The 57,671-nt window shown below is 60.4% G+C and carries 51 protein-coding genes and 1 pseudogene; 15 read left to right on the plus strand and 37 right to left on the minus strand.

The window, feature by feature from the left end; translation table 11 throughout:
- The coding region (locus I6F38_RS44205) for an acetyl-coenzyme A synthetase N-terminal domain-containing protein (RefSeq protein ID WP_346657102.1) at nucleotides 1-165 on the minus strand (165 nt) is incomplete at its 3' end.
- Between the two features lie 445 nt (nucleotides 166-610).
- Between I6F38_RS44205 and I6F38_RS07785 the strand changes: the two genes are divergently transcribed.
- The 4 genes from I6F38_RS07785 to I6F38_RS07800 are packed head-to-tail and all read left to right on the plus strand — an operon-like array spanning nucleotide 611 to nucleotide 5,121.
- A complete protein-coding gene (locus tag I6F38_RS07785; RefSeq protein ID WP_212059885.1) occupies nucleotides 611-913 on the plus strand; it encodes a DUF485 domain-containing protein in 303 nt (100 codons plus the stop codon).
- Entirely contained in the window at nucleotides 910-2,598 is a 1,689-nt protein-coding gene (locus I6F38_RS07790) for a cation acetate symporter (RefSeq protein WP_212059886.1), read from the plus strand. The genes I6F38_RS07785 and I6F38_RS07790 overlap by 4 nt, the downstream gene beginning before the upstream one ends.
- The gene (locus tag I6F38_RS07795) at nucleotides 2,595-4,436 is read left to right on the plus strand and encodes a putative nucleotidyltransferase substrate binding domain-containing protein (protein WP_225159807.1); all 1,842 of its coding nucleotides are present in this window, start codon (nucleotides 2,595-2,597) and stop codon (nucleotides 4,434-4,436) included. Before I6F38_RS07790 ends, I6F38_RS07795 begins: the two co-directional genes overlap by 4 nt.
- A complete protein-coding gene (locus I6F38_RS07800) occupies nucleotides 4,378-5,121 on the plus strand; it encodes a 3'-5' exonuclease (protein WP_225159809.1) in 744 nt (247 codons plus the stop codon). Before I6F38_RS07795 ends, I6F38_RS07800 begins: the two co-directional genes overlap by 59 nt.
- A gap of 205 nt (nucleotides 5,122-5,326) precedes the next feature.
- On the opposite strand, the pseudogene I6F38_RS07805 reads toward I6F38_RS07800, so the two are convergent.
- Nucleotides 5,327-5,605: pseudogene (locus I6F38_RS07805) on the minus strand (daunorubicin C-13 ketoreductase); the annotation flags it as partial.
- A 58-nt stretch (nucleotides 5,606-5,663) separates the two neighbouring features.
- Between I6F38_RS07805 and I6F38_RS07810 the strand changes: the two are divergent.
- Both I6F38_RS07810 and I6F38_RS07815 read left to right on the plus strand, forming a co-directional pair.
- Nucleotides 5,664-5,861 carry a DUF3606 domain-containing protein gene (locus I6F38_RS07810; protein WP_212059888.1) on the plus strand — a complete coding sequence of 66 codons (198 nt, stop codon included), beginning with the start codon at nucleotides 5,664-5,666 and terminating at the stop codon, nucleotides 5,859-5,861.
- A 992-nt stretch (nucleotides 5,862-6,853) separates the two neighbouring features.
- The gene (locus I6F38_RS07815) at nucleotides 6,854-7,078 is read left to right on the plus strand and encodes a hypothetical protein (RefSeq protein WP_212059890.1); all 225 of its coding nucleotides are present in this window, start codon (nucleotides 6,854-6,856) and stop codon (nucleotides 7,076-7,078) included.
- A 1,136-nt stretch (nucleotides 7,079-8,214) separates the two neighbouring features.
- Here the strand turns inward: I6F38_RS07815 and I6F38_RS07820 are convergent.
- From I6F38_RS07820 to I6F38_RS07860, 9 genes are all read right to left on the minus strand, one after another.
- Nucleotides 8,215-8,526: a DUF736 domain-containing protein gene (locus I6F38_RS07820; protein WP_225159811.1), complete on the minus strand. Its 312-nt coding sequence runs from the start codon at nucleotides 8,524-8,526 to the stop codon at nucleotides 8,215-8,217.
- Between the two features lie 715 nt (nucleotides 8,527-9,241).
- Complete coding sequence (locus tag I6F38_RS07825; RefSeq protein ID WP_225159990.1) at nucleotides 9,242-11,248, minus strand: ParB/RepB/Spo0J family partition protein; 2,007 nt, start codon at nucleotides 11,246-11,248, stop codon at nucleotides 9,242-9,244.
- 1,221 nt (nucleotides 11,249-12,469) lie between these two features.
- A complete protein-coding gene (locus I6F38_RS07830) occupies nucleotides 12,470-13,612 on the minus strand; it encodes an acyl-CoA dehydrogenase family protein (protein WP_225159813.1) in 1,143 nt (380 codons plus the stop codon).
- A 36-nt stretch (nucleotides 13,613-13,648) separates the two neighbouring features.
- Nucleotides 13,649-14,407 carry an enoyl-CoA hydratase/isomerase family protein gene (locus tag I6F38_RS07835; protein WP_225159815.1) on the minus strand — a complete coding sequence of 253 codons (759 nt, stop codon included), beginning with the start codon at nucleotides 14,405-14,407 and terminating at the stop codon, nucleotides 13,649-13,651.
- Between the two features lie 26 nt (nucleotides 14,408-14,433).
- A complete protein-coding gene (locus I6F38_RS07840; RefSeq protein ID WP_225159817.1) occupies nucleotides 14,434-15,138 on the minus strand; it encodes an ABC transporter ATP-binding protein in 705 nt (234 codons plus the stop codon).
- Nucleotides 15,131-15,901: an ABC transporter ATP-binding protein gene (locus I6F38_RS07845; RefSeq protein WP_225159819.1), complete on the minus strand. Its 771-nt coding sequence runs from the start codon at nucleotides 15,899-15,901 to the stop codon at nucleotides 15,131-15,133. Before I6F38_RS07845 ends, I6F38_RS07840 begins: the two co-directional genes overlap by 8 nt.
- Nucleotides 15,891-16,829, minus strand: a complete 939-nt coding sequence (locus I6F38_RS07850; protein ID WP_225159820.1) for a branched-chain amino acid ABC transporter permease — start codon at nucleotides 16,827-16,829, stop codon at nucleotides 15,891-15,893. Before I6F38_RS07850 ends, I6F38_RS07845 begins: the two co-directional genes overlap by 11 nt.
- A complete protein-coding gene (locus I6F38_RS07855; RefSeq protein WP_016844215.1) occupies nucleotides 16,826-17,686 on the minus strand; it encodes a branched-chain amino acid ABC transporter permease in 861 nt (286 codons plus the stop codon). The genes I6F38_RS07850 and I6F38_RS07855 overlap by 4 nt, the downstream gene beginning before the upstream one ends.
- Nucleotides 17,687-17,776: 90 nt before the next feature.
- The gene (locus I6F38_RS07860) at nucleotides 17,777-18,955 is read right to left on the minus strand and encodes an ABC transporter substrate-binding protein (protein WP_225159821.1); all 1,179 of its coding nucleotides are present in this window, start codon (nucleotides 18,953-18,955) and stop codon (nucleotides 17,777-17,779) included.
- A 238-nt stretch (nucleotides 18,956-19,193) separates the two neighbouring features.
- On the opposite strand from I6F38_RS07860, the gene I6F38_RS07865 reads away from it, so the two are divergent.
- Nucleotides 19,194-19,877: a GntR family transcriptional regulator gene (locus I6F38_RS07865; protein ID WP_225159822.1), complete on the plus strand. Its 684-nt coding sequence runs from the start codon at nucleotides 19,194-19,196 to the stop codon at nucleotides 19,875-19,877.
- Nucleotides 19,878-19,913: 36 nt separating this feature from the next.
- On the opposite strand, the gene I6F38_RS07870 is transcribed toward I6F38_RS07865, so the two are convergent.
- The 5 genes from I6F38_RS07870 to I6F38_RS07890 all read right to left on the minus strand — a co-directional run bounded on the left by I6F38_RS07870 (nucleotide 19,914) and on the right by I6F38_RS07890 (nucleotide 25,433).
- Nucleotides 19,914-21,515 (minus strand): CoA-transferase, encoded by a 1,602-nt coding sequence (locus I6F38_RS07870; protein ID WP_225159823.1) that lies wholly within the window; start codon nucleotides 21,513-21,515, stop codon nucleotides 19,914-19,916.
- On the minus strand, nucleotides 21,512-22,255 hold the full coding sequence (locus I6F38_RS07875) for an enoyl-CoA hydratase/isomerase family protein (protein WP_225159824.1): 744 nt from the start codon (nucleotides 22,253-22,255) through the stop codon (nucleotides 21,512-21,514). Before I6F38_RS07875 ends, I6F38_RS07870 begins: the two co-directional genes overlap by 4 nt.
- A gap of 15 nt (nucleotides 22,256-22,270) precedes the next feature.
- Nucleotides 22,271-23,596 carry an FAD-dependent oxidoreductase gene (locus I6F38_RS07880; RefSeq protein WP_225159825.1) on the minus strand — a complete coding sequence of 442 codons (1,326 nt, stop codon included), beginning with the start codon at nucleotides 23,594-23,596 and terminating at the stop codon, nucleotides 22,271-22,273.
- 197 nt (nucleotides 23,597-23,793) lie between these two features.
- Nucleotides 23,794-24,477, minus strand: coding sequence for an NAD-dependent epimerase/dehydratase family protein (locus I6F38_RS07885; protein WP_225159826.1), 684 nt, complete (start codon nucleotides 24,475-24,477; stop codon nucleotides 23,794-23,796).
- A gap of 32 nt (nucleotides 24,478-24,509) precedes the next feature.
- Nucleotides 24,510-25,433: a Ku protein gene (locus I6F38_RS07890; RefSeq protein ID WP_225159827.1), complete on the minus strand. Its 924-nt coding sequence runs from the start codon at nucleotides 25,431-25,433 to the stop codon at nucleotides 24,510-24,512.
- A gap of 140 nt (nucleotides 25,434-25,573) precedes the next feature.
- Here I6F38_RS07890 and I6F38_RS07895 point away from each other — a divergent pair, with 140 nt between their 5' ends.
- Genes I6F38_RS07895 through dinB form a run of 4 tightly spaced genes read left to right on the plus strand, consistent with a single transcriptional unit; the run spans nucleotide 25,574 to nucleotide 28,291 of the window.
- The gene (locus tag I6F38_RS07895; protein WP_225159829.1) at nucleotides 25,574-25,969 is read left to right on the plus strand and encodes a hypothetical protein; all 396 of its coding nucleotides are present in this window, start codon (nucleotides 25,574-25,576) and stop codon (nucleotides 25,967-25,969) included.
- 43 nt (nucleotides 25,970-26,012) lie between these two features.
- Nucleotides 26,013-26,462, plus strand: coding sequence for a hypothetical protein (locus I6F38_RS07900; protein WP_225159830.1), 450 nt, complete (start codon nucleotides 26,013-26,015; stop codon nucleotides 26,460-26,462).
- A 3-nt stretch (nucleotides 26,463-26,465) separates the two neighbouring features.
- The gene (locus I6F38_RS07905) at nucleotides 26,466-27,191 is read left to right on the plus strand and encodes an SOS response-associated peptidase family protein (protein WP_225159831.1); all 726 of its coding nucleotides are present in this window, start codon (nucleotides 26,466-26,468) and stop codon (nucleotides 27,189-27,191) included.
- Entirely contained in the window at nucleotides 27,188-28,291 is a 1,104-nt protein-coding gene (gene dinB, locus I6F38_RS07910; RefSeq protein ID WP_051003302.1) for a DNA polymerase IV, read from the plus strand. Before I6F38_RS07905 ends, dinB begins: the two co-directional genes overlap by 4 nt.
- Nucleotides 28,292-28,631: 340 nt before the next feature.
- On the opposite strand, the gene I6F38_RS07915 is transcribed toward dinB, so the two are convergent.
- The 9 genes from I6F38_RS07915 to I6F38_RS07955 all read right to left on the minus strand — a co-directional run bounded on the left by I6F38_RS07915 (nucleotide 28,632) and on the right by I6F38_RS07955 (nucleotide 38,094).
- Nucleotides 28,632-29,987, minus strand: a complete 1,356-nt coding sequence (locus tag I6F38_RS07915; protein WP_225159832.1) for an MFS transporter — start codon at nucleotides 29,985-29,987, stop codon at nucleotides 28,632-28,634.
- A 112-nt stretch (nucleotides 29,988-30,099) separates the two neighbouring features.
- Nucleotides 30,100-31,152 carry a leucyl aminopeptidase gene (locus I6F38_RS07920; protein ID WP_225159833.1) on the minus strand — a complete coding sequence of 351 codons (1,053 nt, stop codon included), beginning with the start codon at nucleotides 31,150-31,152 and terminating at the stop codon, nucleotides 30,100-30,102.
- Nucleotides 31,153-31,210: 58 nt separating this feature from the next.
- Nucleotides 31,211-32,023 (minus strand): alpha/beta hydrolase, encoded by an 813-nt coding sequence (locus I6F38_RS07925; protein WP_225159834.1) that lies wholly within the window; start codon nucleotides 32,021-32,023, stop codon nucleotides 31,211-31,213.
- On the minus strand, nucleotides 32,020-32,736 hold the full coding sequence (locus I6F38_RS07930; RefSeq protein WP_225159835.1) for an isochorismatase family protein: 717 nt from the start codon (nucleotides 32,734-32,736) through the stop codon (nucleotides 32,020-32,022). The genes I6F38_RS07925 and I6F38_RS07930 overlap by 4 nt, the downstream gene beginning before the upstream one ends.
- Before the next feature lie 32 nt (nucleotides 32,737-32,768).
- Nucleotides 32,769-33,980 carry an FAD-dependent monooxygenase gene (locus tag I6F38_RS07935; protein WP_225159836.1) on the minus strand — a complete coding sequence of 404 codons (1,212 nt, stop codon included), beginning with the start codon at nucleotides 33,978-33,980 and terminating at the stop codon, nucleotides 32,769-32,771.
- A gap of 38 nt (nucleotides 33,981-34,018) precedes the next feature.
- Complete coding sequence (locus I6F38_RS07940) at nucleotides 34,019-34,507, minus strand: (2Fe-2S)-binding protein (RefSeq protein ID WP_225159837.1); 489 nt, start codon at nucleotides 34,505-34,507, stop codon at nucleotides 34,019-34,021.
- Complete coding sequence (locus I6F38_RS07945) at nucleotides 34,504-35,379, minus strand: FAD binding domain-containing protein (protein ID WP_225159838.1); 876 nt, start codon at nucleotides 35,377-35,379, stop codon at nucleotides 34,504-34,506. The genes I6F38_RS07940 and I6F38_RS07945 overlap by 4 nt, the downstream gene beginning before the upstream one ends.
- A gap of 2 nt (nucleotides 35,380-35,381) precedes the next feature.
- Nucleotides 35,382-35,831, minus strand: coding sequence for an SRPBCC domain-containing protein (locus I6F38_RS07950; RefSeq protein WP_225159840.1), 450 nt, complete (start codon nucleotides 35,829-35,831; stop codon nucleotides 35,382-35,384).
- Nucleotides 35,832-35,835: 4 nt separating this feature from the next.
- A complete protein-coding gene (locus tag I6F38_RS07955; protein ID WP_225159842.1) occupies nucleotides 35,836-38,094 on the minus strand; it encodes a xanthine dehydrogenase family protein molybdopterin-binding subunit in 2,259 nt (752 codons plus the stop codon).
- A gap of 290 nt (nucleotides 38,095-38,384) precedes the next feature.
- Here I6F38_RS07955 and I6F38_RS07960 point away from each other — a divergent pair, with 290 nt between their 5' ends.
- Entirely contained in the window at nucleotides 38,385-38,852 is a 468-nt protein-coding gene (locus I6F38_RS07960) for a MarR family winged helix-turn-helix transcriptional regulator (RefSeq protein WP_225159844.1), read from the plus strand.
- A gap of 45 nt (nucleotides 38,853-38,897) precedes the next feature.
- Here I6F38_RS07960 and I6F38_RS07965 read toward each other — a convergent pair whose 3' ends face one another.
- Nucleotides 38,898-39,350 (minus strand): DUF736 family protein, encoded by a 453-nt coding sequence (locus I6F38_RS07965; RefSeq protein ID WP_225159846.1) that lies wholly within the window; start codon nucleotides 39,348-39,350, stop codon nucleotides 38,898-38,900.
- A 1,118-nt stretch (nucleotides 39,351-40,468) separates the two neighbouring features.
- Here I6F38_RS07965 and I6F38_RS07970 point away from each other — a divergent pair.
- On the plus strand, nucleotides 40,469-41,698 hold the full coding sequence (locus I6F38_RS07970) for a site-specific integrase (protein WP_028342737.1): 1,230 nt from the start codon (nucleotides 40,469-40,471) through the stop codon (nucleotides 41,696-41,698).
- A gap of 615 nt (nucleotides 41,699-42,313) precedes the next feature.
- Here I6F38_RS07970 and I6F38_RS07975 read toward each other — a convergent pair.
- Nucleotides 42,314-43,405: an ABC transporter substrate-binding protein gene (locus tag I6F38_RS07975; RefSeq protein ID WP_225159848.1), complete on the minus strand. Its 1,092-nt coding sequence runs from the start codon at nucleotides 43,403-43,405 to the stop codon at nucleotides 42,314-42,316.
- Between the two features lie 196 nt (nucleotides 43,406-43,601).
- Between I6F38_RS07975 and I6F38_RS07980 the strand changes: the two genes are divergently transcribed.
- Nucleotides 43,602-47,015 carry a molybdopterin-dependent oxidoreductase gene (locus tag I6F38_RS07980; protein WP_225159850.1) on the plus strand — a complete coding sequence of 1,138 codons (3,414 nt, stop codon included), beginning with the start codon at nucleotides 43,602-43,604 and terminating at the stop codon, nucleotides 47,013-47,015.
- A 167-nt stretch (nucleotides 47,016-47,182) separates the two neighbouring features.
- Nucleotides 47,183-48,037, plus strand: coding sequence for a helix-turn-helix transcriptional regulator (locus I6F38_RS07985; RefSeq protein ID WP_225159852.1), 855 nt, complete (start codon nucleotides 47,183-47,185; stop codon nucleotides 48,035-48,037).
- On the opposite strand, the gene I6F38_RS07990 is transcribed toward I6F38_RS07985, so the two are convergent.
- From I6F38_RS07990 to I6F38_RS08035, 10 genes are all read right to left on the minus strand, one after another.
- A complete protein-coding gene (locus tag I6F38_RS07990) occupies nucleotides 48,022-48,726 on the minus strand; it encodes an ABC transporter ATP-binding protein (RefSeq protein WP_028342733.1) in 705 nt (234 codons plus the stop codon). The genes I6F38_RS07985 and I6F38_RS07990 overlap by 16 nt on opposite strands.
- 7 nt (nucleotides 48,727-48,733) lie before the next feature.
- Nucleotides 48,734-49,459: an ABC transporter ATP-binding protein gene (locus tag I6F38_RS07995; RefSeq protein WP_028342732.1), complete on the minus strand. Its 726-nt coding sequence runs from the start codon at nucleotides 49,457-49,459 to the stop codon at nucleotides 48,734-48,736.
- Nucleotides 49,456-50,493, minus strand: coding sequence for a branched-chain amino acid ABC transporter permease (locus tag I6F38_RS08000; RefSeq protein WP_225159854.1), 1,038 nt, complete (start codon nucleotides 50,491-50,493; stop codon nucleotides 49,456-49,458). Before I6F38_RS08000 ends, I6F38_RS07995 begins: the two co-directional genes overlap by 4 nt.
- A complete protein-coding gene (locus I6F38_RS08005) occupies nucleotides 50,477-51,346 on the minus strand; it encodes a branched-chain amino acid ABC transporter permease (RefSeq protein WP_028342731.1) in 870 nt (289 codons plus the stop codon). The genes I6F38_RS08000 and I6F38_RS08005 overlap by 17 nt, the downstream gene beginning before the upstream one ends.
- Nucleotides 51,346-52,575, minus strand: a complete 1,230-nt coding sequence (locus I6F38_RS08010; RefSeq protein WP_225159856.1) for an ABC transporter substrate-binding protein — start codon at nucleotides 52,573-52,575, stop codon at nucleotides 51,346-51,348. Before I6F38_RS08010 ends, I6F38_RS08005 begins: the two co-directional genes overlap by 1 nt.
- A gap of 60 nt (nucleotides 52,576-52,635) precedes the next feature.
- The gene (locus I6F38_RS08015) at nucleotides 52,636-53,190 is read right to left on the minus strand and encodes a flavin reductase family protein (RefSeq protein ID WP_225159858.1); all 555 of its coding nucleotides are present in this window, start codon (nucleotides 53,188-53,190) and stop codon (nucleotides 52,636-52,638) included.
- Between the two features lie 58 nt (nucleotides 53,191-53,248).
- On the minus strand, nucleotides 53,249-53,605 hold the full coding sequence (locus tag I6F38_RS08020) for a VOC family protein (protein ID WP_016841231.1): 357 nt from the start codon (nucleotides 53,603-53,605) through the stop codon (nucleotides 53,249-53,251).
- A 25-nt stretch (nucleotides 53,606-53,630) separates the two neighbouring features.
- Nucleotides 53,631-55,499, minus strand: a complete 1,869-nt coding sequence (locus I6F38_RS08025; protein ID WP_028342728.1) for an AMP-binding protein — start codon at nucleotides 55,497-55,499, stop codon at nucleotides 53,631-53,633.
- A 1-nt stretch (nucleotide 55,500) separates the two neighbouring features.
- A complete protein-coding gene (locus tag I6F38_RS08030) occupies nucleotides 55,501-56,214 on the minus strand; it encodes an enoyl-CoA hydratase-related protein (protein WP_245288815.1) in 714 nt (237 codons plus the stop codon).
- Nucleotides 56,215-56,291: 77 nt separating this feature from the next.
- Complete coding sequence (locus I6F38_RS08035) at nucleotides 56,292-57,446, minus strand: LLM class flavin-dependent oxidoreductase (protein WP_225159860.1); 1,155 nt, start codon at nucleotides 57,444-57,446, stop codon at nucleotides 56,292-56,294.
- Nucleotides 57,447-57,671 lie beyond the last annotated feature (225 nt).

Genomic DNA, 57,671 nt, shown 5'->3' on the forward strand with positions numbered 1-57,671 from the left:
GTCGATCCGCTTGCCGTGCTCGGCCCAGAAGCCGTTCGGGTCCTTGACCGAGTGCGCGTACATCTCGCGATATTTGGCGTCATCGATATAGGCGCGCTTGGCCCAGTCGGCCGACACGTCATAGATCGCTTCCGGCGAAACAGCATTCGCGAACCTTGCTTCCATAAGCCGCTTCCTCCGAGATTGTTCTCTTTGCGACGCCAACCATTCACAAAATCCGGCAAGTCCGCGCTCTCTTCTCGGAGGCTAGTAGACCGCACTCAGCGCTCGGGCAGCCGGTTTCGCTTCTTCCAGCTTGCTGCTCACACGCCCGTATATGGCCATGTGATCGATGCCAGTTTGATCTCTATCAAGAAGCGCCGGTTAGGGATCGCTCCCGGACCACGGCAGACCTCTCCGCGCTCAAGACCGGAAGATGAAACGGATCACGCAACAATTTTGATCTGCATCAAGATCCCTCAGTCTCGATCGTACATACGTAACTTGATTGCCAATTTTCGGTGAGCTTCGCCTGGCTCACGTCTACGCGTGCCCGACATTGAATACGCAGGAAATAGTCACCGCTTTGTGCGGCCCGATGCTCTTCCACCCATTCTGAAGGGACCAAACATTGAGCACCTACGAACATATCGAGCAAGACCCGAACTATCAGGAACTGGTTCGTCGACGTTCGTCGTTAGGCTGGACCCTGTCGGCGATCATGCTGATCGAATATTTCGGCTTCATCCTGCTCGTCGCCTGCGCTCCACACTTCCTTGGCACACGAATGGGGACGGGCGTCATGACCATCGGCATTCCGATCGGACTGTTGGTTATTGTTTCGGCATTCCTGCTGACGGGCATCTACGTCAGCAAGGCGAACTCAGAATATGATCCTCTGATCCGCCAGATTGTTGGAGCGCGCCGCCAATGAAGAAAGCCTTCCTGTTGGCGACGTTGTTCGCTTGCATTTCTTCGGTCGCACTTGCAGCCGGGACGATTGATGGCGGGACCAAGCAAGCGGTCAATTGGGCCGCCATCGGCATGTTCATCGGGTTCGTATCCCTGACCTTGGCAATAACTTATTGGGCGTCGAAACGGACTGTATCGGCAGCGGATTTCTACTCGGCAGGTGGCGGCATCTCGGCCGGCCAGAATGGGCTTGCGATCGCCGGCGACTACATGTCGGCAGCATCCTTCCTGGGCATCTCAGGCCTTGTCTACACCTCAGGATATGATGGCCTGATCTACTCGGTAGGCTGGCTCGTTGGCTGGCCTGTCGTCACATTCCTGATTGCCGAGCAACTCCGCAATCTCGGGAAGTTCACATTCGCCGACGTCGCTTCGTTTCGGCTCGGCCAGACACGGATACGCATCTTGGCGGCGTGCGGTTCGCTCGTGACCGTCGCTTTCTACCTGATCGCGCAGATGGTCGGTGCCGGCAAGCTGATCCAGTTGCTCTTCGGTCTGGACTATTGGATAGCCGTCATCCTGGTGGGCGGCCTCATGATGATCTATGTGACCTTTGGCGGCATGAAAGCCACGACCTGGGTGCAAATCATTAAGGCTGTGCTGTTGCTGTTCGGCGCGACCTTCATGGCAGGAGCCGTGCTTTACAAGTTCGGGTTTAGCCCGGAAGCACTGTTCGCCAAGGCAACCGAAGTACATCCCAAGAAGCTCGCAATCATGGAGCCCGGCAGCCTGATCTCAAATCCGCTATCGGCCATTTCGCTCGGCTTGGCCCTCATGTTCGGCACCGCCGGTCTGCCGCACATTCTTATGCGTTTCTTCACGGTCAAAGACGCCCAGGCCGCTCGCAGGTCAGTGTTTTATGCCACCGGCTTCATTGGCTATTTCTACATCTTGACCTTCATCATCGGATTCGGCGCCATTACGCTTGTCTCGACCGATCTGGCGTTCCTCGACGCGGGAATTCTCGAGAAAACAAAAAGCGGGATTGCAGCGATCAAGGGCGGGTCGAATATGGCAGCGATCCATCTAGCCGACGCAGTTGGTGGCAATCTGTTCCTCGGCTTCATTTCGGCGGTAGCCTTCGCCACCATCCTCGCAGTCGTTTCCGGCTTGGCGCTCGCAGGAGCATCCTCCATCAGCCATGATATCTACGCCATGGTAATCAAGGGCGGACATGCCAATGAACAGGATGAAGTTCGTGTCTCGAAGATAGCGACGCTATTCCTGGGCATGCTCGCAATCGTGCTTGGCATCATCTTCGAGAACCAGAACGTCGCCTTCATGGTCGGCCTTGCCTTTGCCATCGCAGCGTCCTGCAACTTCCCGGTGCTGGTGATGTCGATCTTCTGGAAGAACCTTACCACGAGAGGCGCCTTGATTGGTGGCCTGCTCGGCCTGATCAGCGCAGTCGTCGGCGTCATTCTGTCGCCGGCAGTGTGGGAGGTGACCCTCGGCTTTGCGAAGGGATCGGCCCCCATCAAGCTGGACAACCCTGCGCTATTCTCGATGGCCATTGCATTCGTCTCCATCTGGCTGATCTCGGTTCTGGACCGTAGCGCGCGTGCCGGCACCGACCGCGACGGCTTCGACGCGCAATTCGTGCGGAGCCAGACTGGCATCGGAGCAGCAAGCGCCACCAGTCATTGAAAGTTCCGTTCAGTGAAAAACAGGCACAATGGCGAATGCCCAAGGCTTTTGATGCCGCAAACCCACCGTTCGATCGTCTGACGCGGCACGAAGTGGAGACCCTTCGTGCGGCGCTGGACATTGTCTACTTCCGCCCAGGCGAATCAATTATCGATCAAGGAGCTTCGTCCCAGGCCCTCTTTGTCATCATCAAGGGCACAATAGAGGAGCGCGACGGGACCGATCTGCTGGCCTTGCTCGGCCCCAAGGACAGCTTCGATAGCCGCGCGCTCGTCCACGGCAAGAGTGGGCACGCCTTCATCGCGCGCGAGGAAGCGTTATGCTACTCCGCTCCTAGAAATACGGTGCTCGGCCTGATCCAGAACAATCCTCGATTTGCCTCGTTCTTCTACGGCGACATCGCGCGCAAACTCGATGAGTTCGTCAGAGACGAGGACGAGCAGAGGCATGGATCGATGATGCGAGCTCGCATATCCGAGCTCTTTCTGCATCCGGCCGCCTTCATTGATGCCGACGGCACCGTGGAAGCGGCGGGCCGCAAGATGCAAGAGATTAACAGCAACGCATTGTTCGTCAGCGACGGCGACCGGACAGGCATCATCACTGGCATGAACCTGTCGAAAGCTGTTGTATTAAAATGTCAATCCACCCAAACATCGGTTCGCGATCTGGCGCACTTTGACCTGGTTACACTCCGGCCTGACGATTTCGTCTCTTCAGCGCTCGTACTGATGACCAAGCTCAACAAGCGTCGCATCGCCATTCGCGACGACGAACGGTTCGTCGGCATCCTGGAGGACATCGATGTTCTGGGTTTCCTCGCCGGTAGCGCTCAAGTCATTGCCGGGCGCATAGAGCGCGCTACGAATCAAGACGACCTGGCAGCGGTCGCCCGCCAAACAGCGGCTCAGGTGCGGACCCTGCGGCGGCAAGGGATCGACGTCGAGCTGATTGGCGAAATCGTTTCCGATTTGAATCAGCGCCTGTTTTCCAGATTGTTCGATCTCGTGGCGCCGGCCGACGTTCGCGCGCGCGGGTGCCTCATGGTCATGGGAAGCGAGGGCCGGGGCGAGCAGACCGCCCGCACGGATCAGGACAACGGCCTCATTTTGTCACGGGCAATCGAACAGGGGGAGCTTGATAAGTTTCGTGCGGCATTCTCTGGCGCGCTGGCAGATTTTGGCTTTCCTCCCTGCCCCGGACACGTGATGGTGAGCAATCCAGCATGGTCCAAAACACTGTCCGATTACACCGTCGACATTCGCAATTGGCTTGCACTGCCCGACGATACCGCTCACCTGAACGTCGCCATCCTCTTTGACGCCCGCTGCGTTGCCGGTGACCCTACGCTGCTAACCGAAGTGAAGACCAAGCTGATCGAGATGGCGCGCGGGGAGCAGGCCTTCCTGGCGCATTTCGCGCAGGCCATAGACCTCTTCCCGACACCGATTGGCTTGTTCAAGAATTTGATCACGTCTGCGGGGAATGGCGACGCGATCGACCTGAAAAAGGGCGGTCTATTTCCGATTGTGCATGGCGTTCGCAGCCTTGCTCTCGAGCATGGGCTGGTGGAGACCGCGACGGATAAGCGCATCGGCCGCTTGCGTGATTTGGGCGTTTTGCACGCAGAATTCGCCCGCGAGCTCCATCAAGCGTTCAACTTCATGCTGATGCTACGTCTCGACGGGCAACTGGCGGAGTCGGCCGGCGCCACAGGCACGCTGATACGACCGTCATCCTTGTCGAGTATGGAGCGAGATCTGCTGCGAGACGCATTCTATGTCGTCAAGAAGTTCCGCGAATTCATTCGCCATCACTTCAATCTCGGCGCCTTCTAACGTGATACCGCGCGCGATCAAACGCCTGTTTCACCAAGCTTCGATAGGCGACCAGTCATATCGATTCATGTTCAAGCGCGATCCCACGGACGAAGTTGTCGCGATCGATTGCGAGACCACGGGGCTGAACGTACGTACGGACGACATCATAAGCATCGGCGCAGTCAAGATCAGAGGCAACCGCATTCTGACAAGTGAGCGCTTCGAGGGGGTCGTACGTCCCGATGCAAGCATACGAACGGATGCGATCAAGATCCACCGTCTGCGTCAGGTCGATGTTGAGCATGAATCCCCGATCCGGAAGTTGCTGCCCGACTTCCTGCATTTCGTCGGCGGTCGGCCGCTGGTCGGATACTACGTCGATTTCGACATCGCGATGCTGGACAAGTATGTCCTGCCCTTCATTGGAATCGAGCTGCCAAATCCTCGCATTGAGGTATCCAGCCTCTACTACGAGCGGAAGTACGGTGATGCGCCCCCTAACATCTCCATCGATCTCTCGTTCTCCGCAATTCTCGCGGATCTCGAAATTCCCCCGCTTGTTCAACATGATGCGTTTAATGACGCGTTGATGACCGCGATGATGTACGTCATACTGCGCGATAAGAAGAAGAGAGGGATGCGAATCCCGCGGCTGTGCAATCGGCTCGCCTTCGAACCCGCCGATGGCAAGGTCGAAGAATGACGACGCGCCCCGGAGCGTCGGAAGCGGTCGAGACCAGGGCCAATCGCGGATTGTGGCCCATCGAGGTTTGGCCTGCCTTTCAATTTCCGCCAGCGGTCCACTTCCCGAAAGAACCACTGAGCCAAAGCCTCTTGCCGAGATCGAGTACCGCGCCAGATCGTGCGCGGCATGACGTTAGGACGCCGCAGATTCCGATCGTGTATCGTTAGGCCTTGGGAAGCTCAACATCCGTCAGCTCGCTCAACTTGGCGATGAGCCGGTCCTGGAATTCTGGATTGACGGCCTCGCCGGCTGGCTGCTCCTGTCGAAGATGATGCCAATAATGTCCGCTGACCATGGCAGCGAGCTCATCGCTTACGGCCAACCAGGACTGCGTCCGCTGTCCGGTGTCGAGGTCCACCGGCGCTCCTCGGCAGCCCATCTTGGTGCGAGCCCAACCGGGATCGACGGCATTGCTCAAGACTCTCGGCCAGCGTCGCGCCAGCGAATCAGGCCGCCAGTTCCTACTTAGGAACGGAGCGCTCAAGCCGGAGTTGTTCGAAATGGAAAGCCTTACGAAAAAAGATCAGTTCGAGCGTTCGAAGATCAATCTGCATGCGCCTGACCAAATGAAATGCTGGGCTCACGAGCTTGGTGTCTCGAAGGAGGAGCTTCGTAAGGTCGTCGATAAAGTGGGGAATTCTGCCGCGGCCGTCCGCAAGGAGCTGGAAGCGAACCGTGACGAACGAACAGGAACTTAGCGCTGAGTGCGCACAGGAAGCACGAAAACAGGCCGCTCTTCTTCCGCCCGGCCCGATCAGAGACGCGCTGCTGGAAAAAGCTCGCCAATACGAATTGACCTCAAAGACTGATCTGCATCACAATGCCAAAGAACCGCCCCTGGGATCCGGCTGAAGACGGCGCGCTGCAAAAACTAATCGCCGAGGGCCGTTATGCTGTCGAGATTGCCGTCGAGATGAACCGCAGCGAAGCCGCGGTGCGGCTCAGAGCAAAGGTTCTTGGTTTAACGTTTGCCGCCGCACCGCGGGGCCCGAGGCCAAGATAACGCGGGGTCGCCCCGGCCGAACGCTGGGACGACCCGGCACGCCGGCTACTTGGACCTGGTCGAGCCACCCGATTTCATTCCGGTGCTGGACCCTGTCGTCTGACCAGGAGCATATCCCGATGCGCCAGGGCTGCCAGACTTCGAGCCCTTTGCCTGCATTTCCTGTCCGGGCGCATAGCCTGAGGCGCCAGGGCTCCCCTTCTTGGAGCCCCTGTCCTGCATCTCGTGACCGGGAGATTTGTTAGAGACGCCCTGCGCGAACACGGCGGTGCTGGAAGCCATCAGGCAGGCGGCAGAAAGTGCGATAATTGTGCGCTTCATTTTGTCCTCCAAAGCAGGCCCCGGCAACCAACCGCGCGATCCGAACGACGTTCCATGAATATGGCTCATCAGATTCCCGATCGACACGAGAGGATTCTAGGAAGCGCCAAGCGCGGCATCGATGAACCGTAGGTGAATGCACCGTTCAGCGAGCATTGCAATGCGCGGCTGATAGTCTGCTGGGTTATCGCTCAGAATGGGAGGACTGTCTTAAGATGAAAAGACTCTTGGCAATCGGATTTATCGGTTGTGCTTTTTCGCTTGCGCCAATGTTGTCGGCATCGGCTATGCCGATGGCAACGCCACATGCAATGGGTAGCTCCGCGGGTGAGGTCATTCAGGTCAGAGGAGGCCACGGACACGGACATGGACACGCGTGGGGCCATCACGGCGGTCGCGGGCATCACTACGGTTGGGGTCGCGGCCGTCACCATGGCTGGCACCGAGGCCATCACTACGGTTGGCGCCACCATCACCGCCATTGGTGGTGACGTCCTGATAGAAAAAAGAGAGGCCGCAGCGACCTGCGGCCTCTTTTATGTCGACGACTTCGTTACGGCCGCCGGACACCAGAGGCCGTATGCAAATTGAATTGCCCGAGAGCATGCGCCCGTGCCGGCGCGGATTACCAAGGCCGTGGTGATGCAAATAAGGCGTTGAAAACGATTGCCTATGCGAACGAGCCTTAAGGAATAGGATACTCGGCTCTGACCTAACGTGTGAATCAGGCTTTCGGCCTCGTTGGGAATTGCAATGCCCATTTTTGGATCCGACATGCGTGCTGACGCTCGTTCTGCCCGACCGGGTCTTCTGATCGCCATACCGTCCCTGACGCTGCACTGTCGGAATCACCGATAGCCTGGTCCCAAACCGGCAGCAAACCGACGACTGGCCCGGTGAAAATCTAAACCGCTCACGCGGTGTGCCCGTCCTTCCCGCGAACCGAGCGTGCCATATAGCGTGTTCGAGCTGAGAGCTGCGACGCTCTGGCGCATAGTTAGGAGCGCTCTCGGCCCCCCGGAACGCCGACGAAAAGGCAACGCACAAGCTGCCTCGCAAAGGGGAGGCACAGGTGCATTGCGATTCACGAGTCCACGGCTTGGTTTCGTGCTTGGGCCACGGTCCCAAAGCTCAGCATGAAATTCCTTGTCCGACTCGCTGCGGCCACGCCGCTTAAAAAAACCACGGAGCCGATGCGGACACTATTCGTCAGTGAGATAGAGTGCTTAGCGACATCATAGCGACACCCTACGCTCCGCTAGCGACATATCTTGGATGTGCAGACAATCACTTGGCCGCCCCACGGCGACAGTGCTTTTATCTTGCACTCCCCTATTCTTCATGCTCGCTCCGCTCACGCTTCCTCTCTCTGCCGTGACAAGGTTCTCCCATCGACGCCACGCAGTACCCCCGACAGCGAGAATCCGATGCGCCGTGCAGGTTTCCACGCTCATCGACGGCAGAATTTCGCTACAGAAAAGGAGCGTCGACGCTGCTGGAAGCTGACGAAATTCGCGTCTCCGAGATCGAAAATCGAAGCTCGATCCGACGCGAAATCCTGTCCTCTGAACCCAAAAGCCCGAGCACGCATGCGTCGGATCGATCGCATTTTTGCTTGCGGGGAAGCCCGTTTCCGAGCGCAAAATGCCCCTCCGCTTCCTCCAAAAGCGGCGCAGAAACGCAAAAAAGCCCCGCCTCCGGGAGGCGGGGCCGTTGCTTCCAGCTGGTCAATCGCCGCTGCGGCGCGACCAGATCAGGCTGAAGCCTTCCTCGCCTTCGACCTTGACCAGCGAGGCGTAGATCGGGGCTGGGAAGCTCGGATCGTCGAGCTTGACCGAGAGATATTCGCGATCGCTGTCGCGAGCGGTCTTCTTCCAGGCGGCGCCGAACTCGGTGCTACCTGCGAAGATCCGGTAGTCGGGAGCCTTGTCGTTGTCCTTCTCGGATACGACGAGCTTCGCCTTGATGTTGAGCGTCAGCGTCTTGATCGAGCCGGTGTAGCCGTTGTCCGAAGCGGTGAAAGTGCCGATGGTCGCCATGATAATCTCCGTCTGTTTTGCTCGGGCCGCGTCCATCGCAGCCTCGATGGCGATCCCTGGCCCGGGGAGCGATCGGCCCGCAGCCGCTAAGGCCCGCAGCGCCAGCGGAGGACGGCGACAGCCTGCTTTTTTGTCTTACCGCGAGGAATGCCGCCGCTTCGCGGCAGGGGAAAAAAGCAGGCGCAGCCGTTGCGGGAAGACGATCGAGGCCCTTGCCGTCCCCCGGGCTTGATCAGCCAATCGTGACTGCGATGGACGCGAGCCCATCACCGAACTGACGGAGATGACCATGGCAACCGCCACTTGCGCAGCACCAGAAAACGGTTGGACCGGTCGAGAATAGGCCGATGTCCTCGCATCAATCGCGGTGACGACGCAGCCGGACCAACACAGGCAACCCAGCCGCATTTTCGCGCAAGGAACCGCCGGCATCGCTAGAATTGGCCGCCCGAATGCACTCTCGACAAGCGCAGTCAAGACGCGATCCGAGCTTCCCGGCTTCGATCTACGTCTCGTTGGTGAAGGTCGAAGGAGGCGCGGTTACGGCCAATCTGGCTGCAGCAATCGGCGCGGATCGGACGGATCGTGCCCCCGAACGGAGCGAGCTTTGCGTGGGAGATCGCCACTTTGCATCTTGGAATCGGCCGCGCACCGTCAGGGCGCGGCCGAAATTTTTGTGCCCGCCGGAGCCGCCCATGCGGCCCCGGCGAGGGTTTCACTCAGCTGCTTGCGAATGCGGTTCGCTGCCCTGCGCCTCGCTTTGGAGATCGGTTGCCCCCTGCGGAGAGGCCGTCCGCAGCAGCGAAGGCAGCCAGCCGGTTGCCGCCAACAGCTGCTCGGCGGCTTGCGCCATGTCGGCCTTCTTCATCGCCGACAGGCGCTCGGCAGCCTCCTCACTGAGGCCTTCGCGGACCGCCGCCAGGATGTTCGCCTTGGTGACACGGCCAAGATAACTGCGCACCGTCGGCCGCCAATAGGAGGTCATGTCGAGAGCCACGGCCTCGGCCAGACGGCGGGCCGCCGCTAGCGCCCGCGGCCTGCGGTCAAACGGCAGTTTGACCGCATTCACCGTCAGCGCGACGCAATGCGCGAACAGCGCCATGCGGCTGTCGTGGTCAAGTTCGGCCACGAATTCCCACAGTGCGGCGACGTCCTTGGGCATCTGCCGTGCCCAATTGGCATGGCGATCCGACCACGCCTTGCCGGCCGGCGTGTCCTCGATCCCGTCCGCATGCGCAGCCAGATCGCACTTCACCGGCTGAATGCCGACCACACGCGCATTGGCCCCGAAATAGAAAATCTGGGCCGCAAGCGCATGGGTGACCGCCACGATGGCGACGTCAGGCTGCTCACACAAATTGAGGCGCAGCCCCAAGGTTCGGTGCGCGGTGAGGTCGCGAACAAGAGTGTCGGACAGCGGCTGGTCCCCGTCCTCCTCGTCGCTCGCGCCCTCGTCGTCCTCGCCATCCGGCGCGGCGTCCTCGCCTTCCCGGTCCCCCTCGTCCCCCGCCTCGACATTGCTTCCCGGCCCGGTTTCTGCCTCGGGCTTCTCGTCTCCGGGACGGATAAAGCCGCGCTCGACCCGCACCGTGCCGTCGTGATTGAGGACTACAAAGGCGCCGCCGCGCCCGACGTCGCCGGCGTCGTAGGCCTGCCGTTGTGCCTCCAGCCGCTCGATTTCGGTCTCCAGTTCACCGAACCGCGCGTCCACGTCGTCAGGCAGTTCCTCGGCCGCCTGATGCTGCTCGGTCAGCCGGTCGAACTCGCTCTGAACCGCCTGAAGTGCGGCCTGATCCTCGGCCGAAAGCTCGACCGGATGCGGGTAGACCCGCCGCATGCCGTGGGCATGCGGGAAGTCGAGATGGGCTTCCGTCCACCGCCATCCCTCGGCCGCCCGCAGACTATCTGCCTCGCGGTTGAGCCGTGCCGTCACCAGCAAGTCGAGCAGCGAGACGTCTTCCAGATAGCCGCCGCGATCCTCGGTGAAGAGGTCGCGCAGCACCGTGCCGCCCGCCTCCGTGTAGGCCTCGAGCCCAACAAAACGCACGCGGCGATCCGTGGCAGCGACATGGGTTTCGGTGAGCAGACGGCGGATGGTGCTGGCATCCGGGTCGAAGGGCAGGCGCTCATGGACGGCTTCCTGCCGGGCATGATCGTCCGTGATGGCAAACGCCATCAGCTGCTCAAGCGTCAGATCGGCGTCACGATAGAGCTGCACCAATTTGGGCGAAACAGCGCCGAGCCGCAGGCGTTGCCGAACAACATGGGCCGTCACGCCGAAGCGGGCCGCGATCTCCTCCGCACCGAGGCCGCGCTCGTCCGCGAGCTTCCTGAACGCATCGAACTGGTCGGCCGGATGCATGCTTTCCCGGGTGACATTCTCGTCCAGGCTGATCTCGTGGGGATCATTCGCGGTATCGACGATGCAGCGGATCGGCTCGGTCTTTCTGATCTCCTTGCGCTTCACCCGCAGCAGCTGGGCCAGCCGCCTGCCCTCACCGATGGTCACGCAGAAGAACCCTGTCGCCGCCCCCTCGCCATCGACCTCCGGCTCGACGACCAGATTCTGCAGGATGCCTTTGACCGCGATGCTGGCCGCCAAGGCCTCGATCGCCGCCTCACTGTGCGGCGTCTTGCGGGCATTCTTTGGCGACTTCTTGAGCTTGCTGAGCGGAATGCGAACCTCCGTTCCGCTCGGTATTCCAATTGATTTGGCCGACATGATCAATCTCCTTTTTGGCTTCATGGGTGCATGGCGCACTCCGCGCCTGCGCCCCTGCCCGTCGGCGAGACCGGGGGCAGCAAGTGCCAGGGCGCCCCGAGCGGAGGGGTATCTCCCGCCCGATGAGGGCCGCTTCGCGAGAAGCGGGTCTGCACAAGCGCGTCCCAATTCGTCCAAGGTCGGCAAATGAGCGAAGCGCGGAAGACCGGGGAGACCGCTCGGGGCGGCGCCGGCATAGCCGGCGCGCTACCCTGGCGCGCGCGCGGGGCGGAGCCCCGTAGCTCTCGACGATGAGAGCGCTGAGCAACCCGGAAGAAGTGAAATCAAGCCAAGAGTGACAAGATCAAAGAGGCAGCCGCCGACTGGGCAGTGATAGCGACGCGGGCATGCAATGCCCGCGGGCACCGAGGCGACTGCAGTCGCGAGACCGGTTAACAAGGCACCCGAACGCGGGACAGTGACAGCGACGCCGGCATGCAATGACGGCGGGGACCGCGGGCGAGTGCCTCCGGCGAGCGACACATTATATATTGCGATATTTTTAGCGCGTGATCGCCCTATGTTTGCGCGAGGGATCGCGGCCGGATGGCCGAAACGTCACGCGGCTCGGTTCACAAGAGCCCGGTGCGGCCATCGCCGCACGCGCCTGGACAGAACATGACCAGGTTTGGCGAACCTGCACCTCCCTGCGAGCCATTGTCGTCGCGCAACTGATCTGCGCTTTGGAAAGCTATTCTTCAACTCTCCCCACCTGACCTGATGTCTCTCCGAGGTCGCAACTCAGGCTTCAGTTGTTATCCCCCTGCAAGCGCACAAGGCTGGAGCGAGTAGCGCGCCGGCTCATCGGACCTCAATCATCGAGCTCGCGCCGTCGCAAATCCCAGCCATGCGCGATCCTGCATCCAACCGCGCTGCTCGCACCCACGGATAGCGCCGGCCAGGTCGATTGCCCATCCCCGCAGCGTCCGCATCGCCGGCCTTGGTTCCCTCGTGATCAGCATTGAAATCGCTCCCGCAAGCCAAGCAGCATTTTCTGCTCGTTTCTTGCCATGGCGCCACGGATTAGGATGTTTTGAGCTGAGCTCTATTAATCGGCATTTCGACCGACGACAGCGCGAACCTGGTCGAACGACAGCTCGCGGGTCCGAGAAAATGCGCTCACACTCCCTCGTGGCGACGGTGCTTTCGCGCTCCGGATTGAAGCACTGAGAACGATATCCGCTATGCGGTAAGTTCTCGCGCAATGACCAGCCTCTGGATCTCGCTGGTACCCTCGAGGATACGCAACACTCTGGCCTCGCCTGGGAGACTCGACACGTCGAATTCCTCGAATGCACCGTATCCTCCATGCACCTGCAGAGCGATGTCCGCAACTTCGCTCGCCATTTCCGTTGCGAAGAGCTTGGCCATCGACGTTTCCAACCGGAATGGCCGATCGGCGTCAGCCAGACACGCAGCGTTCCGGATCATCAGCTCGGCTGCGTGGATCTTCGTCAGTGCATCTGCGAGAGGAAAAGTCAGCCCTTGGTGCTGGAAGATCGGCGTACCCCCGACCTTGCGACCTGAGCCGTACACCTTCGCAAGATCGATCGCTTTGCGCGCAAGTCCAAGACCCGTTGCCGCGACGAGTATCCGTCCGATGCTCAGCGTCGTCAGGATTTGCTTCAGGCCGTCGCCGCGATTTCCGACCATATTCGCCTTGGGAACTCGACACTCGTCGAGAAAGAGCTCTACGGAATCAGCGACACGCCAGCCAATTTTGCGGCTCGCTTTCCCGACCCGGAAGCCAGCCGTGCCGACGGGCACCACGAATGTAGACAGCCCCTTCGCTCCCAATGCAGGGTCCGTAACGGCCACGAACGTCGTAATGCCGTGGAGCGGAGTGCCGGCATTGGTGGAAAACACCTTGGAGCCACTCAAGACGAAAGAATCACCGTCCTCCACGGCGCGCATCTTTACGCTCGCGACGTCCGACCCACCACTCGGCTCCGTGACACCAAATGACGCGATAAAGTCACCGCGGCACAGCGGCTCAAGCCATTTGGCCTTCAAGTCGTCCGATCCATAGCGAGCGATAACCGTCATGGGAGCGCTGTTGCACAGGAAGATGGCGGCAAAGCCGGGTTCTGCGCGCGCGAGCGTCTCGGCCACAATGGCGGCTCCGCGCGTACCGAGCCCTCCACCGCCGAAAGCCGGATCATACGCCGTGCCCATGAAGCCGAGCGCAAGGAATTCCTTCACGAGCTCGGTTGGAAACTCATGCCTGTCGGCGAAGGGCTTGATCCTGGGCCGCAGTGCGCCCGCGGTAAATTGCTCGAGACTGCCTCTTACCAAAGCTTCGTCTTCATTGAGATCCAAGAGCATTGGACCGCTCCTCGTGTCGGTGTGCCAGAATGTAGTTTAACTTTGCCGGAATTTCTCGAAGGTCGCCTGAGCGGACGTCTCCCGGCAGTTCTCGAGAAATAGACGATTTGCCTCGAAATCCATCGTTTCTGCTTCTTCCATGAGATAGTTCGAGAAGAAACGCTTCGTCGCACGAACGGCGGGACGTGGCAGTTGCGCGAGCTTGTTCGCAATCTCGATTGCTCTCGTCAGCGCCTCGCCGTCCTCGCAGCAGTAGTCGACGACGCCGACGGCGCGCGCATCTTCGCAGTTGAGCGCTTCGAGACAAAAGCAGAGAAGGCGCGCCTTGACGAGCCCGACACGAGCAACCAGGGACCTGATCCCCCATGGGGTTAGCCAACCGTGAGGCACCTCCGGAAGACTAAAGACCGACGAACGCCCCGCCACGACCACATCGCAAGAGGTTGCCAGCGTCAGTCCTCCTCCAATTGCGAACTTCTCGACAGCCGCGACGACGGGCTTTGCCAAATATCCCATCAAGCGGCCGAGATCGCCGCACTCCTGCTCGAACCGTCCCATTGCTTCGAGTTCGAGTCTGCTGATGAACTTCAAATCGCTTCCGGCGCAAAACCCCGGAGCGGCGCCGGCCAGAACGATAGCGCCCACCTCGTCGTTGCGATCGAGCTCCAACAAAGCGGCCTTAACTCCGTCGACAAGAGATCGATCCATCGAATTTCGCCGGGCCGACCGCTGTAACGTGATGATCGCAACGCCATTTCGTTTCTCGACGCTTACCGTAGTCTCTTCGTTACTCATTCGGCTCCACCTGGCACTCGATCGGGTCATGCGCTCAGATACATCTGCTTGACTTCCGACGTTTCGGACAATTCCTTCGCATTTCCCGAGGTCACGATCCGGCCGGATTGCAGCACGTAGGCGCGGTCGGCACAGCCCAAGGCCATCATGGCGTTCTGCTCGGCGAGAAGGATCGTCAGTCCTTCGTGCGCGAGATTTCGCACGATCCGCCCCAGTTCCTCGATGATGATCGGTGCAAGACCGAGTGTCGGCTCGTCCAGCAGCATCAGCGCAGGTCGGGACATCAGCCCTCGTCCGATCGCAAGCATCTGTTGTTCTCCGCCCGACATCGAGCCCGCTTTCTGATCCCGTCGTTCGCGGAGCCGTGGAAACATCGAGAATATTCGCTCCAGGTCGTCGCTTGCGTGATCGCGATCGGCTCGGTGATAGGCACCGATAATCAGGTTTTCGTGGACCGAGAGCTTGGTGAATATCTGGCGTCCCTCCGGCACGAGAACGAGGCCGGCCCTCACCCGGTCCACGGTGGAGGATTCGGTGATGTCTTTTCCAGCGAGATGGATCGTGCCGCGATCGGCCTTCTTCAGCCCCGCGAGTGTTCGAAGCGTCGTCGATTTGCCGGCGGCATTGGGACCGATCAAGGTGACCACTTCGCCCTTCTCCAGCTTGAAGGACACCTCCCTGATGACCTTCTGCTTGCCGTAGCTGACGCTGAGGTTCGATACATCAAGCATGCTTTTTGCCCAGGTAGGCCGCGACAACGGATTCGTCGGCGAGAACGTCGGAGGTCTTTCCGGAGGCAATGACCGCGCCGTGGTGGAGCGCGATCGAACGGTCCGCTAGCCGACCCAGAAAGCCGACCTTGTGGTCGATAATGCAAAGCGCGACGCCGTGCGATTTTAGATCCCTGAGAACCGCGTCGAGATTTGCGATCTCGTCATGACCCAGGCCGGAGGCCGGTTCATCAAGGAGAAGAAGTTCTGGTTCACAAAGCATACCCATTGCAACGCCGAGCATCTTCTCGCCACCATAGGAAAGCGCAGCGGCGTGTTCGTTTCTCTGGCTGGAGAGCCGGCAAAGCGCGAGGACCTGGTCGATCTTCTGCTCCAGCAGACGATCCAAGCCGACGGGCATGCCACCGATCAACGTCCGTAAGCGACCGATACCTAGCTCGCGCTTGATGTGCAGGTGACATGCGATGCGCATGTGTTCGACGACCGTCAGTTCGGGAAACAGCTGCGGATTCTGAAAGGTCTTGACCAACCCTTGCTGAGCGACTTCGAATGGCGAGAGGTTGCTGATATCGTTCCCTTTCCAGAGAATCACGCCACTTGTTGGCTTCAGGATCCCGGCGATCAGACTCAGGGTCGTGGTCTTTCCGGAGCCGTTGGGTCCAAATATCCCGATGATTTCCCCGCGCTCGATGCCGAACGCCACGTTGGACACGGCGGTGAGGCCGCCGAAGCGCTTAGTGAGGCTTTTTACGTCAAGCAGCATGATTTCTGCTCGTAAGTAGGCCGACGATACCCTTCGGCATCACCAGGATCACGAAGATGAGGATGGAGCCGTACAGAGCGATGCGAAGCTCCGCGCTGAGCTCGATCACGTGCGGCAAGGCCGTGAGCACGAGGGCGCCGACAACAGGGCCGATCAGGGAATTGACGCCTCCCAGGAGGACCATCGCGATGATGTCGAGCCCAAGCGAGATCGAGAGGAAATGCGGCTCGACGAACCCTGCGTAGAAGCCGTAGAAAGCGCCAACCAGCCCGGCAAGGCCGCTGCCGATTGCGAAGCCGAGCAGCTTGTACTTGAAGACGTCGATGCCCAGCGTTTCGCCCAGCTGGTCGTTCAATCGGATGGCGGCAAGACAACGTCCGATCCAGGACTTCAGGACGCGGCCGCACACAGCGTATACGACCACCAGCAGAGCCAGCGTCACGTAGTACCAAGCGACCCCGCCCGCAATCGCAAAGGTGCCCGATGGCGTCCAGATCTTCGGCGTATCGACGATCGTAATGCCGAGAGAGCCGTTCGTGACGCTGTTCCAATTCAATGTGATCAAACGCAGCACTTCGGAAAATGCCAGGGTGACGACGGCAAAATAGAATTCCTTGAGCTTGAAGCGGAAGCAAATCGTTCCGACGATGAGAGATAGGATCACGACAATGGCCAGGGCTGGGACGATCGCCAGCCAGAAGTTCCAGCCGAACGTAGTCACTAGGATGGTGACCACGTACGCGGAAACGCCGAAGGACGCGGCGTGAAACATGGAAAGCTGGCCGGTGAATCCGAAGATCAGATTGAAACTGACCGCCAGCGACGCCGCCATAAAGCCGTAGATCGCAATGGCGAGCACCGAGTCGCTGTGAACGAAGGCCGGAACTGCAAGGGCGAGCAGCAGCCCGACTGAAATTGCGTACTTCACGACCGATCTCCAAACAGGCCGCCCGGACGGACGAGAAGGATCAAGATGAGGAATACGAGACCGTAAGCGTCCCTGAAGGCCGACGAAAAAAACACCGAACCGATGTTCTCGCTGATGCCGAGAATGATACCGCCGCCCAATGCGCCGAGCACGCTGCCGACACCGGCGAGAATGGCAGCCTCGACCGCCTTGAGAACGTAAGCCGATCCGATCGTTGGTTCGATCGAATACATGCTCGCGTACAAACCTCCACCGAGACCCGCCAGCGCCGTCGAATAGACCACGACGATCGTCTGAAGCCTTCCCGTGCGAATGCCCATAAGAGCTGCGGCTTCGGGATTCTGTGCGTAGGCGAATGCCGCGCGCCCCAACCACGTCCGCGTCAAGGCGAGATATGTGCCGAGGATCACAGCAAGGAACACCGCGGCGACTGCAACCTTGATCTTCGGCAGAACGATACCGGCTACCTTGAGGGCGCCAGGAAGCACGTAAGTCAGATCTTTGGGCGTGGTCGTGAAGGCCGCGAGGACCAAGGCCTCGAAGACCGAAATCATGCCGATCGACACCAGCAGACCGTTGACCAGGTTGCCGCGAGTGAAGCGAAACAGGGCAAGATCCGAAACGTAGCCGAAGATACTCACGACCACGACGGCACCGATGACGGCCACGGGGTACGGGAAACCCACGACGTCGTAGAGATACCAGGTCGCGTAGGCGCCAAGCATCATGAAGGCGCCGAGCGCGAAATTCACCACGCCGGTCAGGCCGAATGTGAGCGTCACGCCCAACGCTATGATGCCGTAGAGCGTGCCCACGATCACGCCATTGAGCAATTGTCCGATGACTAGCTGCGTCATTGATCGAAGGTCCGCGGGAAGCGCATTTCATGACGCCTTCCCGAATGGAGAGAGAGCGCTCCGGCTCCGCCGGAGCGCGACGAACGAGCCTTACTCCTTGGTCGGGTCGTAAGGCACTCTCTCGATGGCACCACCCTTGCGCACGTGGACGACATCGAACCCGAACACGGCCTCTCCGGTCTTGTCGTATTTGATTCTCCACATGCCCTCATAGGTCATGCTCATCAGGGCAGCTCGGATCTTTGCCACGTCGTCGACGGTCCCAGCCTTCTGCATGGCCTCCACGAGCATGTAGACATGGTCATAACAAGATGAGGAGCAAAGCGGTGCTTGATCGTAGGGAAATTCGCGCTTGAACTGCTTCTGATAGCTTTCGATAAAGGCGCGGACCTTCGGCTCGGTCTTCTCGGCACCCTCGAAGTACTTCGGAACGTATGCGATATAGTCTTCGATCGCGTCCTTGTTCTTCAACGCCGGCCCGATTGAGCCGCGAACGAGAAAGAAACGATTGCCGAAACCGGATTCGGTCGACTGCCTCACGATATCGTAGAGGACGGCATCCGAATAACCCGGGAAGAGAATGTCCGGCTTGCCAGCCGCGAGCTTCGCGAGCACCGCGCTGAAGTCTTTCGTGCCGGGCTCGAACAATTCGACCTGCAGTTCAATTCCGGCATCCTTGAACAGCGCGCTATAGATATCGACGGCGGTCTTGCCGAAGGCGTCGTTCTGGAAAAGCATCGCCACCTTCCTGGTATTGAGCTTCTTCAAATAGTCCACCATCAGCTTGCCGAAACCTGCTGATCCCGCGTCCCAGTTCCAGGTTCGCAGCAGATAGTCATGATCGGGCTTGCCAAGCGCTGCGTGCGCCGACGTCGCGCCCGCGAACAGCAGGAATTTGCCGTTGTTCTGATTGGCTATCGGCTCGATGGCGTTGAAGACATTGGTCAGAAACGGCCCGAAGACGAAGTGAACCTTTTCTTCCATCATCTTGCGGAACTGTACGGTCGCCTCGCGCGGCTCGCCGCGCGTATCGACCTGCTGCAGTTCGAGCTTGTAAGTCCTGTCGCCGACCTTGAAGCCACCCTTCGCGTTGATTTCCTCGACCGCAACCTTGCTCCCCTGCGCCGACATCCAGCCGTAGGTGGCGGTTGCGCCGGTCAGGGCCTCGATCTGCCCGATCTTGACCACATCTTCGGCCCTGGCCACCGGTCCGAAAAGCAGTCCGGAAGCGATGCACCCTGCAATCAGGGCCCCTTTCCAGCAAGACATGAATATCCTCCCTCGGCGTCGTTGCGCTTGTGCTGTACTAGTAATATCTTACAAAAGTTTCGTCAACACATCATTGCGCTTTCCTGAATGATGACCGCTCAGCCCTGGGAGGGGTCCATTTAGGTGTGCGCATTGTGTGAGATGCCCTCGTGCCGCGCTTGTCCCGAGCGTCGCAGCGAGGATATTCGTAAGAGACACCCACATCGCGCCTTTGCGCGCGCTAAGAGCTTGGCGTCCAATGGCGAAAAAAGTCGGAGTACTTTCCCCTCCTGAGTCTCAGGCCGACACGGCTCACCGACGCCTCGAGGAGATGATCGTGACACTGCAGCTGCCGCCCGGCAGCCACTGGTCTGAGGAGGGATTGGCAGAGGAGATCGGCATCGGCCGCACACCGGTGCGTGAAGCGGTGAAACGCCTTCAGGCGGACCGTCTCGTGACCATTCTGCCCCGACACGGCTTGATGATTACCGAGATAAATGTTCATGAGCAGTTGTTGGCGATCGAGCTGCGGCGCGAACTCGAGATTTTCATTTCGATAAGGGCGGCTCGCCGCATCCTTGCAAGCGACCGAGAGCGCCTTCTCGCTGCTGCCGACGAAATCGAAGGCGCGGGCAAGCACGGCAACCTCGAAAAATACCTGCGTGAGGTCTTTAAAGCGAACGGTCTTATCGCCGCGGCTGCCGGCAACCCATTCGCAGCTCGCTCAATCTCGCCGCTTCACGCGATGTCGCGGAGGTTCTACTACAGGTACGAAAGCGACCTGCAGAACCTCGGTGCGATGGGCGTCCTGCATGCGGCGCGAGCACGCGCGGTTTCGCGGCAGGACGAGCAAGGTGCACTCGTTGCCGTCACCGCCCTGATGGAGCAGATCGAAAATTACACACGACAAATATTCGAGATCAGCGTCGGGTCGGGCAGATGATCGGAATCCCCGGTCTCGTCGAGACCGGGGAACGTCTTAACCGGCTTGTCCCCGAACCGCACTTGTCTGACCGGGATCGACGAAGAAGCTTGCATCCATCAACTTCAGTTCGTCCGCGACTTGCCAAGGGGCGAACTCCATCTGCTCGAGTATATCGCGCCGAACGTCGATACCTGGCGCCACTTCCGTCAACACCAGTCCCTCCGGAGCAACTTCGAATACCGCTCGCTCGGTAATCACCAGGGCCGTCTGGCCGCGCTTGACGCCGTCGGCGACCGCGTAAGTGATGTGCTCCACCTGCTTCGCGAACTTGCGAACCTTACCTTCCTTGACGATGCTCAGTTTCCCGCCGCCGAAACCGACATCGAGCCCGCCGGTGGTGAAGGTTCCGGTAAAGACCAAACGCTTGGCGCTTTGCGCGATGTCGATAAAGCCGCCCGCGCCCGGATTGGCGGCGCCGAACTTCGATACGTTGACTCGGCCGTGCTGGTCGAACTGAGCGAAGGCGAGTGCTGCAAAGTTGCACAACCCTCCATCAATGGCATCGAACTGATAGACGCCGTCGAGGATTGCATCGGGATTCAGATTCGCCGAAAACTGCCATCCGGACATGACAATCCCGCCGTAGGATCCGTGCTCGGTGGTAAACCAATAGTCCTTGAGCTCGTCGCCGTGAAGCAGTCCCTGCTCCGCCATTACGAGCGGCACATCGGCCGCCGCCCCGAAACCAAAAATGGAAAGTTCGCGTTTCCGCACTTCCTTCGCTGCCCGCGATGCGACGACCTTGTCGGCAGACGACGGGATCGGAGGGAGTTGAGACAGCGCCCTGCGCTCACCGCCGAAGTAAGCCGGGTCGAACTCGACGTCGGTCGTCATCATCATCTTGGGGTCGACGACGACTGCATCGACAAACATGCCTGGAATCCGGACCTCGGATGCGGCTCTCTGGCCGTGAGGCACGGCTCGCCGCACTTGCGCTACGACGCGGCCGCCATGGGCCTTGGCTGCCAGCACCAGCGCAATATTCGAGGACACCAGCGCCTCATTCTCGAAAGACAGATTTCCGAACTCGTCTGAGGTCGATGCGTAGATGAAGACGGTGTCCAACTTCCATGCCGGATAGAATAGATACGGCTTTCCGTCGAACTCGATTTTTCTCACGAGGTGGTCATGTGCTCTTTCCGTGAACCGGCCGCCGCCATTGTCTGGATCGATGTAGGTGCCGATCCCGATTTCGGTCATGTAACCTGGGCTGCGACGAGCTATCTCGCGTAGCCAATGCATCGTCGCTCCGATTGGCCAGGAGTAGGCTTCGATCCTGTTCTCACGGATGAGACGCATGAGCTCGGGTCGTTTTCCCGTCTTTGGATCGACGGGATTGATGTATGAACCGCTGACCATGCGCTTCATCAATCCTTCCTGCGCTACGTGGTCCATGCCCTTGATGCCCTGAGCGTCGCCGGTCCCGACCGGGAAGTAGAAGGTCAGGTTTTTCGGGCTGCCCGTATTGCGGAATTTGTCGCCAAGGGCCTTCAAAAGGGTATCGGGCGTTACCCAACCGATCACACCCACGCAACCGACCGAGGATCCGTCCTGAATGGACGCAACTGCCGTCGCGGCATCAACGATTTTATTCACGACTTCACCGTAAAGCGTTCAAAGGTTGTTTGGGAACTCGGCGTTTCGCAGTTCGACGCGAACTCCCGGGACGAGACTTCGTCCAGGCGCTCGGCGTCCGCCATGATGAAGCGGTCGAAGAAGCGCTTTGTCGACGCGACGGCTTCGCGCGGCACTTTGGAAAGGCCGCCGGCAATCTCCGTTGCCAGAGAAAGCGCGGCACCCGGTTCGGCGACGTCATCGACCAAGCCAATCCTCGCCGCCTCGATCGTGTCGATCGAAGCCGCGCCCCACGTAAGGCGGCGCGCCCGCACCGGGCCGACCCGAGTCAGGAGCGCCGTGAGCCCCCACGGCGGCAGCCAACCGTTCGGGGCTTCCGGCAGATGCCATCGTGCGTTCGACGCAGCGACCACGATGTCGCACGATGCCGCAAGGATCATTCCGCCTCCCAGAGCGTATCCTTCGACGGCCGCGATGACCGGCTTGGCGCGGTAGCCGATCGCACGCGCGAACGTTGCGGTTTCGGCCTCGTGCTTGCACATATCGGCGATCGAGAGGCCTGCCAGCTCCTTGAGGTCGCTGCCGGCGCAGAATGCGGGCGGGGCGCCTGTCAGCACAACTGCGCCGATCGCGTCATTGCGCTCTGAATCGGCCAGGGCAGCGTTCAGATCCCGCATGAGCTGCGAACCCAACGCATTGCGGCGCTCCGCGCGATTGATGGTAACGATGGCGATCGGGCCTTGATTGTCTAGCTTGATCATCTGTTCACGATCCTGTTAATCGAGGCGCGCGCCGTCGGCGTTCACCGCTGCCCTCACTTGCTGTCCGTCGATGTGCCTCGGCGCGATTCCGTCGCGCACCACAATCACCGCTGCATGACCGATCGCATGACCGTAGGAGAAACACTGAGCCGTGACCCGCGCTGAAGCGACTGCTTCGTGCTCCGCCGAGAGGCAGCGGCCGGCAACCAGCAACCCCTCCCCGCGCTCCGGCACGAAGCACCCATACGGCACCTCGTAGTAGTCGTTCAGGAGCCACTCGACGCGAGGCTTGACGCCCGAGTGCAGCTCGATCGGCCAAGGCGAGACCGCAATGCCGTCAGATGACTTGGCGCCTTTGACGACGTCGTCGTTTGAAAGCCTCTTTACACCAGAGACCTGACGGGTCTGGCGCACGCCGACCTGGACGCCGGTATCGTTCAGAAAGGCGGCTTCGCATCCCACGAGATTATCGCGAAAGAAACGAGCGTATTCTCGCGCCTGAAGCCGTCCCTGGATTTCGGCGTCGGTGAAATCCTGGTGTAAGAGCGTGTTGAGCTCACGCCCATCCGGCCCGATCACACGCGTGCAATTGCACAGCAACTCGTTGGGTCGGGTGGTGGGGAACAGCCAGATCTTGGCGCGCGGCAGCCGGTATTCACCCGCATTGTGCTTTGCGCGGATCATGTCGGATATCTTTTCCGGCATGATGGTGTCGGCACCGTATTCGGTGACGAAACGATCGATATCGACACCCATCATTCGAAAGACCATCGTCGGGTTCTGAACCCTGCCATTGTCGCCAATGAAGCTGGGCAAGCCGGCCATTGCGACGACATCAGCATCTCCGCTCGCATCGACGACGACTTTGGCGCGCGCATCAAGGGGTCCCTGTTTCGTCCAAATGACCACCCCCGCGATCCTGTCGCCCTCCATGCTCACGTCGCTGGCGACGGCATGGAACACGACGCGTACTCCGGCTTCCTGCAGCATTGCGTCTGCTTCCTCGCGCCACACCAAGGGCTCGTGGACCCGCGCCCAAGTCTTTCCGTAGAGCAGCGGATCGCCAAGCCCGCCTTTGGCTTCCAATCGGCGGCAAAATTCGTCGGCAAAACCAAAAACAACCTGCTTCGGTTTGGCGTTGATCGCTTCGGTCGCCTCGTACAGACCGCAGACCGTACCCGACAGCCCAGCCACAGCGCCGCCGCCGCAAAAGCCATACCGCTCCACGAGCGTGACTTTCAGACCCCTTCGAGCGGCGGTTACAGCGGCCGCAACTCCTGCGGCTCCCCCTCCGACGACAAGCACATCGCTATCGACACGGTTAGACCCACGGGCGTCCAATTGCGCTCTCCCTGTGATATCTTAGTGGTGTATTACAATTATTTCAACGCACATTTGTTTGCAAGCGCCTCCGGGCAAAAAAATTGCCCGCGATCACGCCGCAGATTTGCGAATGACAAAAGGTTAGCTGCTGCTTAGGGGCAGCAGCGGCGACTGCGGGCCGAGCTTGGTGCCGAATTCAAGGGCGGCGAGCGCGTTCATGGACGAGCCAGTGCTCGAGACCGCTGTCTCATCGCTCCATTCTCAAGATACACGACCCCGCTTTGGGCAGAGCCATCGATGAACTCAACGACAACGGCACGCCCGATATCGTCCTGCTCGATCGCGCCAAACCGGCCCGGAATCAAGCGGCCCAGCCAGGCAACATAGCTCGGCGTGTGCACATTACCGGCAATGATTCCCGGACGAAAAATCGCAAGGCGTTGGAAGCCGACCGCTTGAACCGTCTCTTCCTTGAGTCCCATGATCCGGACATAGCGGATCCTGCTTTTCGAGGTGCTTCCTACTGCCGAGAGCAGAGCAAACCGTGTGATACCTGCGGCGCGGCAACCGCGGGCAAAGCCGCCGACCACGCCGATCTCAAGCGCCTTCAGCTCCTCCTCGCTCCATTTCAGGCTACCTTGTCCGACGCCGACACAGCATGCCCCAAAGACAGGATCGCCCTGCGCAATCATGCTTTGCGCAAGCTCGGTCACATCTGACGGAAGATCAGCAGCTGCCGTATCCAAAACCACCTGCCGCACACGGTGATCGGCGGGCAGAGAAATCGCCCTGCGATTGACCATCACGACCTCAGCGCAGGACGGCTCCGCCGCCAGGGCACGCACCACCGCAGCGCCCACCTGCCCCGTGCCGCCGATGATCAAGACACGGAATGCCATGCCATCACTATATCAGCCCGGATCAGCCGGACCTAGGCTGACTTTCGCTGCGGCCTTGCTGCCGGCTTCTTTGCCGCAGCTTCCTTCGCGGGTTTCTTGCCGGCGATCGGCATCAACATTTCCTTTTGACCGCTTGCGGCCTTGCGCGGCTTCCTGGCCGGCTTGGCTGCTTGTGCGGCCTTTTCGCCGCCAATGCTCTTGCGCAGCGCGTCCATCAGATCGACGACGTTCTCGCCACGCGGTCGCGCTTTCGCGGTGATGGGCTTGCCGGCGCGTTTCCTGTTGATGAGATCGATCAGGGCGGTTTCGTACTGGTCTTCGAACTTCTCAGGTTCGAAGTGACCCGACTTTTGATTGACGATGTGCCTGGCGAGATCGAGCATGTCCTTGGTGACTTTGACATCCTGGATTTCGTCGAAATACTCATCCGCGGATCGCACCTCATAAGGGTAGCGCAGCAGCGTTCCGATCAGGCCCTTGTCCATGGCCTCGAGCGCGACGATGTGCTCACGGTTGGTCAGCACGACGCGCCCGATCGCGATCTTGTTCATTTCCCGGATGGTTTCGCGGATGACCGCGAACGCGTCGTGCCCCACTTTGCCGTCGGGACACAGGTAATAGGGGCGGATGAGATATCGCGGATCGATCTCGCTGCGGTCGACGAACTCGTCGATCTCGATTGTTCGCGTCGATTCCAGCGCGACGTTCTCGAGCTCCTCCCTGGTCACCTCGACGAAGGTGTCGTCGTCGACCTTGTAGCCCTTGACGATGTCCTCATTGGCCACCTCCTCGCCGGTGTCGGCATCGACCTTGGCATATTTGATCCGGTGGCCTGTCTTCCGGTTGAGCTGATTGAACGAAACCTTCTCGGATTCGGACGTGGCCGGATACAGCGCGACCGGACAGGTAACGAGCGAGAGCCGCAGGAAGCCTTTCCAGTTAGCGCGGGGGGCCATGGGAACTCCGATACTGATGCCGGATTCAAGACGATCCGCAGGCCTTGGTTCCGACATCACGGCCTCCCCATCAGGACGATTTTTTCTCCGGGACCATCCGAGCGGACTCGACATTTGTTCTTGTTATGTTCTAATTCGGCATGGCCGATCGACCCGCGAGCTGGCGCATGCCGACCCCGAAGCAGATGGAAAAGCTGGCCGCCGAGGCCGCCCGCAGGCGACGTCCTCCTGCTACCGCTCAGGAGGCAACGCTCCCGGCCGAATACTGGGAATCGATCCTCCAGGATCCTCGCGCCGTCGCGAACGATACGAGGATTCGGCAACGACGCCTTTCAGATATTGGGCGCCATATCCTCCGCGTTTCCTGCCGCCGCTGCGAGCGTATCGTCGAGATTCAGACTGCCGATGCAGTCCGATTGTATGGCAGCAACGCGATCTGGAAGGATGTCGCACAGCGGCTGCTCGACAACACCTGCCAGCAACGAACGGGCAGGCACGAGGAAGACGGGTGCTGGCCGGCATTGGAAACGCCGTAGCCCGCTCCAGGTCGCCGATCCTCTCTTCGCGCCGGGATGTCGGATGGCCCCGAAGTATCACCCTACGCCGCTGTCGGGCGGCGACCGCAGGGCTCTGAGCAAGGAGCTTGGCAAGGCGCGAGCAATGGCCAACATCCTGGCCACCCGATCGGCAGAAATGCGGGCGAAGGGGGAAGCACTCATCCAGCAGGCGGACAAGCTGCTATGCGAGAGCTGGAACGAACGCATGTGGTCCGACGGAGAGCCGATCGATCCATCCCCGACGATCGACCAGGCCGTGAATGGAGGCTTCGCTTGGCTCGAAATCAGGTGCGAAGGTTGCAGGACACCAAGTGACGTTGACCTCGCGGCGATGAAGAATCCGCGGGCCACCTTCGTACATGATCTCGCCAGCCGGCTGCGCTGCCGAAAATGCACCACGGCGGGCCGGCGTCCCTCTGCGACTCTGTTACAACTGGCGGGGCAGCCGCGCCACCCTCGGACCAAAGCCTGACCGATGTGCAATCTCTACTCGATCACGACCAATCAGGCCGCCATCGCCGCGCTGTTCCGCGTCGTGAACCGGTACGTTGGCAATCTGGCGCCGATGCCGGGGGTTTTTCCCGATTACAAGGCGCCGATCGTGCGCAATGGGGCCGAGGGCCGCGAACTCGCGACGGCACGGTGGGGAATGCCGTCTTCGCAGCACGCCATGATGGAAGCAACCAGGAAACGCGCGGCGAAGCTCGAGGCGAAAGGTAACCCCGTCGATTTCAAGGAACTGCTGCGGATGGAGCCGGACGGCGGCACGACCAATATCCGCAACGTGAAGAGCAAGCACTGGACAAGATGGCTCGGCCCCGAAAAACGCTGCGTGGTGCCGTTCAACTCCTTCAGCGAGTTCAACAAGGCCGAGGGTGGTGATATCTGGTTCGCGCTCGACGAGACCCGTCCCATCGCCTGCTTCGCCGGTATCTGGACCAGCTGGACGTCCGTCCGGAAGGTCAAGGAAGGCGAGACGACCAACGACCTCTACGCGTTCCTGACGACGGAGCCGAACGCCGAGGTCGGCGCCATCCACCCAAAGGCAATGCCGGTGATCCTGACGACGCCAGCAGAAGTCGACGCATGGATGACGGCACCTCCGGACGAGGCACTGAAGTTGCAGCGGCCGCTTGCCGACGGCACCCTCCAAATCGTCGCCCGCGGCGTCAAGGAAGATACGGCTGGGCTAGCCACGTGACCATCGAGATCGATGACGACCAGGCAATTGCGCCGGTCCGGCAGCGCAAGATCATCCACATCGACATGGACGCTTTCTATGCGTCCGTCGAGCAGCGGGACAATCCAGACCTCCGCGGCAAGCCGGTCGCCGTCGGAGGGTCCAGCGAACGCGGCGTCGTAGCGGCGGCCAGCTATGAAGCGAGAAAGTTCGGAGTTCGTTCGGCCATGCCGTCCGTCACGGCAAAACGACAATGCCCCGATCTGATCTTCGTCAAGCCGCGCTTTGAGGTCTACAAGACCATCTCGCAGCAAATCCGTGAAATCTTCGCGGAACACACGCCGATCATCGAGCCCCTGTCACTCGACGAGGCGTATCTCGACGTGACCGACAATTTGCAACGCATTCCATGGGCGCGCGATCTCGCGCTTGCTATCCGGGCCAAGATCAAGGCCGAGACAGGTCTCAATGCTTCGGCCGGCATCTCATACAACAAGTTTCTGGCGAAGCTCGCCTCGGATCACCGCAAGCCGAATGGCCAGTACGTCATCACGCCCGAGATGGGCTCGGCATTTGTGGAAACCCTGCCCGTCGGCAAATTCCACGGCATTGGTCCTGCGACCGGTGCCAAGATGAATGCCCTGGGCCTCTACACGGGGCTCGATATGCGCAATCAGTCGCTCGAATTCATGCAGGCCAATTTCGGCAAGGCCGGTGCGTACTACTATTGGATCTCGAGGGGCGTCGATACTCGTGAGGTCCGCGCGGATCGAATTCGGAAGTCGGTCGGCGCAGAGACGACTTTCTCCAGCGATTTGACCGAATTCCAAACATTGGCCGCCGAACTGCAGCCACTTATCGACAAGGTCTGGCGGCACTGCGAAGACAAGGCAGCGCGTGGCCGAACGGTGACCCTCAAGGTAAAGTTCAACGACTTCGAAATCATTACGCGCAGCAGGTCGGTACCTGCCGCGGTTTCGAGCCGCGCGGAACTCGAACGACTATCGATCGCGCTGCTTCAGAACGAGATACCCTTTTCCAGGTCAGTCCGGCTGTTGGGAGTTTCGCTTTCGTCCTTACAAGGCGACGATGCGGCGCCGCAACTTGACCTGCCGATCTGAAGGTCGCGGCTGACACGTCGGACGTCGTCAATTCCGGACGATACGTCCTTATCACCACGCTGTGGAAACCCAGATTGCCGACGCGGTTCTATTGCATGGCCGCAACAAGGTCTGCAAGGACGCCGCGCATCGGCCGGTCGACAACACCTGCCACCGGCGCACCGGCAGGCATGAAGAAGACGGTGCCGGCCAACATTTGATTCGCTGGTGTGCGTGTCTCGATCAGACGTCATTTGTCCGTATCGACGGCCCAGTCACGGATTGCATCTTCCGCGCCGAGCCGACGAGATGAGCGCGACAAGCTCTCATCTCGCCGGCTGCGCGTCATTTCACGGGTGCATCATACGCTCGAGACCGGCGCAGCCTTCATCGCAGGCTCCGATTCCGCGTCGGCCTTGAAGCCCTTCGCGGACAGATCGCGACCGAGCGTTTCGGGAAGCAGAAGAGAAGCCAGAATGAAAGTAGCTGCGGCAGGAAGGGCTACGGCGACCATGCCGTTCAGCAGGCTTCCGCCGAAATGAGCAGCCGCAAGGGGTACGATCACTGGCGCGATGCTGCCAAGGCCGCGGCCGCCCATATAGAATGTGGACACCGCCGTTGCGCGCAGGTTGACCGGATAGAGCTCCGAGATCCAGACGCCCGTCACGCCGAGCGCAACGTTGCCAATACCGAAACCGATATAGAGCCAGAACATCGGCCACTCGGTCTTCGAGCCGGCATAGAGCTGACTTCCCCACACCGCCATGCCAACCAGGGATCCGACCCAAAACAACGCCGGCACGAGAGCACCGAACCGTCGGCCAGCCCTGTCGTTGAAAAAGCCGTTGGCGAGGTAGCAGATGCCGCTGACCACGGAAAGAAGAACGGCCGTGGTGCGAACGACATCGCCCGGCGTGTGCATGTCCCGGAGCAACAGCGTCGGAATGAAGGAGACTACGCTGTAGTAGCAAAGCATGTAGCTCATCAGCCACACGAAGGCAGTGACGGTCTGCCGCGCCAGACCATTGCGGAACAAGTCTGCAAGGGGAAGAGTGCGGGCCGCGGCCGCGGCCGCGACCGGACCGGCCTTGCGTTGCGCCTCGTACTCCAGCCAGATCTTCGACTCAGGCATGAAGAAGCGAATGAAGATGATCAGCAGGATCGGCACTCCGCCGCTCAGCAAGCCGATGCGCCAGCTCCACTCATCGCTGAACGTCGCGATAAGCCAGATTCCGACGATCGAAGCCGTGGACGATGCGATCACGGCGCAGCCCTGAAGCGCAGCTGCTCCCAAGCCTCGGCTGCCTTTTTTCCAGGCCTCATTGAAAAGCACCATGCCAACGCCGTACTCGCCGCCAAGACCAATGCCGGTGATGAACCGCAGCACCGCAAGCGACCAGTAATTCCATGCGAAGGCGGAAATGATCGCCGCGACCGAGAACAGCGCGATGGTGAGCTGAAGCGAGGTCTTCCGGCCAAGGCGATCACCGATGACGCCGAACAGGGCCCCGCCGATCGCCGATCCGAATAGTGTCAGGGCCTGCAGAGAGCCGATCTCTGTCAACGATAGCGACATCGACCGCTGGATCGCGGGCAAGAGAAACGGAAAGATCAGGACATCATAGAAGTCGAGAATGTATCCCAGCATCGCCGAGATCATGATCGAATACCGTTGCCTGGCCGTGTAATCTTCCGCGCCTGAGAGGGTTTTGGACATGCAATGCGTTTCCCGTTGAAAGAGCTGGACAGTGGATGGTCGTTGCCGAAACGCTTTCCGCGTTATTGGGAACCGCGGATGCGGCTCCAGGTCTTGATCAGGCGGGCGAGGCCTAGCGGCCCGGTGCCCTCAACTCGGAATAGGCAAACTCACCCTTGTCGAGGATATGGACATCGTCGAGCCAAAGGCTGCAGCCGCGGAGCGGGATGTCGAGATGACACGGCGTATCGTTCGTGCCGCCAAGCTCGGTATTCGGCCCCGTCGAGAACAGAACGTTTCCATAAAAGGAAAGCGCGTTCATGATATGCTCCGACGCGAGCTGCTGAGATGCAGCTATGTGGTGCCAGTCGGCGCGCTCATTCGATCCCCAGCCGATATGCGAGATCGCCCATCCGCGCGGATCACCGAAACTGTCGATATAGTTCTTGATGAGCGTCGCGTCGGTCCCCTCGCCCTTGAGGTTGACGATGTAGCCGTCCTTGATGGTCAGCGTGACCGGAGACTGAATATAGCGCTTGAACGCGCAGAGAATGTCACCTGGCATCAGTACGACAGTTCCGTTGACGTCACCATCTGTGGCTTGGGTGAAAGCGAAGCCTGACGGGAAATGATCCCAGCGGCCCGGTTCATCGGTGTATCCGTACTCGGAAATGACCGGATACTGCTTTAATCCGTAGGTCACATCTGTTCCGCCCGGCGACGTGATGCGCATGGTTCTGGCTGACTGCAGCAGCGTTCGTGAGAGCTCGGTTCGCCGGCGGAGGTCCTCGGTCGGGAACATCTTTTTGAGAATATGGAACGGCTCCATTACGCGCAGAATGCGCGTGCCCGCTTCCTGAATTTCGAGTTGCTCGCGCGAGAACAGCAGACCCAGAAGATCAATCACCATATCCACGCGCTTGAGCGTGTCGATCGCCGGCTGGTTGCCTGTCAGCGCGTGTCTACCCTGCAGGCCCGCAACCTTGCTCTGGCCGTATTTGGGAACATTGAGGTGGAAGGTTGTCGCACCGAGACCCCGGGCAGCCAACATGAACGTCTGGGCATATTCCGACTGATCCTCGCCGCCGCTCAGGACGGCTACGACCTCGCCTTCCCTCACTTTGCAAAGTGCAAGCTCGGCCTTGAAGAGTTCGAGCATTTCAACATCGATGCGTTGCCGGGTCATCTAGTCATCTCCTCTTTGCCAAGCATGTATCCGCAATCCTCCGACCGGCCTTGGGCGGTCAGCCGAGAACGTCATTGACGATCGAAAGGAATCCTTCCGTGTCGTCGATGTGCATTTGGTGACCTGCACTCTCCAGTCGTCTGATCACGATGGACGGCAGCAATCTTTGAATTTCTCTTTCATCTTCGGGACGGATGACATCGCCTTTGCCCGCAACGAGCAGCGAAGTGCGGACGTTGAGGTTGGCGAGGTCATTGTGAATGTCATCGTGATGAAAGCCCTTGTGGCTTTCGACCAGGGCGCGCTCGTCGCAGGTGTGCATCCACTCGGCCCGGGCACGAATGTGCTTTTCGGGCCAGCGCGGCGCGGACGGGCTTCGCAGCGCCGCGTCCGCTTCTCCGAGGCTTGCGCTATGAAGCAGCTTGAGAAGAGGTCCGATCGCACTCGGGTAGGCGCGACGTCCAGGGCCGGAGACCGGTGGATCGACCAGGATCAACTGTCTTATGGACGATGGCCGCCAGCGCGCGGCACGAATTCCGATGCGGGCCCCCATGGAATGGCCGAGCAAGGTATACGTGCCTATTTCCAGCGCCTCGGCGAACGAAACCAGATCGGAGGCGCAGGCATCCAGCGAATAATTGAGATGCGGTCCGCTTTCGGAAAGGCCGCGCCCCCGGACATCGAGCACATAGACGTCGTGTCCAACGCACAAACGTTCCGCGATGAACGCCCATTGTGCCGCCGTCGTCGAGATGCCCGGGACGATGACGATGGCAGGGCCGGCTCCGCCGAACCGCAGGTAATGCTGGCGGATGCCGTTCGCACGCACATGAGCGCCGTAAAGCAGACCGGAGACCGGGGCGACCTTCATGTCGGCCGATCCTTGGTACGATCATCCGCCAGCGCGCGAAGCCGCTCGATGGCTTCCCAGGTCGGCATCACATCTGCGTACTTGCTGGCTATATCGAACAGGTTGACCGCGTGCGAAGTCGGCGAACGATCGTAGACGGCGTCGCTCGGCACGATCGATTTGAAATTCAGCGCGCACGCATCGACTACCGATGCCCGGACGCAGCCGCTCGTTGTGCAGCCGGTCACGACCAGCGAATCGATCCCGGCCCCGACGAGATACGTCGTCAGCGGGGTGCCAAAGAATGCGCTTGCCTGCGTCTTTGGCAGCAGCAGTTCCCCCGGCTCCGGAGCCACCTCACGAACAAAGTCGTAGCCCTTAGGCGGAATTTGCATGATGCCCGGAATTTTTGCCGCGAATGCCCCCTGGTCATGGCTGACCTTGCTGGCGACATGCGGAAATATCACCGGCCATCCTCTCCCGCGAAACAACCTCATCAGTTCGGAAATCTGCGTTATGGCCTGCCAACCGGCCTCGCCGCAGCTGGTTGGATATTGCTTGATCGCGTCGCGGATCGGCATCGGGGCGTCACCGACCGAGCGGTACTGCACGTCAATCACCAGGAGCGCGGGCCGCCTGCCGAATCCAGCCGCGCCACCCAACCCTGCGATGGCATAGGTCTCGCGCTCTTCGAGCGGTATTACGTCGTCCCAGGGCCTCTCTTTGCCGATCATCGTTGTACGCCGGTGCTCGTGGAGGAGAGATGTCAATGAAGAGGAACGGCGGTCGCGTCGTACTGGTAGATCCAGTCGTAACGAGCGGCGGTCGCTTCCGGCGCCCACTGGGTCCTGATGTAGTCTCCCGCCGTTTCGGCCTTGCACAGCGCCGGGTTATGGAAGATCGGCAGCATCCCGGCAGCGGACTTCACGACCCTGGTTGTGCGATCAAGTCGCAGGCTCTGGTATGTCTGGAAAGCTCTCGCGAGATCGTCGGGCTGCTGCTCGAAGCAGCGGGCGAGAACGGACGCGTCCTCCAACGCCATGTTCACTCCCTGACCGAGATACGGCAGCATGGAATGGCAGGCATCTCCAAGAAGCGTGACCCGTCCTTGCGACCAACCAGCCAGCGTAGGCCGCACGAACAGGCCCCATTTGTGAAGGCTATCGACGTTGCTGACGAGCGCGATGATGTCGGGATGCCAGCCTAGGAAGTCTTTCAGGCACTCCTCGACAGAGCCCTTCTCCGACCACGATTCCAGGAGCCAGTCGTTGCGATCGACCTGACCCGAGAACGTCATCAATTCCGTGTTCTGCCAACGGACCGGATATGCCGTGACATGCGCGGTCGGCCCGATCCAGGTAGACACCACGGGCTCGCGCTGATGCGGCTCGAGGCGGTCGACCGGCACAAGACCACGCCAGGCGATTGCATTGGTGTACTGGCTCTCGATCTGGCCGATCAGACCGGTACGAACCTTCGAATGGGAGCCGTCGGCGCCGATCAAGGCGCGACCTTCGATCTCACGGCCATCTGCGAACTGCGCCCGAACTCCCTCGTCGCTCTGGCTGAACCCGACAACATGGGCGTTCAGATGGATGGCGTCCGCCTTCAATCGCCGCACACCGTCGACAAGGATCTTCAGCAGATGCGCGCGCAGCAGCAGATAGGGTTGGTTCCGGGCCGCGTCGGAGCTCCGATTATAGAGCGACCACGTTTCACCCGTGTTCCAGAGCCGGATGGAACGTCGCTCTGCCGCGATGCAGTTCTGCTCGACTTGCTCGGTGAGACCGAGATCACGAAGAACACGCACACCGTTCATGGAGACCCAAAGGCCGGCGCCTACCTCGCGTAACTCGGACGCCTGCTCGAAGACGTCGCAATCGATGCCGCGTCGAAGCAGCGATAGCGCCATCGCCAGACCGCCGATGCCAGCGCCTGCGATAAGGACACTCGTTCTTTTGACCTGATCAATACTCATGATATCTCCAGAAGGTAGCTGCGCTGCCTCGCACGGATTCAAACGGCATCCTGCGAGACCTGCTGGACCGCAAGGCTCTTCACGGCTTCGAAAATCTTGGTGTAACCGGTGCAGCGGCAAAGATTGCCGTGCAGGTAGTGGCGGATTTCCGCGTCTGTCGGGTGTGGCGTGGCCTTCAAGAGCGCCGTGACCGCCATGATGAAGCCGGGCGTGCAGAAGCCGCACTGCAGACCGCCATGAAGCACGAACGCCTCCTGGATCCGGGATAGTCCGTCCGGCGGCGTCACACCCTCGATTGTGGCCACCTCGCGCCGATCCACATCGACGGCGAGCGTTGTGCAGCTCGAGATCGGCTCACCGTCGAGAAGGACCGTGCAAGCGCCGCATACTTCCATGTCGCAGGAACGTTTCGTTCCCTTCAGGCCCAAACGATCTCGGATGAGGTCGATCAAGAGCACATGAGCCGGGACGTCGACGGCGATCGTCTTGCCGTTCAACGAGAACGAGATGGCCAACACCTGTGTCATTTCAGCCAGCTCGTCCCGGCGATGATCGCCTCATCGGCGTTACGCAGAAGAAGCACGCCTGCAAGGTGACGCTTGTAATCGGCCCCGCCATGCCGATCCGCGTTGACCTCAAGCTGATCCAACGCCGCGGGAAGAGCTGTCTCAATCACCCGACGAGCCTCTGCCACCGCTACGTTTCGGAGGGCGCCTTCGACGACCGTCAAAGGCTGTGGCCGCGAACCAAGCGCGCCGATCCGCACGCGGGCGCTTCTGATCGTGCTCCCGCCGGCGTTCAGTGACCAGGCCATCGCGACGTTCACTGAGGGCCTCTCACCATGCTTGAACCGGCGATAAGTTACCGGTCCCGCGGGCCGCGGGAACACGATGACTCTCAGCAGCTCGTCAGGCTCGCGCACAGTTTCCATTTCGCTTCGGATGAAATCATCAGCGTGAATTTCACGCGTGCCCTTGGATCCCTCGAGCACCAGTCGTGCGTTCAAGGCCGCGAGCATCGTCGGCGGATCGGCGTGGGGCTCTCCGAAGCAGAGATTGCCGCCGATTGTTCCAACGTTCCGGACCCTGATGTTCGCCACCTCCGCGCAGAGCGATGCCAGCGCCGGCACGTGCTCGCGGATGACGGAATCGCCGCTGATCTTCCTGTGCGTGCAGCGCGCGCCGACCTCGATCTCGTTGATGTCGTTGACGGCGATGCAATCGAGCCCAGGGATGCCCTTGATGTCGATGAGGCGGTCCGCACGGATGACGCGCATTTTCATCGCGAGCAGCAACTCGGTCCCGCCGGCGTAGAACATGCCGTCGCTGGAATCCCCGACGGCGCGCACGGCGTCGGCGATGGTCGAAGGCCGCTCGAATTGGAAGGGTGACGGCAGCATGGTCAGGCCGCGCCCAGCATTTCTTTGAGCCGCTTCTCGAACTCTTCGAAGTTCTGATCGACCCGGCGCTTGATGATGCCGAACCCCATGGTCGCAAGGCGGCCCTGCACGTCGACTTTCGCGTCCACGGCAAATGTGGACCCAGACCCTTCCTGCGTGACGGTCACGTCGAGAACAACCGCCAGCCGCGTTCCTGTGATCTTGTCACGGCCCGTAGCGCGGGTGCGCACGTGAGACGGTTCGGTAATCGATTCAACGACGATGTCAGCCGGCACTTCGAGCTTGAATGGACCGATCTTCTGCCTGACGGTCGCTTTGTAGGTTGCAAGCCGCTGGATTTCCTCGACGCTTTCGCACCCGGGGATGCAGCTTGATATGCGTGGAACGTCGAGCAGCGTGCTCCAAAGCTGCGCCGGCGTCGCTGGCACCGCCATCGACATGTTGAATTCCATGAATTCAGCTCCTCTTCTGTAGCGCGCGCCACACTTTTTCGGGTGTCATTGGCAGATCGGTGATTCGGATGCCGTAGGTGGCGAACAGCGCGTTGGCGATCGCCGGTGCGACTGGAAGGATTGCTCCCTCGCCCATTCCCTTGGCGCCGCCAGGCCCCGGGCCGTCGCCGTTTTCGACAAGTATCGTGTCGAACGAGGACGGCACGTCGGAGATCCGCGGGATCGAATAATCGATCGGCGTCGCGTTGACGGGTTGCCCGTCCTCGAACTCGAGGGCCTCGTAGAGTGCGTGACCGAGCCCCATGACGGCGGCGCCCTCGTCCTGACCTTCCGCAGCGACGCGATTGATCACACGACCGACGTCGGCGGCGCTGGCGTACCGAGGCACACGGATCTCCCCGGTTTCCTCATCGACGACGATCTCTGCGAGACCCGCGGATGTTTCCCAGAACAGAGGTGACTCCGCCAGGGAGCCCTTCTTCGAACGCGGCGTGATGGCGCCGCGGCCGACGACTTCTCCCGAATCGACACCCAGGCTGCGATGAAATATCTGATGGAAAGTGAGAACTTCCGAACCGGTCGAGACGCCTCCTTCGACGAGTGACAGGCCGTCGCGGGGAAGCTCCCAGACTTCGGCAACCATTTCGAGAATCTCATCGGCCGCGTCGAGAGCGGCGCTCTCGACGGAGAGGCCAACGACGACGGTCGAGCGGCTCGCGCCGGTACCCCAATCATATGGGGCGACCGCCGTATCGGAGCGCAGGACGGTGACCGCAGAAACCGGCTGCTTCAAGGTTTGCGCGGCGATTTGGGCCATCGTCGCGTGCGCACCCTGACCAACCTCGATGCTCGCGACTGAAACGAGAATCGACCCATCGATCTTGAGACGCACGATCGCATTGCTGATCGGCGTGTTCGCCGGATCGGTTGCGGCAACGGCCAATCCGCGTGCCTGACGATTGGACGCCTTCGTCTCCGATGCGAACGATTGCGCCACCCGGCCAATCAGCTCGCTCATGTCCATGTCGAGCGCGCGCAGATCGGGGCGGATGCGCTCGCCGCGCGGGACCAAGTTGAGCAAGCGGAACTCGGTCGGATCCATTCCGATTGCCGCAGCCACATTGTCCATGTGCGATTCCTTGGCCCATACGGCTTGCGGGCCGCCGATTGAGCGGAATGCCGCGCCAGGGACGGTGTTCGTGTAGACCGCACATGCCTCGAGGCTCAGATTCGGCGCCACATATGGCCCCATGATGCGATTTGCCGATTTCGTGGCGACCGCCGAGCCCGTATCAGAATACGCTCCGCCGTCGAGCAGAAGCCTGGCGCTCTTCGCGAGGATCCGTCCGTTGGCGTCGACCGCGGTTCGAATCGTGATATCTGCGCCAAGCCTTCGACAGGTCAGCATCGATTCGGCCATGGATTGAGCGACACGAACCGGGCGCCGCACCTTCCAGGACGCGGCAGCGACCAACGGCTCGATCTTGACGGAGGCCTTGCCGCCGAATCCCCCGCCAACAAACGGAACGATTACGCGGACCTTGGCCAATGCCAGCCCAAAGAGTCTGGACAGGACCTTCTGAACCGCGGTCGGCGTCTGCGCACCGGCCCAGACCGTCAGGGAGTCCCCCTGGAAGTCGGCGATGACCGCATGCGGCTCCATCGCGAAATGCGAGATCGCCGGAAAAGTGAAGCGGTCTTCGTGAACGTACGCCGCGACCGCCTCCGCAGCGTCGACATCTCCGACGTTGTTCCTGTAAGTGTGAAAAATGTTGCTGTTCGGTGTCGGCCTGGCGCCGCCCTTGAAGTAGAAGTCTTCGAGGTTTTCGTGATGCTCATGGATGAGCGGCGCATCCGCCATCATCGCTTCACGGATGGTCGTTGCATGAGGGAGTTCATCGTACGCGATGTCGACAAGCTCCGCGGCGGCTTCGGCGATCTCGGTGGTCTCAGCGATCACCACGGCGACCGGCTCGCCCACATACCGGACTCGGTCGATTGCCATGATCGGCCGGTCCTTGAGCACGACACCCCAGCAACCGAACGAGGCGACATCTGCTCCGATGAGCACGTCGACGACGCCGGGTACGGACCTGGCGACGCTCGCGTCAATCGACGAGATGCGCGCGTGAGTAGCCGGCGAACGAACCACAAAGCCGTGCAGCATCCCGGGGATCACGAGGTCGGTAACGTATTCTGCCCGCCCCGTAACCTTCTCGATGAGGTCGGGTCGTACGGCGCTCATGCTGTCAGTCACCGACATGCTCGGATCCGGGGTGCGAGGTCGCCGCCGATGGCCAGGAAGCCTGCGCGGCTCCTCCCAGGGGGCAATCCTCAATCCCTATCGCATTTATCACTTGTATGCAAGTGCTACACTTGCACACAAGTGATGACACGTTCCGGCCCACCGAGTTGATAGGGCTCGCGGTCAGACGGCATGGATTCTTGGGGGCAACGAATGTACACAAATGATCAACTCGGGACTTCCGAGGCCGAGCCATCCAGCTTTGTTCAAGCCGAGCCACGGCCAAGTGCCGCAAGAGGACGAAAATCGTGCAACCGAAAACCAAGACGGCTCCGACGGAGAAGCCGAAAGAGGCCGCACAGTCTTACAGGTTGGACGATGCACCAGGATTCCTGTTGCGCGTAGCGCTCCGTACCCACACATCGATCTTTGTCGCGAAAATGATCGAAGAACTGACCCCGCCCCAATTCTCGACGCTGGCAAAACTGAGGGAAGTCGGATCATGTTCTCAAAATCACCTGGGACGACTGATCCACTATGATTCAGCAACGATCACTGGCGTCATCAATCGCCTCAAATCGCGCGGGCTGATCAAGAGCTCCAAGGATCCTTTGGATCCACGACGACGGCAGATCGAATTAACGGACAAAGGGAGGCGGACGGCGGACGCTGCGATCGAGACCATTGGCGAGATTTCCGGCGAGACATTTGCCCCATTGACCCGAGAAGAATTTCGGACTCTGACAGAGATCCTCAAGAAAATCATACGCCGCTGAGCCCCACAGCGCTGAGCCGGCTGACAAGCTGATCCCGCAAACGCTTCAGCCGCCGAGCAAAAAAATGGCCCGGCACGAGCCGGGCCAAGTCCAGGGAGGAAGCGAAGGATGTGGATCCTTCGCAAACGCCGAACGCGGATCTCGATCGAAGACAGCCCAACGAACGATCTCAGCGACAGAACTATCTGGTATGCCGCCCGGCATTTTGTGCTGAAGAAGACGGAATTGCACTGGTTTCCGGCATTTTCGCGTGACAAGGCCGGGATAAGCCGCATCGGCGGGCGCCATGCTGCATGGACCGGAGCCTAGTTGGTCCATGCGCCGGATCCAGCCGGCCCCGATCTCGGCTCCGTGCGCGATGATGCGGAAATCTGGCTGAGCCTCAGTCGACTTGCCGCTATTGGGAACGATGTCGATGTGGGCGCGGATGGACAAGGTCTTGAGCTCACCCCTGTAGCCGCCGTTGTCCGTGCGGGTGCCGAATCCGATTGCAGTCATGGTCTGTCTCCTTCGCTCTCGCAGGGCCGATCCCTCGCGATGGCGAGACCGTCATGGGGAGCGAAGTGCCATTGAACCCATCGGGGCGAAGCGCAGCGGCGCACCCGAGAGAGCGGCCTTTTTGCAGCGAAGCGGCCGCGAGGAGCCCGTCTGCCGGCGGGGAAAAAAGGAGCTGGCGAGGGTTTCGGATGGCGGGGCGCTTCCCATAGGTCGTCACGTTCATAAGCAGGGAAGTCGTCCGCGGAAGGAGCCAAAGATGGACACTGAACGCATCGAAGACGCTGAACCAAGCGTCTCAGGCGGCGCGTCAGGCCAATGCACAACCTGTCAGATCTGCCAGTATCGGCGAGACGCCCGGCCTGGTAGAATCGCGCGAGGCATATCGAGCAGCCGACGAATGTCATTGAGTCGTGAGACTGTCGGTATTTAGCCAGCGGATCAGCGAGGGAGCCAATCGCCTCACTTAAGCGAGCCGACTTCGCGCGCGTGAATTAGAAGGAGCACGCATCACCCAGTCAAAGCTAAGTTGGCCCCAAAAGCGGATGGAGCATATCGAAAAAGTGATCGACATCCGCATCTAGGACAATGTTGGCGCGCCTGTCCCGAGCCTTCTTCGCAGCCGCGCTAGCCTGCCCAAACTGCCGCTTGTCGCAATTGAGCTGCCGTCCACGAGCCGATTGTATGTGTCGATGGGCACAGATGACCTCGAGACGTCTAGCTCGCGTGGAAGAACGCCTCCTGGCGATTGCGCTGAGCGGCGCGGTACTCCCGATCATTGCGGGCGAGCACCAGCGCCTCCGATCCTCGTCCGGCAATTCAGGCCAAGCACACGCTTCAGGGAACCAGAAAAAGAACAATGGCGTTCGCGTGAAACTCGATCACCGTTAGTGCTTCGCAGATTGCGATTTCGCTAACATGGCTGACGTCTCAAATCGCCGGGAGACCATTGGCCAGCACGACCCTCTCCGGCTTTCTGTGGCCGCGGCCGTGGCATTCCCGGATGGTTCGATGACCGCTTCCGGATTGCGCCGAGAGAACGCTCGCGGGCGACTCATCATCGAGCGCATCGCCGGCAAGGACTACACGACACTTTTTCATATTGAGCGAATGAGGGAATTATGCCGCGTCGAAGCAAGGGGGCCCGGCTCCAGCTCAAAGCCGCCCGACGAGACAAGGCCGGCAACGTCACCCATAGAGCAACCTGGATCATCCGGGACAACGGCCGGGATATCGGCACAGGCTGCGCTGCAGATGAAATTACGGCCGCCGAGCAAACGCTGAAGGATTACATCGCATCGAAGTACACCCCCAAGCGCAAGGCCCAGGACATTGAATCGATCCCGATCGGCGATGTGCTCTCGATCTATCTCGATGCCGAGCTCGCCAAGCTCCGCGACCGATTCAAGATCGCCGAAGATCAAGAAGAGGCAATTCCCGGCATACGCAAGTTCAAGAAGCGGATTGGTCGGCTGAACGACTGGTGGGGCGCGAAAATGCTTGCTGACGTCGACGGCGAGCAGTGCCGTCAATTCGCAAGGGAGCGCGGCAACAAAGGAGGCTCACGGCGCGATCTCGAAGACCTGCGCGCCGCCATCAATCATCACGCTGCGGAGGGCTACCATCGGGGTATCGTCAAGATCACGTTGCCGGCAAAGGGCGAACCCCGCGATCGGTGGCTCACGAGATCCCATGCCGCGAAGCTGATCTGGACGTGCTGGCGGTACCGCGAGATGCAGAGAATGTCCCGGGGGTCATTGAAGGGCCAAAAGGTCGCGACAGGAAAACGGCCTTTGCGTCACCTCGCCCGGTTCATCCTGATTGGCGTTTACAGCGGCTCCCGCGCCGGAGCGATCGCAGCGGCCTCACCTATTCCGGCAGTCGGCCGCGCGTTCGTCGATCTGGAGCGCGGCATTTACTACCGGCGCCGCCAGGGCGACGCAAAGACCAACAAGCGGCAACCGCCGGTGCCGATCCCGCCTCGCCTGCTTGCGCACCTCAGACGGTGGCACCGGATCGATCATCACGCAAAGCACTTCGTGGAGTTCAATGGAAAGCCCGTTACCTCGGTGAAGACGGCGTTCAAGACCGCGGTGCGACTGGCCGGCTTTGGCGCGGGTATTTCGCCCCATACGCTCCGGCATACGGCAGCGACCTGGCTGATGCAGCGCGGCGCCGATCCCTGGCAGGCGGCGGGCTACCTCGGCATGTCGCTTGACGTCTTGCTCAATACCTACGGTCATCATCACCCCGATTATCTCGCGGACGCGGTCGAAAAGATCGCCAAGCGAGAGAGGAAGCTCGAAGGAAACGGGGGCAGTTTCGGGTCGGTGCTGCCACTCCGTAGATAGAAGATGCAGTTCACGTGACTTGGATTGCTAGTGGAGCCTGGATGATGGCCTCAAGTCCCCCACGTCCGAGGCGTTTTTTGTTCTCGGCGGAGAGAGTGTCAGTCAATCCGCGTTGGAAGATAAGGCGTTTTTGATCCTCCAACGCCAAAACCCACCATTTGAGCTACGGCGAATGCCTGCGTCTTGCTTGCAAACAGTTGAGCCTCAGGTGGCAGCAGAAAGCGACGGCTGCTCGATCCTCCAGATCAAACGGCTTTCCTGGGCGAGGATAAGATGCTCGGAGGCTCTAGGCCGGCCGGTCCGAATCCTTGTCGCGTGCGGCGTGCCGCCGCTCGAACTTGCCCATGTTGGGGAAGCCCCCAAAGATGGCTGGTTGAGGCCCGACCGCACTCGTGAACATGCCGAGCGGACGTTAGAGATATTTAGCCAGCGCCGCCATCGCGAAACGGCCGAACACACCGGTGAACTCGACCATCTTCCGCAGGCGGATGATGTCGATGCGCAGATCGACAAACGCATGCACGGTCATCGGACGGCTCGCATGTCATATCTCCGCGCACCCCAATCCACTCGACCGCGCCAGCCGCCATTACGTCAAGCGCGGTGATCGCCCAGTTAACGAACCGATCCGAGGTCAAACTCTTTCGCTTGCCTGATGACGGCATCACGATCGTAGTTGTTGATCTCGTCGATCAGGTCATTAGTGTACATTCGCGAAGTCGGAACGGGGCGGGCTATCTGCCCTCCTGCCAGCAGAAAGCTGCTCAAGTTTTTCCAATCTTCTTCAACGAAGAGACCGTTCTTTCCGTTGGTCTTGGCACTTCTCCACCCGGGACTTCGTACCTCGAGGATCTTCAGACCTTGAGCGATGGCCTGCTGCGCACCCAATTCCCCAGGACGGCTCTCCGGATAGACTTTCCAGGTGATCATGACGGCCGCCACCGGATTGGCGTTGGTGAAATCGATCGCCTTTGATACCGCTCGCGCAAATCCGATCAGCATTTGCGGATTGTTCTTGATGACGTCGTTCTTCGCCAAAAGCGACAGATCCGGCAGCGCATCCAGATTCTCACCGACATCGAGATTCCGGAGAGCGAGGCCGCTGAGTCCGAACCGGACGTTGGCAACATCCCAGAACGCGATCGCATCGACGATCTTTTGCCGAACGGCGCTCACGGCTTGGGAGCCGACCCCGATCGGAATGAACGTAACGTCCCTGTCCGGGTCCAGCCCCGCTGAACGCACATAAGCTTTGCCGTAAGTGACGCCTCCACTTCCCAATGAAGGGATACCAATCTTCTTTCCTCGGAGGTCCGCGATCGATCTGATGTTGCTGTCCGCCGGCACGGACATGGACCAGATATTGCGATAGCTGTAGTCGTAGAAGTAGCGGACATCCAATGGCGCCGCTGAATTCTCTTGCATGCCGATCACGGCCTGCGAAGGACTCGCAGCACCTAGATTGGCGGTGCCGGAGGCGACTTGAATTGCGATCTCGTTCGAGCCGCCGACGGTCAGCAAATCGACGTCGAGCCCTTCCCGGCTGAAATAGCCCAGATACTTGGCGACGATGAAGGGCGCCTGCGCTTCATCCATATTTCGCACCCCGATCAAGGCTTGGAGCTTGTCGGCCGCGAACGCGGGCTGGCCACAGTGCACGCCAAACGACACCATCCAGGCAAAAAGAACCAGTCGCAGATTACCCATGCCCGCCCTCCTGTGAATGGCGGATTGATACACTTGTTGACCGATTAGTCAACATGGCATAAGATCGACGTACTTCGTCGGTGAACATGCTTGCTGGCTCAACCGGTTCGTACCTCGCGACTTTTTGTGCCGCTCCGGAACAATTGCTTGCGTCAAAGAGCGCTCCAAGAGCGCGCTACACTCACGGAAATCGGCAATGGGAGAGATCCGAAGCTTCTGCACGCTGTGCGGCTCGCAATGCGGAACGATCAATGTCGTCGAGAACGACCGGCTGGTCGCCGTGCGAAATGATCCCGGCCATCCGACCGGGCACGCCGTCTGTCCAAAAGGCCGGGCCGGTCCGGAGATCGTGGCCGCAAACAATCGACTCCTCTATCCGATGCGCCGCACCCGGCCAAAGACAGATCCCGATCCAGGGTGGGTACGTATTTCCTGGGACGAGGCGCTCGATCTTTGTGCGGGAAAGTTACTCGATATCCGGGAGCGCTACGGGGCCGAAGGAGTCGCTTTTGCTGTAACGACGAAAAGCGGAACCGGTATCGCCGACAGCATCGAATGGATTGATCGGTTCGTTCGCTTGTTCGGAAGCCCGAACATCGCGAGTTCGACTGACGTTTGCAATTGGCACAGGGACGTGGCGCATCGGTTCACTTTCGGCGTCGGCATGCCGACTGCCGATTATGCGCATGCGGGGCTGATTATCCTCTGGGGGCACAACCCCACCAGCACCTGGCTGGCTCAGGCGGACGCAATTGCGCGCGGCCGCGCGAATGGCGCAGCCATGATCGTCGTCGATCCGCGAGCGACCCCGCTCGCCATTGACGCCGACGTTTGGCTCCAAGTCCGACCGGGCACTGACGCCGCTCTGGCGCTCGGCGTGTCAAATCTCTTGATCCAGGAAGGAGGGGTCGACCTGGAATTTCTCAGGCGGTGGACCAATGCGCCGATGCTCGTGCGTGAGTCCGACGGACTGCTGCTAAGGGCGCGGGATCTCCGGGATCGCGAAGGTGACGAGACGGCACAGCAATTCGTGGCGTGGGACGTTCGGACCGACGAACCTTGCATCTATGATGCGGCCCGCCTGCTTGACGTCGATACCGCTCGCCGATTTGCCCTGACCGGCCGGTATGAAGTCCGGGGTCATCACGGCGAAGCGATCGCGTGCAGGCCTGCCTTTGATCACTTCCAGCGGGCCTGTGCCGCTTGGACACCCGAGCGGGTCGAGCAGGTAACCGGCGTTCCACGCACAAAGCTGAAAGCCGCCGCATCGCTGATGGCGAGCCACAGCAAGATTGCCTACCACGCCTGGACAGGCATTGGCCAAGGCAGCAACGCGACGCAAATAGAGCGTGCGGTCGCCACGCTCTACGCTCTTCGCGGATCGTTCGACGAGATCGGTGGCAACCGCATCCTGGGCAGGCAGCCCGCGAACAAGGTCGACTCGACGGACCTCCTCGTCGAGACGCAATCGTGCAAGACGCTCGGACGCGACATCCGTCCGATGGGACCAGCAGCCGAAGGACGCGTGAAGCCGCTCGACGTCTACCGCGCCATCGTGACCAGCGATCCTTATCCGATCCGTGCGCTCGTCGGCTTCGGATCCAATCATCTCCTCACGCAGGGAGACACCGACGAGATTCGCCGAGGGCTGGAGGTCGTAGAGTTCTATGTCCACACCGACATCGTAGAGACTCCGGTGGCCCGTTATGCCGATGTCCTGCTCCCGGCAAGCACTCCATGGGAGCGGGAAGGTCTACGCTTCGGTTTCGGCATTAGTGAAGCCGCCCAGAACCTGATTCAGTTGCGCCCGGCCGTCTTGACGCCGCGGGGAGAAGCACGCTCCGATCTGGAAATCGTATTTGCCCTGGCTGAACGTCTGGGCATGGGCGACAAGTTCTTCCACGGCGACATCGACGCTGGCTGGAACTACATGCTGGCTCCTCTCGGGATCACCGTCCAGGATCTGCGGGCGAATGACGGCAAGATCGTTCGTCCGATCGAACATGCCGTACGCAAATATGGCCACGTTGATGCCAGGGATCGCGTGGCGGGCTTCCAGACTGAAACAAGACGGGTCGAACTCTACTCCGAACTGCTGCTCCAAAATCATCAATCTCCTGTGCCGATCCATGCGGAAGAGCACGTCGATCGGTCACTCTATCCGTTCACACTGATCAGCATGAAGAACGGCGTCTTCTGCCATAGTCAACATCGCGGGATCGCCTCGCTCAGGCGACGCGCCAGCCGACCGACAATCCGATTGCATGGGAGTGTTGCGCGCCTGAAGAACATCAACGACGGGCACAGTGTCGAAGTCACGAGCCGTCACGGCTCCACGCGGTTCGTCGCCGAGATCGACGATACTCTCGCATCCGACGTACTGGCCGCCGACTTCGGCTGGTGGGAGGCCTGTGAACCGCTCGGCAAGCAGTCGTACGCGCTGACAGGGGCGGCCAGTTCCAATTTCAACAGCCTCGTCTCTGCCGAGACACGCGATCCGGTCAGCGGCTCCGTCAACCATCGGGCGATCGCGTGCGACGTCCGATGTGTCGGCGATTTGGGCAGCCGCTCATGGCAGGGGTTTCGGCGTTTCATCGTGTCGGATCGGCATGCGGAATCGGACTCAGCCCTTGCCATTTCGCTGTCACCGCAGGAAACCGGCGCGCTGCCCGACTACGAACCCGGCCAGTACGTACGTATCAGGGTGGCGCATCCCGACACCGGTGAACTTCTGACGCGCGCCTATTCATTGACCGGAGCGGCGGGCATCAGAAATCGATCGGAATACAGGATCTGTGTGGGTCGCGCGTCAGCCGGCGCCAGTGACGCCTCAACCTCACTCTCGTCTCTCATACATGAGACCTTGAAGGTAGGAGATATGGTCGAGGTCGAGGCTCCGAGCGGCGCCTTTACGATGCCGACGGTATCATCCGTTCCGCTGATCCTGATGGCAACAGGCATCGGCATCACTCCGTTTATGAGCCTTCTGAATTCGCTCGATGGCGATCAAATGCCTTCGGTCACCTTGTTGTACGGCAACAGGAACGGCTCGGAGCACGCATTCAAGCGCCAACTTCGAGCTCTTGCACAACGGTTGCCGAGACTTGTTGTCAGAACTTTCTATAGTCGACCACGCGCTTCGGATGTTCCTGGAGCCGATTTTGATGTCCACGGTCGCCTCGATGCCGCTCAGATCGACGCCTCACTGGTCATGGAGCGCCCGCGATTCTATCTATGCGGCTCCGATACAATGGTCACGTCGACAACGAGGAGCCTGGTTTCCTTCGGTGTGCCAAAATTCGACATTCACACCGAAGTATTCATCTCGCCGACGAACACGCTCGAAAAAGGCCTGGGCCCTTGCTCGGTCTCGTTCAAGCGATCGGGCATTTCGTTCCAGTGGGGTCCCAAGGACGGCACGCTGCTCGAATGCGCGGAGCGATTGGGCATACGCGCTCCAAGCGGCTGTCGGGTCGGGCAGTGCGAGAGTTGTGCAGTGCGCGTGCTGGCTGGAAGCACAAGGCAGCTCTCTGGTGCAGTCCCGGAAGATTCCGGCACGGTGCTCACGTGCCGAGCGGTCCCATGCAGCGATCTCGTTCTCGATCTCTAGGCGCATGTTCGCCCTCAGCGACGTGCCGCAGGCAACAGCGCCGCTTTTCGGCTGGCTGTACTGGCGTGGAGCAGCTATGCTGTGTTGGAACGCCGTTGCGAGCCGACCCAGCGACCGGCCGCTCAAGATGTGGAAGGTTGATTCCCGGGCCCAAGCGAGCGAACGCGATGCAGATATCCGCCGCCGATGACGACTATGGCCTTCCGAGGCTGAAACTTCCCGATCTCCGGATCAACTATACTCCCATCGATCCCGACTATTTCGATCGCCCCGTCGTCTCGATGTGCATCGAGACCAGACAAGACGACGACGAGCTGCCCCTGCACTCGCACAAGAAGGGACAATTGGTGGTCGCCTCGCGCGGATCGGTCATGTGCCGGGCGCCAGGGGGACTCTGGATTGTTCCTCCTCAGGGGGCGGTCTGGATTCCCGCCGGGGTACTGCACAGCAACTGCGTGTCCGATTTCGGCAAAATCTACGTCGTCTTCATCGAGCCTTCCGCAAGCAAGCTTCCGGATTTTTGTTGCACATTCACGATTTCACCTCTCGTTCGAGAGCTGATCCAGCGTCTTGCGGCATTTCCGCCCCTGTATCCGATCGAAGGCCCGACCAGCCGGCTCGGCCGCGTCCTTCTCGACGAACTCGTGCAGATGTCGACAGAGCAGATGTACCTGCCGATTTCCGCAGATAGTCGCCTCCAGCAACTTGCGGCTTCATTGTTGCACGAGCCCGGAGACAGGAGCACGCTTGATGAATGGGCCGCACGTTACGCAATGAGCGAGCGTACGCTTGCGCGTTTGATCGTGAAGGAAACCGGAATGACATTTGGCCGCTGGCGGCAGCGGCTCCACATCCTGGTCGCGCTGCAGCGCCTGTCCGCGGGCGCGTCCGTCCAGACCGTCTCACTCGATCTCGGGTACGAATCTCCGAGCGCGTTCATTACGATGTTCAAAAAGACCCTGGGAAAGAGCCCGCGCCGCTTCCTTACAGAGCGCACATCCTTCGACTACAGCCCCAGATAGGCGCGCCTTACATCCTGGTTGGAAAGCAAGCCCGCGCCGGTTCCCTCGAGAACAATGCTGCCATTCTCGAGAACATAACCCCGATCTCCGATGGCGAGGGAGCTCGCTACGTTCTGCTCCACGAGCAGAATCGTTATCCTGTGACTATGCAGCTTCTTGACGACGTCGAACATCACGGTCGTCAGCGCGGGTGAAAGTCCGATCGAAGGCTCGTCGAACATGATCATCTCCGGTTCGGACATCATCGCCCTGCCGATGGCAAGCATCTGTTGCTCGCCGCCCGACAGCGTTCCTGCCGACTGTCGCCGCCGCTCATCCAGACGCGGAAACAATTCATACACCCGCCGCAGATTGGCGTCCCGGCGGCCCCGCGCTCGTTTCAACGATCCTCCGATCAGAAGATTGTCCTCTACCGAGAGATTCGGGAACACTTCGCGCCCTTCGGCGACCTGGGCGATGCCGAGCTCGCAAATTTCCCAGGGCGACATGCCCACGATGTCTCTGCCCCGCCAGGCTATCCGCCCCCTTGTCGGGCAGACGATGCCCGCAATTGTGCGGATCAAGGACGTCTTTCCGGCACCGTTGGCTCCGATGACGCAGATCAGCTCCTCTGCCTGCACGGCAAGAGAGACGTCGTTGAGAGCGGCCGATCCGGCATAGCCGACGTTTAGCCCTTCGACGGCCAACAGGGGTTCCTTAGCCACGGAAGCCGTCCCCAAGATATCCGGCCAGAACTTCGGGATGCTTCACGATATACACGGGGGCTCCCTCGGCTATTTTCGCGCCGTGATGCAGAACAACGACATTCTCCGCCGCCTCCATCACAATTCGCATGACGTGCTCGACGAGCATTATCGTCAGTCCGCGCTCTACCAGGCGACGGAGAACGCGAACGACGGCCGCGGCCTCGGTTGGACGGAGCCCGGCCATCACCTCGTCAAGCAGCAACAGGCGCGGCCGTGTCGAGAGAGCCTTTGCCGTTTCAAGCATCTTTCGATCGGGAAGCGTCAGTTGGCTGATCGACGCGTTGGCCTTTGGCGCAAGACCGACCGTCTCCAGCGTATCCAGGGCGGCCTCCCTCGCTTCGGAGACCTTTCTCGTCCAACTGAACGCTCCGACCATCGCGTTTTCCAGCACGGTCATATCGCGCATCGGCCGGACGATCTGGAACGTCCGCCCAATGCCCAGACGGCATACCGCCTCCGCGCCGCGTCCGGAGATCGTCTCGCCTTCAAAGCGTATCGTACCGGCAGTCGGCCGGAACGCCCCGGCAATCATGTTGAAGCAGGTCGTCTTGCCGGCCCCGTTGGGACCGACGAGAGCCGTGATGGAGCGCTCCTTCAAACTGAAGCTGACGCCGTCGACCGCAAGCAAGCCGCCGAAGCGCTTCGAAACATTGTTGAGCTCGAGAAGCGCGGTCATTGTCCGACCTCCTGGGTCTGGACAATTCGACTGCGAATTGATCGTACTTCCTTCTTCGCCTCAAAGTGGCCGAGCAGCGCCGGCCACACGCCATCCGGCAGCAGCCAGACGACACCGATCAGAACGATGCCGTAGGCGACATTGTTCAATCCGGGCAGACCAATGGTGTCGCTGAAGGAGCTCATCAGGTGATCCAGGGGGATTATGATGAGCGCCCCGAGCAGCGGACCGAACGCCGTTCCCAGACCACCCACGATCGGCCCGATCAGGACGTCGACGGAAATCCCCATTCCCATGATCGAGTCGGGAAAAATCGATCCCTGGACCAGGGCCAGAAGACCACCGCCAATCGCAGCCCATGCTCCGGAGATCGATACAACCAGAACCTTGTGAAGGAAGGTCCTTACTCCGAGCGCCCTTGACGCATCTTCGTCATCGCGCATCGCTCGCCACACATATCCCAGAAAGGACTTCCTGATGAGCGCCGTTACGCCTACACCGACCGCAACGGCGGCGAGCGCGACAAAATAATAGAAGCGAGCGCCGCCGCGCAGCATCAGCAGGGAACTCTCGCCGGACTGAGCCGGAAAGAACAGGCCCTGCATTCCCCCCACAAAATCCCAACCGCCGAACATCACTCGGGCAAATTCAGCTGCGGCGATCGTCAACAGGCCGAAGTAGATTCCCCGCACCTCGAAGCGGAAGCTCAACCAGGCGAGCGCAGCACCGACCGCGCCGGCGATCACCGATCCCACGAGCAGCCCGAGCCAGGGGCTAAGGCCATACTTGATATCGAGCACCGCAACGGAATAGGCACCGATTCCGACAAACAGGGCGTGCCCTATGGATAGCTGCCCACCCAGACCAAGCATCAGGCTCCAGGATTGCCCGATAAAAGCGAAAATGAATACGATCGTCAGCAGAGAGACCAAATATGAATTGAACACGGCGCCAAGCAGCGCGAGTGCGGCGAACAATGCCATGCCGGCTGCCGCGCCGACGAAGTCGGGGCGAGACTCAAATCTCTTTTGCACCGAAGAACCCTCTTGGACGCAGAATGAGCACCACGATCAGCAAGGCATACGACAAGGCAGTCTTCATGGACGGTGCGACAATGAGTGCGGCAACGGCCTCGGTCACGCCGATTGTCAAGCCGCCGATCAGAGCCCCGACGAAGCTTCCAAGGCCTCCGACGATGACGGTCACGAACGCCAGCAGCGTGAAATCGACAGCGAGATAGGGCTGCGCATCGAACAGCGGCGAGATCAGCGCGCCGGCGAAGCCGGCACACGCAGTGCCAATTCCAAACGTGATCGCATAGATCTTGGGAATTGGGATCCCGACGATCAAACCGCCAAGTCGATTGTCGGCCGCCGCTCGAATGTATCTACCGAACAAGGAGTATTTGAGAAATGCGGCCAAAGCCAGGATCAGAACGGTCGTGGCACATGCAGCCTGCAAGCGCGCCAGATCGATCCGAATGCCTCCCAAGGAGATCGTTTCAAAGGACAACTGCGACACGGAAGGGCGCGGATCCGGCCCGAACCAAAGAAGCTGGATTCCCGTGAACAGGAGCGAGATGCCGATGAACAGGATGAACTGCACATGATGCGGTCGGGTGACGAACCGCGTCACCACTACGCTTTCCAGGTAATAGCCGACCGCGAACATCAGGATGCCGGCCAGCAACGCAGCCAGGATAGTCGGCATGCCCCACCAAAGTCCGGTGCAGTACCCGATGTAAAGGCCGAACACCACCATCGCGCCGTGGGCAAAGTTCACGACCCTGATCACGCCGAAGATGATCGTGAGGCCGAGTGCGATCAGCCCGTATACCAAGCCTATCAGGACCCCGCTTATGACCACATTTGCCCAGAGCAAGGCCATTAGCGGACCTCGAACGGCTTGAGCGGATACTGCAGGCTTGCGTCGGCGATAGCCCGCGGCGAAATCACCTTCGGCATTCCGCCTTGTCCCTGCAGCATCGTAACGGCACTATTGATGTTCTGTCCGTTCTCGTCGAACTTGATCTTGCCGCTGTACATCAGGACCGGATTCAGGTCGGTTTTCCTGAGAGCGGCATGGATTTCCGAGGAGACTGACGAATTTGCCCGGATGACCGCGTCGGCGACGATCTGGACCGCCTCGAAGGCACATCCGGAATTTGCGTCCAGCCACTCGTTTGGATAGCCGGCCTCAAAGCTCTTGATGATTGCGGCGGTGTCCGGCGCCTTCGGGTTATACCAGACGGTCGACAGGATGGCGCCGTCTCCATATTTGCCGAGCGCGTTATAGTACGCCTTGTCCTGCACGCCGTTTGAGTTCGGCGAAAAGATCAGCTTGGGATTCCACCCCTGCTTGATGCATTCGCGGGTGATCATGATAGCGTCGTTGACGCGCGTCACAGACACCAGCGCATCCGCTCCCGAGGCCTTTGCCTTCGCGACCTCGACGGAGAGGTCCCGCGCCTTTTCGTCGTAGGGAATGTATTCGGCGATCTTCAGCGGTACATCGACCTCTTTCCACGCCTGATCGATGCTCGCGGCCGTCGACTGCCCCATCGTGTTGTTGAGGTGCAGCACTGCAGCGCTCTTCGGCGGATTTTCGACACTCGAAAGGATCGCCTTCAATTCGAGCAACGATTGCCGAACGATCGTCAGCGACGTCGGATAGAAACGAAATACCTGGGTGAATCCCTGCGACGTGACCTGGGTGGCGCTCGCAATGTGCACGACCATCGGAACCTTGGCGGCTTCGGCCGCCTGAAGCGCCGAAATCGTAGCGCCCGAGTCCCATGCTCCAATGAGGACGGTGCAACCCTGCCTGATCAGGTTGTCCGCAGCGATTCGGCCGTTTTCCGGTTTGCTCTGCGTATCCGCGTGAACGATTTCCATCTCGACGCCGAACCGCTCCTTGGCGAATTTGGCGCCAAGATTGATTCCGCGCACGCAAGCCTGGCCCGGGAAGGCCAACACGCCGCTGCTGGGCATGATCGAACCAACCTTGACGGTGCGAGATGCAGCGCTCGCATGCCATGGCATCAAGCCGGCGGCGAGGCCCATTCCGCTCCCGAGAACGGTGCGCCGCGTCAAATCCTTGCCGAGGATATTCCCCATCTGCCTTGCTCCCTCGCTGCTGTATGTTTATGGACGGTGATCGCTGCTCCCGAAGCAGGCTCATCGACCTGCTTCGGGAAGCACTTGCGGAATCGCGAACCTGCCATGCCGGTAAATCAGCCCTTCGTAGTGGTCCTGATGGACCTCGCCGAGAACCGCGCCGAAGAAGACCGTGTGGGTCCCCACCGGATGCATGCCGATGACCTGGCAGTCGAAGCTGCACAGCGAACCGATCAGGATCGGTGAGCCAGATACCAATTCCGCCCAGCTGCCCTCGCTGAAGCGAATGTCCCCCTTGCTTCCATCAAGCCCTGCGAACTTTTGCGCGAGGTCCACATGGCTCGCGGTCAACAGGTTCCAACCGAAACATCCGGTCCGGACGATCGTGTCATGAGCTCCGGCCGACTTGTTGACGCACACCAGGACGGTCGAGGGGTCGACTGAAAGCGATGACGCGGCAGTGACCGTCAAGCCATGCCGTTCCGGCGCGCGGCCGGACGTCACGATCGATACGCTCCCGCTGACATTTCTGAGCGCCGTCTTGAAGGAAGCACCGTCGATCAGTCGAGCACCTTCGAGACCCTTTGTCGGGTCGACCGACATCAACTCATTCATCACGTCCGGCTCCGCGAAATGGTGTCGAGGCCTCAGTAAAGTCCCTGTACGCATCATGCTATCGATCCGCTTTGGCAGCTTCGAAGAACTGGATGACATTGCTCTCGGGATCGCAAACTTGCGCCACGCGTCCGTGACCGCCCATGTCCCGAACGGGAGCAACAAGCGTCGCGCCCGCAGCGATGGCGCGTTCGACTACCGATTCCAGCTGCTCGACTTCAAAAACCACGACCGCGTTTGCAGATGGAATCGAGGCGGACTCTTCCATTCCGGAAACGCAGAAGGCCGCACCCTCGCTCCGGAACTGGATCCAGCGTTCACCATCCGCAAAGCGAATGGTGAGACCGGTATTCGCGTAGAACTCCGCAAGCTTCGCCGGTTGACTGGCGGTGAGATAGACGTGCTTGACCTTCATTTTGCACCGATGCTTTCCGCGCCGATTATCCGACCTGCGCCTTGATCAATTTCTCCTCGGATTCGTCATAGAGCGTGTCGATCAGCGCTCGATATCGCTCCATCAGCTGCTTGCGGCGCTTCTTTCGCGTCGGCGTCATGACACCATTCTCGGGAGAGAGCTCTTCGGGAAGGATACGGAAGGCCTTGATCTGCTCGGCGCGTGCCAGGCGGTTGTTCGCCTTTGCGACCTCGCCTTCGATCATCCGGATGACGATCTCGGATTTTGCGAGGTCGGCGTATTGCGCGATGTCGGTGTCCCGCGACCTGGCCCAATCCATCGTCGCGGTGGCGTCGACCTCGATAAGAGCCGTCAGGTATTTCTTGCCCTCGCCAATGACGGCGGCTTCGGAAATGTAGGGGCTCTGCCGAATTTCGTTCTCGATCTGGGTCGGGCTGACCGACTTCCCCCCGGACGTGTTGATGATCTCCTTCTTCCGATCGACGAGCTTGAAGCTTCCATCCTGCGCGATTTCGGCGATATCGCCGGTATACAGCCATCCGTCTCGCAGCGCGGATCTGGTTTCCTCGGGTTTGTTCCAATAGCCAGTAAACAAGCCCGGTCCTCGAACGATCATCTCGCCGTCTTCCAGCACCGCGGTTTCCCAGGCTGGATCCTGAACGGGAATGCCGACGCTGCCGGCCTTCGGCCAGTCCACCATCTGGACGAGATTTCCGCCCACCATCTCGGTCTGCCCGTAGCACTCCTTGAGATTCAACCCCCAGAGCTGCCAAAGCGTCATGACCTCCGATGGCATCGGCGCGGAAGACGTATAGGCGATCTTCAGTTCGTCGAAACCAACCTCCGCCAAAAGCGGACCGAAGATGTGCCTGCGACATGCCGCGAACAGATCGCTGAGATACTGGTCCGGCGTCCGCCCCGCCTGGCGGTCATCGAGCGCCTTGCGCGCGATCCGCATCGCCAGTTGGTAATCTTTCCTTTGCTTGGCGCTGGCCGAGTGCACCACGCTGAGGATCTGGGTTGCGAATCTCTGGTAGAAGCGAGGCGGAGCCATGTAGTACGTCGGCTTGGCTTCCCGGATCGTCTGCGCGAACCCCGCGGTCGTTTCCCCGAAGTGAGGAACGGCTCCGGACAGCAATGGCAACGTGGTTGCCTGGGCTCGCGCGACCGTGTGCGACATCGGCAAATGAACCACGAGCCGCTGGGTTTCGGTCCGAATGGTCGGATGGAATGTCGTCTGCACGTGGCCACCTGCGAGCAATGACAGGTGCGTCAGCATGGCGCCTTTGGGATACCCCGTGGTACCCGACGTGTAACCAATGCTCGCCAGTTCGTCCGTTTTGGCAACTGCGACCTGCTCGCGAAGAAAGGCGTCGCAATCGAATGAAACAGGCTCATAGAACTCGGCAAACGAGACGATGTTCTTCGCCCTGAGCTCGCCGGTCCACGACGGATCCATCACGACGATTTTCTCGAGCGTCGCCGCGGTGCTGGCTGCCAGCAGCGTCCGCAACTGCGTCTCGTCTCCCACGAAGGCAAAACGGGCTCCGGAATCACCGAGGTAGTAGTTCACCTCCTCGACGGATGAAGTGAAATACACGCCCACGGTCACGGCGCCGGCGCACATGGTCGCCATGTCGGCGAGCAGCCATTCCTGGGACACGTCTCCCATGATGGCGACGCGATCACCACGCGCGAGTCCCGCCATCTGGAGGGCACCCGCCAGCCGGCACACCTTCGTCGCATAGTCGTGCCACGACACCGATATCCATTCGCCGGCGCGCTTCTGGCGATATGCGACGGCCGTTGGTCTCTCGATGCGTCGGGCTTGCAGAAGCTGCGGAAGAGTTACCGAAGCAAGCTGGGCACCGGACGTAATGGACCCGACATTCATGTCACCGCTCCGCGAAACGCCTGCGCTTCTCCGCAAAGGCGGCTACCGCTTCGCGACGCTCGGGCGTAGCGAACGTAAGGGTTTCCAGGGCGGTGGACGTGTCCAACAGGAGATGCGCGAACTCCTTGACAATCTTGTTCACCGAATACTTCGTCCAGATGATTGCTTCTCGTGGACCGCTCGCCAGCATTTCCGCGTATTCGATCGCCACCTCGCGGACATCACGATCGGAAACGGCTTCGTTGATCATGCCCATCGCAACAGCCTGCTCGGCGGACACGAAGGCGCCCGTCATAAGATAGTGCTTGGCGCGGACCGGACCGATCAGAAGCGGCCAGATGACCGCACCACCATCGCCCGCCACGACGCCGGCCGTGACATGGGTATCGGCAAACCGGGCGGTCGATTGCGCAAAGATCACATCGCACATCAGGGCAAGCGTTGCGCCGAGACCGACGGCCACGCCATTGACGGCGGCAATGATTGGAGCCTCCACTTCTAGCATGTTGCGGACCAGGTGGCGTCCGCCGCGGGTCGGCGACGGGATCGGGCTCTTGTCCAGCGTCTTCTGATCGCCACCGGAGCAAAAACCACGGCCGGCTCCGGTCAGCACGATCGCCCGGACCGATTTGTCCCGATCGAGATCGACGAACACCTGCTCGAGCTCGTCATGCATGTCCCAGTTGATCGCGTTGAGGATCTCGGGACGGTTCATCGTCACGACCGCGACACCGCTCGGGCGCTTCTCGATGAGGAGATATTCGTACTTCGCTTCTAACATGGACCTGTTCCTTACACTGCCTTCTTCGAGGACCCGGAGTTCTGCGGCCGCATTGCCCGGATCGTGTCGAGAATTTCCTCGGTGGGACGGACAACGTTGTTCTTGTCGTTGAAATGCGGGATCACGTAGCGCCCCACCATGTCGATCGCCTCCATGATCTTGTGGTGAGGTACCGAATCCAGGTGCAGAAGCACCTCATCCACACCGAGCGCTTCATACTGTTCGAGCTGGCGAATGACGGTATCCGGAGCTCCGCACACGGTCGTGGCGGAGTGATTCAGGAGATAGTCCCAGTCTCGCCCGGCGCGCTCCATCGACGGGACGCTCTCGCTCATGTAGGAATAGTCGTCCGCAAGCTTCGCCAGGCGCGGATACGCATCCGTCGAGATCCGCGCATAGTGCATGAGCGGTTCAGCGTAATCGTCCTTGGCTTTCTGATCGGTGGGACCGATGCCGAGGAATAGCGGGATGCCGATGCGGGGACGATCGAGCGGGCCGTGTTCGTCGCGCTTCCAGGCGCCGCGATAGGCGGCGAGCAATTTCTTCTGGACTTCCCAGCCCTGATAGATCGAGTGGCTCATCACGGCCAATCCCTCGGAGCCCGCCCAGTTGTGGCTGCGCTCGCTGGTGGCCGCTATGCCGATCACCGGGTACGGCTTCTGGACCGGCTTCGGCACAAGTTGACGCGGAGGGATCTGGTAGTATTTGCCCTCAAATGTGAAAATGTCTTCGCGCATCGACTTGCGGAGAAGCGCGATTCCTTCTTCCATCTGTGCGAGCGTTTCAGCCGGATCGACATTGAATGCCCGCATGGCAATCGTCGTATTCGCGCGCCCGCCATAAAACTCCATGCGACCGTGCGAAAGGATATCGGTGACCGCCAGACGCTCCGCGGAGCGCAGCGCGTGATTGATCCGCTGAGGCATGAGGGTAACGGCGGAACGCAGCTTGACGCGCGACGTCACCGCGGCGAGGTACCCGTAGACGACCTCCGGTGCCGAGCTGGAAATGCCGCCAAGCGCAACATGCTGCTCAGAGAGCGCGACGCAATCGAAACCCACCTTCTCGGCGAGGCGAACCTCATCAACGAGTTCATGAAGCCGCCGGGCGTAGCTTTGCCCGACCTGAGTTTCCTGCTCCGACCAGAACCCAAATTTGAGTGCCATTCTGCTGTCCTTCCGGCGTACCTGATGGACGAAACAATGTTGCAGAACCGGCGAAATTTTCCTCCGAATACGGCTCGTCGACGCCCGACTTTCAAAATTTTGTGCTGTCTGTGAACATGGGCTCGCCAGTGGCGCGCACGGAGCCGTCTTTCGCCGTGGGCTTCACGGCCTGCTCTCGACGGCGCACACGTCTTGACGACGAGCCTTTTCCGCTCGTTCGGATGC

The sequence above is a fragment of the Bradyrhizobium sp. BRP56 genome (assembly GCF_020194035.1).
GTDB classification, from domain to species: domain Bacteria; phylum Pseudomonadota; class Alphaproteobacteria; order Rhizobiales; family Xanthobacteraceae; genus Bradyrhizobium; species Bradyrhizobium australafricanum.

Bases quoted from the DNA above. Each gene is read 5' to 3' on its own strand.
- I6F38_RS07790 (WP_212059886.1), top strand. From the start codon at position 910: ATGAAGAAAGCCTTCCTGTTGGCGACGTTGTTCGCTTGCATTTCTTCG.
- I6F38_RS07800 (WP_225159809.1), top strand. From the start codon at position 4,378: ATGTCGTCAAGAAGTTCCGCGAATTCATTCGCCATCACTTCAATCTCG.
- I6F38_RS07810 (WP_212059888.1), top strand. From the start codon at position 5,664: ATGGAAAGCCTTACGAAAAAAGATCAGTTCGAGCGTTCGAAGATCAAT.
- I6F38_RS07815 (WP_212059890.1), top strand. From the start codon at position 6,854: ATGGACACGCGTGGGGCCATCACGGCGGTCGCGGGCATCACTACGGTT.
- I6F38_RS07820 (WP_225159811.1), bottom strand. From the start codon at position 8,526: ATGGCGACCATCGGCACTTTCACCGCTTCGGACAACGGCTACACCGGC.
- I6F38_RS07825 (WP_225159990.1), bottom strand. From the start codon at position 11,248: ATGTCGGCCAAATCAATTGGAATACCGAGCGGAACGGAGGTTCGCATT.
- I6F38_RS07830 (WP_225159813.1), bottom strand. From the start codon at position 13,612: ATGCTCTTGGATCTCAATGAAGACGAAGCTTTGGTAAGAGGCAGTCTC.
- I6F38_RS07835 (WP_225159815.1), bottom strand. From the start codon at position 14,407: ATGAGTAACGAAGAGACTACGGTAAGCGTCGAGAAACGAAATGGCGTT.
- I6F38_RS07840 (WP_225159817.1), bottom strand. From the start codon at position 15,138: ATGCTTGATGTATCGAACCTCAGCGTCAGCTACGGCAAGCAGAAGGTC.
- I6F38_RS07845 (WP_225159819.1), bottom strand. From the start codon at position 15,901: ATGCTGCTTGACGTAAAAAGCCTCACTAAGCGCTTCGGCGGCCTCACC.
- I6F38_RS07855 (WP_016844215.1), bottom strand. From the start codon at position 17,686: ATGACGCAGCTAGTCATCGGACAATTGCTCAATGGCGTGATCGTGGGC.
- I6F38_RS07860 (WP_225159821.1), bottom strand. From the start codon at position 18,955: ATGTCTTGCTGGAAAGGGGCCCTGATTGCAGGGTGCATCGCTTCCGGA.
- I6F38_RS07865 (WP_225159822.1), top strand. From the start codon at position 19,194: ATGGCGAAAAAAGTCGGAGTACTTTCCCCTCCTGAGTCTCAGGCCGAC.
- I6F38_RS07875 (WP_225159824.1), bottom strand. From the start codon at position 22,255: ATGATCAAGCTAGACAATCAAGGCCCGATCGCCATCGTTACCATCAAT.
- I6F38_RS07885 (WP_225159826.1), bottom strand. From the start codon at position 24,477: ATGGCATTCCGTGTCTTGATCATCGGCGGCACGGGGCAGGTGGGCGCT.
- I6F38_RS07890 (WP_225159827.1), bottom strand. From the start codon at position 25,433: ATGGCCCCCCGCGCTAACTGGAAAGGCTTCCTGCGGCTCTCGCTCGTT.
- I6F38_RS07895 (WP_225159829.1), top strand. From the start codon at position 25,574: ATGGCCGATCGACCCGCGAGCTGGCGCATGCCGACCCCGAAGCAGATG.
- I6F38_RS07900 (WP_225159830.1), top strand. From the start codon at position 26,013: ATGGCCCCGAAGTATCACCCTACGCCGCTGTCGGGCGGCGACCGCAGG.
- I6F38_RS07905 (WP_225159831.1), top strand. From the start codon at position 26,466: ATGTGCAATCTCTACTCGATCACGACCAATCAGGCCGCCATCGCCGCG.
- I6F38_RS07915 (WP_225159832.1), bottom strand. From the start codon at position 29,987: ATGTCCAAAACCCTCTCAGGCGCGGAAGATTACACGGCCAGGCAACGG.
- I6F38_RS07920 (WP_225159833.1), bottom strand. From the start codon at position 31,152: ATGACCCGGCAACGCATCGATGTTGAAATGCTCGAACTCTTCAAGGCC.
- I6F38_RS07925 (WP_225159834.1), bottom strand. From the start codon at position 32,023: ATGAAGGTCGCCCCGGTCTCCGGTCTGCTTTACGGCGCTCATGTGCGT.
- I6F38_RS07930 (WP_225159835.1), bottom strand. From the start codon at position 32,736: ATGATCGGCAAAGAGAGGCCCTGGGACGACGTAATACCGCTCGAAGAG.
- I6F38_RS07935 (WP_225159836.1), bottom strand. From the start codon at position 33,980: ATGAGTATTGATCAGGTCAAAAGAACGAGTGTCCTTATCGCAGGCGCT.
- I6F38_RS07940 (WP_225159837.1), bottom strand. From the start codon at position 34,507: ATGACACAGGTGTTGGCCATCTCGTTCTCGTTGAACGGCAAGACGATC.
- I6F38_RS07945 (WP_225159838.1), bottom strand. From the start codon at position 35,379: ATGCTGCCGTCACCCTTCCAATTCGAGCGGCCTTCGACCATCGCCGAC.
- I6F38_RS07950 (WP_225159840.1), bottom strand. From the start codon at position 35,831: ATGGAATTCAACATGTCGATGGCGGTGCCAGCGACGCCGGCGCAGCTT.
- I6F38_RS07955 (WP_225159842.1), bottom strand. From the start codon at position 38,094: ATGTCGGTGACTGACAGCATGAGCGCCGTACGACCCGACCTCATCGAG.
- I6F38_RS07965 (WP_225159846.1), bottom strand. From the start codon at position 39,350: ATGACTGCAATCGGATTCGGCACCCGCACGGACAACGGCGGCTACAGG.
- I6F38_RS07970 (WP_028342737.1), top strand. From the start codon at position 40,469: ATGCCGCGTCGAAGCAAGGGGGCCCGGCTCCAGCTCAAAGCCGCCCGA.
- I6F38_RS07975 (WP_225159848.1), bottom strand. From the start codon at position 43,405: ATGGGTAATCTGCGACTGGTTCTTTTTGCCTGGATGGTGTCGTTTGGC.
- I6F38_RS07980 (WP_225159850.1), top strand. From the start codon at position 43,602: ATGGGAGAGATCCGAAGCTTCTGCACGCTGTGCGGCTCGCAATGCGGA.
- I6F38_RS07985 (WP_225159852.1), top strand. From the start codon at position 47,183: ATGCAGATATCCGCCGCCGATGACGACTATGGCCTTCCGAGGCTGAAA.
- I6F38_RS07995 (WP_028342732.1), bottom strand. From the start codon at position 49,459: ATGACCGCGCTTCTCGAGCTCAACAATGTTTCGAAGCGCTTCGGCGGC.
- I6F38_RS08005 (WP_028342731.1), bottom strand. From the start codon at position 51,346: ATGGCCTTGCTCTGGGCAAATGTGGTCATAAGCGGGGTCCTGATAGGC.
- I6F38_RS08010 (WP_225159856.1), bottom strand. From the start codon at position 52,575: ATGGGGAATATCCTCGGCAAGGATTTGACGCGGCGCACCGTTCTCGGG.
- I6F38_RS08015 (WP_225159858.1), bottom strand. From the start codon at position 53,190: ATGAATGAGTTGATGTCGGTCGACCCGACAAAGGGTCTCGAAGGTGCT.
- I6F38_RS08020 (WP_016841231.1), bottom strand. From the start codon at position 53,605: ATGAAGGTCAAGCACGTCTATCTCACCGCCAGTCAACCGGCGAAGCTT.
- I6F38_RS08025 (WP_028342728.1), bottom strand. From the start codon at position 55,499: ATGAATGTCGGGTCCATTACGTCCGGTGCCCAGCTTGCTTCGGTAACT.
- I6F38_RS08030 (WP_245288815.1), bottom strand. From the start codon at position 56,214: ATGAACCGTCCCGAGATCCTCAACGCGATCAACTGGGACATGCATGAC.
- I6F38_RS08035 (WP_225159860.1), bottom strand. From the start codon at position 57,446: ATGGCACTCAAATTTGGGTTCTGGTCGGAGCAGGAAACTCAGGTCGGG.